Source organism: Georgenia sp. Z2081, from assembly GCF_055326445.1.
Map to the genome: position 1 here is coordinate 472,566 of NZ_JBUZNK010000001.1, position 47,643 is coordinate 520,208.

The window sequence follows — 47,643 nt, forward strand, 5'->3', positions numbered from 1 at the left end:
GCGCCCGGCACGGACGAGATCCTCCGGCACGCGGGCGCCACCCCGGACGCCCTGCGCGCCGCCGTACCGTCCGTGCGCGGCAACCGCCCCGTCACCAGCGCCGACCCCGAGAACACGTTCGACGCGCTGGAGAAGTACGGCCATGACCTCACGGCGGCCGCGCGGGAGGGCAAGCTCGACCCCGTCGTCGGGCGCGACGCCGAGATCCGCCGCGTCGTCCAGGTGCTGTCCCGGCGCACGAAGAACAACCCCGTCCTCATCGGTGAGCCGGGCGTCGGCAAGACCGCCGTCGTCGAGGGCCTCGCCCAGCGCATCGTCGACGGCGACGTCCCCGAGTCCCTGCGCGGCAAGACCCTCGTCGCGCTCGACATGGCGGGCATGGTCGCGGGCGCGAAGTACCGCGGCGAGTTCGAGGAGCGGCTCAAGGCGGTCCTCCAGGAGATCGCGGACTCCGACGGCGAGGTCGTCACGTTCATCGACGAGCTGCACACCGTGGTCGGGGCGGGCGCGGGCGGCGACTCCTCGATGGACGCCGCCAACATGCTCAAGCCGATGCTCGCCCGCGGGGAGCTGCGCCTCGTCGGCGCCACCACGCTCGACGAGTACCGCGAGCACATCGAGAAGGACCCCGCCCTCGAGCGCCGCTTCCAGCAGGTCCTCGTCGGCGAGCCCAGCGTCGAGGACACCGTGACGATCCTGCGCGGCATCGCCCCGAAGTACGAGGCGCACCACCAGGTGACGATCTCCGACGGCGCGCTCGTCGCCGCGGCCACCCTCTCCGACCGCTACATCACCGGCCGCCGCCTGCCGGACAAGGCCATCGACCTCGTCGACGAGGCCGCGTCCCGCCTGCGCATGGAGCTCGACTCCTCCCCGGAGGAGGTCGACGTGCTGCGTCGGCAGGTGGACCGGCTCGGCATGGAGGAGGCCTACCTCGCGGAGAACCTCGACGACGACGACGCCGCCACCGCCGAGCGGTTGGACGCCCTGCGGGCCGAGCTCGCCGACCGGCGCGAGGAGCTCGACGGCCTGACCGCACGCTGGGAGAACGAGAAGGCCGGGCACAACCGGGTCGGTGACCTGCGCGCCCGCCTCGACGAGCTCACCACGAAGGCCGAGCTCGCCGAACGGGAGTCTCGCTACGAGGACGCCGGCCGGCTGCGCTACGGCGAGATCCCCGCGCTCCAGCAGGAGCTGGACGCCGCCGTCGCGAGCGAGGAGGCCGAGTCCGCCGACGCCGCCGGCTCCGACCCGATGATCGCCGACAAGGTCTCCGCCGAGGAGATCGCCGAGGTCGTCGGCGCGTGGACCGGGATCCCGGTCGGACGACTGCTCCAGGGCGAGTCGGAGAAGCTCCTGACGATGGAGGACGAGATCGGTCGGCGCCTCATCGGGCAGACCGCGGCCGTGCGCGCGGTCTCGGACGCCGTGCGGCGCTCCCGGGCCGGCATCGCGGACCCGGACCGGCCGACGGGCTCGTTCCTGTTCCTCGGTCCCACCGGGGTCGGCAAGACGGAGCTCGCGAAGTCCCTGGCGGACTTCCTGTTCGACGACGAGCGGGCCATGGTCCGCATCGACATGTCCGAGTACTCGGAGAAGCACTCTGTGTCCCGCCTGGTCGGGGCCCCGCCCGGGTACGTCGGATACGAGGAGGGTGGCCAGCTGACCGAGGCGGTCCGGCGTCGGCCGTACACGGTGGTGCTCCTCGACGAGGTCGAGAAGGCGCACCCGGAGGTCTTCGACATCCTCCTGCAGGTGCTCGACGACGGTCGGCTCACCGACGGGCAGGGCCGCACGGTGGACTTCCGCAACGTCATCCTCGTGCTCACCTCGAACCTGGGCTCGCAGTTCCTCGTCGACGGGTCGGTGGCCGAGAGCGAGCGCCGGGAGAAGGTGATGGAGATCGTGCGGGCGTCGTTCAAGCCGGAGTTCCTCAACCGGCTCGACGACGTCGTCATGTTCGACGCGCTCGGTCTCGACGAGCTGGGCCACATCGTCGACCTGCAGATCCAGCGGTTCGCGGAACGGCTCGCCCCGCGGCGCATCACGCTCGAGGTCACCGGCGCGGCGCGCGAGTGGCTCGCGTTCGAGGGCTTCGACCCGGCCTACGGGGCGCGGCCGCTGCGTCGTCTCGTCCAGCGCGAGATCGGCGACCGGCTCGCCCGGCTGCTGCTCGGGGGCGAAGCTGCGGACGGCGCGCACGTCGTCGTCGACCGCACCGAGGGTGCCGACTCCCTGGAGGTGCGGACCACCTAGCCCCCTGGTCACCGAGGGTGCGGTGGGGAGCCCCGAGAGTGCGGTGGGGAGCCACCGAGGGTGCCGTGGGCAACCCACCGACCGCACTCTCGACGAGCCCCGACCGCACTCTGGGCGGAGGGGGTCAGAGGTCCCAGGGGGAGCGAGCCTGCACGTACTCCCCGACGACGGCCGCGCCGAGGTCGTCGAGGTCCGGCGCCACCACGCGGCCGCGCGCCCGGCGTGCCATCGCGTCGAGGAACCGGGCGAGGCCGGGGTCGTCGCCGAGCCGGAAGAACGTGGTCTCGGCGCCGAGCCGCGCCGCGCGGTCGAGCTCGGCGACGGTGAGCCGCAGCGTCTGCGGCGCCGGCGGGTAGTCGAACCACGACTCGCCGCCGGGCTCGAGGTGGGCGGTGGGCTCGCCGTCGGTGACGACGAGCAGCACGGGCTGCATCGTGGGGTGCTGCCGGAAGAACCGGGTCGCGAGCATGAGCCCGTGGTGGAGGTTCGTGCCCTGCTCGCGGAACGGCGGCAGGGCGGTGAGCTCGGCGAGGTCGACCCGCTGGGCGTACCTGCCGAACTGGACGAGCTCGAGCCGGTCGCCGCGGAAGCGCGTGGACAGCAGCTGGTGCAGGGCGAGTGCGGTCCGCTTCATCGGTAGCCACCGCCCCTCGGCGGCCATGGAGAACGACGTGTCGACGAGGAGAGCCACCGCCGCCTGCGTCCGCGCCTCGGTCTCGGCGATCTCGACGTCGGCGACGTCCAGCCGCAGCCCCCGGCGCGGGTCGCCGCCCTCGCGTGCGGTGCGCAGGATGGCATTCGTCAGCGAGCGCGTGACGTCCCACGGCTCCGTGTCGCCGAAGGCCCAGGCCCGGCTCGACCCGGTCTGCTCGCCTGCCGCTCCCGCCTGCCGGGTGTCCCGCGATCCGCTGCGCCCCGACAGCCGACCCGCCGCGTCCTTGAGCAGCGACCGGCCGAGCCGCCGCATCGCGCGCGGGGACAGCCGCAGGTCGCCGTCGGAGCCGTGGTGCAGGTAGTCGGAGTCCCGCAGCGCGCGCTCGAGCTCGGCGAGGGTGCGGGCGGAGACGGCGGCGTCGTCGCCGAGGTGGCGGCCCAGCGCCTCGAGGTCGAGGTCCGAGAGCGGGGACCCCGACGACGCCTGGTCGATCTGCTCGGCGAGGCGGTCGAGGTCGGCGAGCTCCTGCAGCGCTCCGGTGCCGTCGCCGAGTCCCAGGCCCTCCTCGCCCTCGAACTGCTCGGAGCCGGTCCAGTCCTCGCCGGGTCGCAGGGCCCGGAGACCGGCGTCGACGCGGGCGAGCTGCTCCATCAGCTGCGGCGAGCCGTACGCCTGCTGGGAGAGCTGCATGAGCTCCTCGCGCTGCTCCGGCGTCATCGAGCTGAGCATCCGGCGTGCTGCGGCGGAGCGCTTCGCGAGCGTGTCGATGAGCTCGTCGACGTCGCGGGGGTTCTCCGGGAACTGGTCGCCGTGCTTCGCCATGAAGTCCTCGAAGTCTCCAGCGGTGTCCTCGCCGCGGGCGTGCTTCTCGAGCAGGTCGCCGAGGTCGGAGAGCATCTCGGCGACGGCCCGCCGATCCTCCTCGGTGGCGCCCTCGAGCGCCTGCTTCATGCCGGCGAACCGCTGCTCGAGCACCTCGCGGCCGAGCAGGTCCTTGATCTGGTCGTACGTCTGGCGCGCCTCGTCGGACGCCCAGTCGTAGGTGGCGAGCTCGCTGACCGCTGCGGCCGTCGACCCCGGGAGGTTCTGGATGACCATCTCGCGGAACGTGCGGTCGGTGTCGTCCATGGCGACGTCGCGCGCGAGCTGGCCGCGCTCGGCGAGCACGGCCGAGTCGAGCAGGGCCCTGACCTCCTGCAGCGTGCCGTCGAGCCGGTGCCGGCCGAGCAGGTCGCGGCGGCGCTGCTGGACCCGGCCGGCGAGGTCGTCGAGGCCCTGGGCGCCGCGGCTGCCGCGCCGCAGGAGCTCGCGGAGGGCCTGGTCGGGGCTGTAGCCGGACATGACGTCGTCGGCGATCTCGTCGAGCGCGGCCCCGAGGTCGATCGGCGGCGCTAGCGGGTCGGGACCGCCGGCGTAGCGGCCGTACCGCGCGGGGCGCGGTGATCGGGGCTGCGGGGTCATGTCGTCGCTCCGGTCATCCGTAGACGGTCTCGCCGTCGCCGGTCTCCTTCGAGATCCGGCGGGCGAGGAAGAGGCCCTCGAGCGCGAGCTCGATCGCGGAGGCGCGCGAGCCGTCGTCGTGGGCGTCGAGCCGCTGGGCGATCAGGTCGTACACGGACGGGTCCGCCCCGTCCTCGCCGGCACTCGAGGCCGCCACCGACCCGCCCGTGTACCCCGGCAGCGAGGCGAGGAAGTCGGCGGCGGTCACCTGCTCGCCCGTGGTGACGACCTCGTCGGCGGCCTCGATCGCCGCGACCAACGGTCCCAGGTCGATGCCCGCGAGGTGGGCGCGCACCGTCTCCGCCGTGGCGGTGCGCAGGACATGTTCGAGGAGCTCGGCCTCGCGGCCCTCCTCGCCGACCTCGAACTCGACCTTGCCGCCGAGGACGTCGACGGCGGTGCGGACGTCGACGACGCGCGCGACCGCCCGCTCCTCCCCGCGCACGGTGGCGCGGTGCAGGGCGGCGGCCGCCACCGTCTCGGCGCCGGCGATCGCGAACCGCGCCGAGACGCCGGAGGACTGGTCGACGGCGGCGGAGTCGCGCAGGTTCCGCGCGAACCGGGCGAGGATCTCGAGGACGGCCGGCGGCACGTCGGCTCCGAGGTGCGCCTCCTGGGTGATGATGGCGATCTCGTCGTCGAGCTCGATCGGGTAGTGCGTGCGGATCTCGGCGCCGAAACGGTCCTTGAGCGGGGTGATGATCCGGCCGCGGTTCGTGTAGTCCTCGGGGTTCGCCGTGGCGACGACGAGGACGTCCAGCGGGAGCCGGAGCACGTAGCCACGGATCTGGACGTCTCGTTCCTCCATCACGTTGAGCAGCGACACCTGGATGCGTTCAGCCAGGTCGGGGAGCTCGTTGATGGCGACGATGCCGCGGTGCGAGCGCGGGACCAGCCCGTAGTGGATGGTCTCCGGGTCGCCGAGCCGCCGGCCCTCGGCCACGCGCATCGGGTCGACGTCGCCGATGAGGTCCGCGACCGAGGTGTCAGGTGTCGCGAGCTTCTCGACGTACCGCTCGTCGCGGTGCCGCCAGAGCACCGGCAGGTCGTCGCCGAGCTCCGCTGCCCGGGCGCGCGAGGCGTCGGTGATCGGGGCGAACGGGTGCTCGCCGAGCTCGGAGCCCTCGATGACCGGGGTCCACTCGTCGAGGAGCCCGGCGAGCGTGCGTAGCAGCCGGGTCTTGCCCTGGCCGCGCTCGCCGAGCAGCGCGATGTCGTGCCCCGCGAGCAGGGCGCGCTCGACCTGCGGGAGCACGGTCCGGGAGAACCCGTGCAGGCCGGGCCAGGGGTTCTCGCCGGCGGCGAGCGCGGCGACGAGGTTCTCGCGGATCTCCGTGCGCAGCGTGCGGAAGGTGTGGTCGGAGGAGCGGAGCTCCCCCACGGTGCTGATGTCCGGGCGATCGCTCACGCCTCCAACGTACGTCGTGCCCGGCGTCGGCGGACAGTGCGTCGTTCCGTCTCCTCTCCTCCGAGATGCCCGACGGCGAACGGCTTGTCGTCCCGGCCGTTCCCCGCCCCGGTGCCGGACGGCCCGGTGGCAAGGACGTGCCTAGGCTGGAGGCGATGACCGAGGAGAAGGCAGCCCCGCCCACGCTGGTCCTGCTGGTGCGGCACGGCACGACGCCGACCACCGGACGTGTCATGCCCGGACGTGCACCCGGTCTGAATCTGTCCGAGCGGGGCCGCGACCAGGCGGAACATGTCGCGGAACGGCTCGCAGCGGCGTCGCCGTCGACGATCCTCTCCTCCCCGCTCGAGCGCGCGCGGGAGACCGCGGAGCCCCTGGCCCGCCGCACGGGTCTGTCGGTCGTGGAGGAGCCGGGGCTGCTCGAGTCCGACGTCGGCGATTGGACCGGAGAGCCGCTCGCCGACCTCGCGCGGTTGCCCGAGTGGCGCACGGTGCAGGAGCGTCCCGCCGAGTTCCGCTTCCCCGGCGGGGAGAGCCTGGTCGAGATGCAGGAGCGGATGGCGGCCACGCTCGACCGGATCCGGGCGGAGCACCGGGGGTCGACGGTCGTGTGCTTCTCGCACGCCGACCCGATCAAGGCGGCGCTGTCCTACGCGTTCGACCTGTCCCTCGACCGGTTCCAGCGCCTCACCGTCGCCCCGTGCTCCGTCTCCGCGATCGCGTACCCGCAGGCGGGCGACCCGGTGGTCCTCACCGTCAACTCCACGCTCGAGTCGCTCGGCGACCTGCGGATCTCCTGAGGGCGTCCCGGTGGACGCGGAGCGTGCGGTGGGCGGCCCGGCGGGGGAGCACGCGAGGGCCGGCGAGGAGGCGCAGGGTGGCGCGCCGCGAACCGCGGACCTGACCGGATCACCCGGAGCGGCCGCCGCGACCGACCCGTGCGGTGCCACCGACCCGTCCGGTACCACCGACCTGCTCCTGCACGGCGACATCACGGTGATCGGGCGGCTCGCGGACTCCAGCAACGAGACCTTTCTCGTCGAGGTCTCCGGGGAGGGCGACCTGACGTGGGCGATCTACAAGCCCGAGCTCGGCGAGGCGCCGCTGCGCGACTTCCCGCCCGGTCTCTACCGCCGCGAGCGCGCCGCGTACCTGCTCAGCGAGTCGCTCGGCTGGCACCTGGTCCCGACCACCGTGCTCCGTGAGGAGGTGCCGTTCGGCGTCGGCTCGCTCCAGAGGTTCGTCGAGCACGACCGGTCCGCCCACTACTTCACCCTCGTCGATGACGCGCCCGAGACCCACGACGACCTGCGGCGGATCGCCGTGTTCGACGTGCTGACCAACAACACCGACCGGAAGTCGGGCCACGTCCTGCGCGGCGAGGACAGCCGCGTCTGGGGCATCGACCACGGGCTCTGCTTCTCGGCCCGGCCGAAGCTGCGCACCGTCATCTGGGACTTCGCCGACGAGCGCATCGACGCCGACCTGCTCGCCGCCGTCGCCCCCGTCGTCACCGAGGTCGACGACGAGATCGCCGCGCTCCTCGACGACGACGAGGTGGACGCTCTTCGTCGTCGGGCGCTACGGCTGGTCACCGAGGGCCGGCTGCCGGTGGACCTCACCGGGATGGCCTTCCCCTGGCCGCTCGTGTAGCGGTCGGCCGCCCGGTCCGAACCGCGCCAACGGGTTCGAACCGCGCCGACCGGTCCGAACCGCGCCGCCCGTGCCGCCCGTCCCGACGGTGACCTCCCGTCCCGAAGGTGACCTCCCGGCGCGAGGGTGCCGCTCCGGCGTCGGGCGGTCCGTGACACCCTGGAGGCGTGGCCACCTACCCCGCACTCGACCGGTTCGACTTCGACGTGGCGCTGCTCGTCGCCACGCACGAGGACGGCGTGGTCTCGTCCGACGGCGACGTCGAGCGGGTCCTGCCGTGGAAGTCGACGACCAAGCTGCTGACGGCCACGGCCACCCTCGTGGCCGTCGAGGCCGGGCACCTCACCCTCGACGAGTCCGCCGGCCCCGAGGGCTCGACGGTCCGTCACCTGCTCGCGCACGCCTCGGGCCTCCCGATGGACGCCGGGGGCCCGAGCCAGGCGCCCGAGAAGCGCCGCGTGTACTCCAACCTCGGGTTCGAGACGCTCGGCGAGCTCGTCGGGAGCCGCGTGGGCGCACCGATCAACGAGTGGGTCCGCGCGCAGGTGGTCGAGCCGCTCGGTCTGACGTCCGTGGTGACCGAGGGCAGCTGCGCGCACGGCTACTCAGGCTCGACCGCCGACCTCCTCACCTACGGGTTCGAGCTGCTGGACCCGGCGCTGATCTCGGCCGAGCTTCATGCCGAGGCCACCGCGACCGTCTTCCCCGGGCTGTCCGGGGTGCTGCCCGGCTTCGGGCGGCAGGCGCACAACGACTGGGGGCTCGGGTTCGAGGTCCGCTCCGACAAGGACCCCCACTGGACGGGGCCGGGCGTGGCCCCGACGACGTTCGGCCACTTCGGCCAGTCCGGCTCGTTCCTGTGGGCGGACCCGACCCGCGGCGCGGCGGCGGCGTTCCTCGGCGCGAAGCGGTTCGACACCGAGGTCCACGGCGTGATCTGGCCCGAGCTCAACGAGCAGGTCGTGGCGGCGCTCGACGCGCGCTAGTTGACCAGGTCGAGATCCACGATCACCGGCACGTGGTCCGAGGCGCCCTTGCCCTTGCGCTCCTCGCGGTCGACGTAGGCGTCGGTCACCTTCGTCGACAGCTCGGGGGAGGCGTACACGAAGTCGATGCGCATGCCCTCGCCCTTGGGGAAGCGCAGCTGCTGGTAGTCCCAGTAGGTGTAGACGCCCGGCGTGTGCGGGCGCGTGACCTCGGCGTACCCGGCGTCCTCGAACGCGGCGAACGCGGCCCGCTCCGGGGCGGTCACGTGGGTCCTGCCCTCGAAGAACTCCATGCTCCAGACGTCCTCGTCCTGGGGCGCGACGTTCCAGTCGCCCATGAGCGCGATGCGCCGGTCGGCATCGTCCTCGAGCCAGCCGCGCGCCACGTCCTTGAGGGTGGCGAGCCACTCCAGCTTGTACGCGTAGTGCGGGTGGTCGATCTCCCGGCCGTTGGGCACGTAGAGGCTCCACAGCTTGACGCCGCCGCACAGCGCACCGATCGCGCGGGCCTCGGCCACGGGCGGGTCCCCGAACTCGGGCATGCCGGGGAAGCCGACGGCGACGTCCTCGAGTCCCACGCGCGAGGCGATCCCCACGCCGTTCCACTGGTTGAGGCCGTGCAGGGCCACCTCGTAGCCGGCCTCCTCGAACGCCGCCATGGGGAACTGCTCGGGCTTGCACTTGAGCTCCTGCATGGCCAGGACGTCGACGTCCCACCGCTGGAGGAAGGCGACGACGCGGTCGACCCGCGTGCGCACGGAGTTGACGTTCCAGGTGGCGATCCGCATGCGCCCACGGTAGCGCCGCCCGCCGACACGAGGTCGGCGCCCCCGCACATCTGCGCGACCTGTCGACCCACCCTGCCGCCGAGCGCCTCGCGAACCTATGCTCGACGGACCCGCCACGACGACGTGGCACCGACGTCGAAGGAGTCGTGACCCGAATGACCGTCTACGCCAACCCGGGAACCGAGTCGAGCATCGTCAGCTACCGCTCCCGGTACGACCACTGGATCAACGGGGAGTACCGCGCCCCCGTCAACGGCCGGTACTTCGAGAACCCGAGCCCGCTCACGGGCAAGACGTTCACGGAGGTGGCCCGCGGCGACGCCGACGACATCGAGGCCGCCCTCGACGCCGCCCACGCCGCCGCCCCCGCCTGGGGGAGGACGTCGGCGACCGAGCGGGCGATCATCCTCAACAAGATCGCCGACCGGATCGAGGAGAACCTCGAGGAGATCGCCGTCGCGGAGACGTGGGAGAACGGCAAGCCCGTCCGCGAGACGCTGGCCGCCGACATCCCGCTGGCGATCGACCACTTCCGCTACTTCGCCGGGGCGATCCGCGCCCAGGAGGGCAGCCTCACCGAGATCGACGGCGACACGGTGGCGTACCACTTCAACGAGCCGCTCGGCGTCGTCGGGCAGATCATCCCCTGGAACTTCCCCATCCTCATGGCGGTGTGGAAGCTGGCCCCGGCGCTCGCGGCCGGCAACGCGATCGTCCTCAAGCCGGCCGAGCAGACCCCGGCGTCGATCCTCTACGTGGTGGAGAAGATCGCCGACCTGCTGCCCCCGGGCGTCCTCAACGTCGTCAACGGGTTCGGCGCGGAGGCCGGCAAGCCGCTGGCCTCGAACCCGCGCATCCGGAAGATCGCCTTCACGGGCGAGACCACGACCGGCCGGCTGATCATGCAGTACGCCAGCCAGAACATCATCCCGGTCACCCTCGAGCTCGGCGGCAAGAGCCCGAACATCTTCTTCTCCGACGTCGCCCAGGCCAAGGACGACTTCTACGACAAGGCCCTCGAGGGCTTCACGATGTTCGCGCTCAACCAGGGCGAGGTCTGCACGTGCCCGTCGCGGGCGCTCGTCTCGGGCGACATCTACGACTCCTTCATGGCCGACGCCATCGAGCGCACCCGCGCCGTCAAGGCCGGCAACCCGCTCGACACCGAGACGATGGTCGGCGCGCAGGCCAGCAACGACCAGCTCGAGAAGATCCTGTCCTACATCGACATCGGCAAGCAGGAGGGCGCCAAGGTCCTCCTCGGGGGCGAGCGGCTCGAGCACGACGGCGACCTCGCGGACGGCTACTACGTCGCGCCGACGATCTTCGAGGGCCAGAACTCGATGCGCGTCTTCCAGGAGGAGATCTTCGGCCCGGTCGTGTCCGTGGCCAGGTTCGACGGGTTCGACGACGCCATCTCCATCGCCAACGACACCCTCTACGGGCTCGGCGCCGGCGTCTGGTCCCGCGAGGCCACGACCTGCTACCGGGCCGGCCGCGCGATCCAGGCGGGCCGTGTGTGGACGAACACCTACCACCAGTACCCGGCCGGCGCGGCGTTCGGCGGATACAAGGGCTCGGGCATCGGGCGGGAGAACCACCAGATGATGCTCAGCCACTACCAGCAGACCAAGAACCTCCTGGTCAGCTACGCACCGAAGCGGCTCGGATTCTTCTGAGCCGTCCCGACGGCGGGTGCCCGGCCCGGTCGGGTCGGGCACCCCGGGAAGGGAAGGACCTGACATGACGACGACGGAGCGGGTCGCGCTCACCGACGATGCCGCGGCGCTGCTGCGGCGGTTGCGCGCCACGCACGGCGAGCTGATGTTCCACCAGTCCGGCGGCTGCTGCGACGGGTCGTCCCCCATGTGCTTCGCGCAGGGCGACTTCCTCACCGGCGACGCCGACGTCCACCTCGGCGACCTCACGGTCCCGGGGGAGGCCGGAGGAGATCCCTCGTCCGACGACGCGTTCACCGTGCCCGTGTGGATGAGCCGGAACCAGTTCGAGGTCTGGCGCCACACGCACCTGACGATCGACGTGGTGGCGGGCCGCGGCGCCGGCTTCTCCCTCGAGGCGCCCGACGGCGTGCGGTTCCTCATCCGCTCGCGCCTGTTCACGGACGCCGAGGCGGCAGAGCTGGGCGACGACGACGCCGAGCGCGTGGGCGTGGGCGCGGCGGCGGGCGCCGGGTGAGGTCCGGCGTCGTGCCGGGTCCGGCTACCCTCGGCCCGTGACCTCGACGCCCGCTACCGCCTCGAACGACCCCCAGCGCGCCCGCCTCGCCGCCTTCGTGAGCGAGCTCGGCGTGGTGCGCGGGAGGGTCGTGCTCTCCTCGGGCAAGGAGTCCGACTACTACGTGGACATGCGTCGCGTGACGCTGCACCAGGAGGCCGGTCCGCTGCTCGGGCACGTCCTGCTCGACCTGCTCGAGGAGGAGGGGCTCGGGGCCGGCGAGATCGACGCCGTCGGCGGGCTCACCCTCGGCGCCGACCCGGTGGCGACGGCGATCATGCACGCCGCGTCGTCGCGGGGTCAGGGGGTGGACGCGTTCGTCGTGCGCAAGGAGGCCAAGGCCCACGGCATGCAGCGGAGGATCGAGGGCCCGGACATCGCGGGCCGGCGGGTCGTCGTCGTGGAGGACACGTCGACGACCGGCGGCTCCGCCCTGACCGCCGCGCACGCCGTGGCCGAGGCGGGGGCGGAGATCGCCGCCGTCCTCGTGGTGCTCGACCGCGCGACGGGTGCCCGCGAGGCCGTCGAGGAGGCCGGTCACCGCTACCTCAACGCGCTCGAGCTCGCCGACGTCGGCCTTGCCTGACGAGCCGAGTCGCTCATCCGCCGACCGGCGCTTTCCCGCCGCCGGCGGGCCCCAAAGTGCCGTGGCCGGCCACCTCCCGCCTGCCGCTGACCACCCCGCTGCTGCCGCCGACCACCTCCCTCCTGCCGCCGCCAGCCCTGACCAGCCCCCTCCTGTCGCCGAGGCAGTCGGCAAACCGGTGAGTCAGCGCCCCGCGTCGACTGACTCGGCGGTTGCCCGGTTGACTCGACGGGGCGGGGTGCCGGACGAGGGCGAACCGAGGGAGTCCGAGCCGAGGAGCTTCCCCGCCGACACCCCGGACATCGCCGACGACGACGAGCGCAGCGTCGGCGTCGGACCGTGGCAGGGAGAGGTGCCGGACGACCCGCGGCTGGACCCCGAGCTGCTGGCTGCGGGGGACCGGCGCAACGTCGCGGACCACTACCGGTACTGGAGCGTCGAGGCGATCCGCGCCGACCTCGCCTCCCGGGCGCACCCGCTGCACCTCGCACTGCTCAACACCGGGCGCGACCTCAACATCGGCTCGCTCGTGCGCACCGCGAACGCGTTCAACCTGGCGTCGGTGCAGATCGTCGGCCGGCGCCGGTGGAACCGCCGTGGCGCCATGGTCACGGATCGCTACCTGAACGTCGAGCACCGCGCGGACGCCGCGGACCTGCTCGCGTGGGCGCGCTGCCGGGGGCTCGCCGTGCTCGGGCTCGACAACCTGCCGGGCGCCGTCCCGCTCGAGGGGCGGGCGCTGCCGCGGGAGGCGGTCCTCGTCCTCGGCGAGGAGTCGGCGGGGCTGCCGGACGAGCTGCTGGCCGGCTGCGACCTCCTGCTCGAGATCACCCAGCACGGTTCGACGCGGTCGCTCAACGTGGCCGCCGCCGGCGCGATCGCCATGCACGCGTGGATGACGCAGCACGCGGTGCTCGGGTAGGTGCACCGATGCCGACTCCCTCCGGCGCCCTCTCGGCGACCTCGGGCACGCGGGCACGTCGGCCGCCGTCCCAGGAGCGACGGATGCCCCGGACATGTCGGAGGGACGGATGCCCCGGACATCGCGCCCGGATCGGTGGGATGATCGGGCCGACAGCACCACGCCCCAGTTCAGGAGGTCCACGATGCCCATCGCTACCCCGGACGTATACGTCGAGATGATCGACCGGGCCAAGGCGGGCAAGTTCGCCTACCCGGCCATCAACGTCACGTCCTCGCAGACCCTCACGGCCGCGCTGCGCGGCTTCGCCGAGGCCGAGTCCGACGGCATCATCCAGGTCTCCGTCGGTGGCGCGGAGTACGCGTCCGGCTCCACGGTCAAGGACCGCATCGCCGGCTCCCTCGCCCTCGCCGCGTACGCGAAGGAGGTCGCCAAGCGGTACCCGGTGACCGTCGCGCTGCACACCGACCACTGCGCCGAGTCGAACCTCGACTCGTGGGTGCGCCCGCTCCTGGAGATCGCCAAGGCCGAGGTCGACGCCGGCCGCCTGCCCGCGTTCCAGTCGCACATGTGGGACGGCTCGACGGTCGACCTCGAGACCAACCTCCGCATCGCCGAGGAGCTCCTCGAGAAGTCCGTCGCGGCCCGCACGCTGCTCGAGATCGAGATCGGCGTCGTCGGCGGCGAGGAGGACGGCCACGAGGCCGAGATCAACGAGAAGCTGTACACCACCGCGGAGGACGGCCTGGCCACGGCCCGCGCCCTCGGCACGGGCGAGAAGGGCCGCTACCTCACGGCGCTGACCTTCGGCAACGTCCACGGCGTGTACAAGCCGGGCGCCGTCAAGCTGCGTCCCGAGCTGCTCGGCGAGATCCAGCAGGCCGTCGGCAAGGAGGTCGGCAAGGAGAACCCGTTCGACCTCGTCTTCCACGGCGGCTCGGGTTCGACGGCCGAGGAGGTCGCGACCGCGGTGCGCAACGGCGTCATCAAGATGAACGTCGACACCGACACGCAGTACGCGTTCACCCGCCCGGTCGTGGAGCACATGTTCCGCAACTACGACGGCGTGCTGAAGATCGACGGCGAGGTCGGCAACAAGAAGCAGTACGACCCGCGCGCCTGGGGCAAGGCGGCCGAGGCCGGCATGGCCCAGCGCATCGTCGAGTCCTGCGAGTGGCTCGGCTCGGCGGGCACGAAGATCGCCTGACGAGCCCGTAGCGCCGGCCGCCCCGCCGTCGTGCACGAAGTGGACCGAACCGACCTCAGTCGTGAGGAAAGTTCCCCTCATTCGTGACGAAAGCTCCCCTCATTCGTGAGGAAAACTCCCCGCATTCGTGGAGCGGGGGGTCAGTCGACGGCCGGGCGGACGTGGTCGAAGAGCTCGGAGGAGACGTAGCGCTCCCCGCCGTCGGGCAGGATCGCCACGATCGTCTGCCCCGCGTGTTCCGGTCGGCGCGCGAGCCGTGCCGCCGCGTGCAGGGCCGCCCCGGAGGAGACACCGAGGAGCAGCCCCTCGGTGCGCGCCGCCCGCCGCGCCCAGCCGATGGCCTCGTCCTGCGGGACGGTGACGATCTCGTCGATGAGCTCCAGGTCGGTCACGGGCGGCACCCCGTTGCCCCCGGTGATGCCCTGGATCTTGTGCGCCTGCCACTCGCCGCCGCTGAGCACTGGGGCCTCCGCGGGCTCGACGCCGACGAGCCGGACGTCCGGGTTCTTCGTGCGCAGGAACCGCCCGGCCCCGCTCAGGGTGCCGCCGGTGCCCGTGGTCGCGACGAGCACGTCGACCCGCCCGCCGGTGTCCGCCCAGATCTCCGGGCCGGTCGTGGCCTCGTGCACCCCCGGGTTGGCCGGGTTGCCGCCCTGGCCGGACAGGAACAGCGTCGGGTCCTCCTCGACGAGCCGGTTGGCGTACTGGTTAGCCCCCGCCATGCCCTCGGCGCCGGGCGTGAGGACGAGCTCGGCGCCGAACGAACGGATGAGGGCGCGGCGCTCGTGGGACACGTCGTCGGGCAGCACGATGACCACCCGGTAGCCGAGGAGCGCCCCGATCCACGCGAACGCGATGCCGGTGTTGCCGCTGGTCGCCTCGAGGATCGTCCCGCCCGGGCCGAGCCGCCCGTCCGCCTCCGCCGCCCGCACGATCGACAGCGCCGTGCGGTCCTTGACGCTGGAGGCCGGGTTGTACGCCTCGAGCTTGCCGAGCACGGTGGCCGGCGGTGCCTGCCCTGCGTCGTCGTGCAGGAGGCGGCCCACGCGCACCAGCGGGGTCCGGCCGACCAGGGCGGTGGCGTTCTCGGCGATCGCGGTCATCTCAAGCTCCTCGGGGTCGATGCCGCCGAGCCTCGCACCGGCACCCCACCGCGGCGCCCGCCGCCGCCCGCGGTTCCGGATCGTGGACACGGGCGCCCGGCCCGCCGTCGCACACGTGCCCGCCGTCCTCGAGCACGCGTGACACGGAGCGCCCGGCCCGGGTCGGCGCGCCCGGGTACGCTCGAGCGGTCGTCGGGGCGCCCGGCGCCAGCGAGCAGAGGGAGCAGCACATGCCGGCAGTCGTGGTCGTCGGGGCCCAGTGGGGCGACGAGGGCAAGGGCAAGGCGACCGACCAGCTCGGCAGCCGCGTCGACTACGTCGTCAAGTTCAACGGCGGCAACAACGCGGGTCACACGGTGGTCGTCGGCGACGAGAAGTACGCCCTCCACCTGCTTCCGTCGGGCATCCTCAGCCCCGGCGTGATCCCGGTGATCGGCAACGGCGTCGTTGTCGACGTCGACGTGCTCTTCGAGGAGCTCGACGCCCTGGCGGCCCGCGGCGTCGACGTCTCGCGCCTGCGGGTCTCCGCGAACGCGCACCTCATCCCCAGCTACAACCGCACGCTCGACAAGGTGACGGAGCGCTTCCTCGGCAAGCGCCAGATCGGCACCACCGGCCGCGGCATCGGACCCACCTACGCGGACAAGATGAGCCGCGTGGGCCTGCGCGTCCAGGACCTGTTCGACGAGTCGATCCTGCGGCAGAAGGTCGAGGCCGCGCTCGACTTCAAGAACCAGGTGCTCGTCAAGCTCTACAACCGGCGCGCGGCGGAGGTCGACGTCGTCGTCGACGAGCTCCTCACTCACGCCGAGCGGCTGCGCCCGATGGTGAGCGACGTCGCCCTCGAGCTCAACCAGGCGCTGGACGCGGGCAAGATCGTCTTGTTCGAGGCGGGCCAGGCGGCCATGCTCGACGTGGACCACGGCACCTACCCGTTCGTCACCTCCTCCTCCGCGACGGCGGGCGGTGCCTGCACCGGCTCGGGCATCGGTCCCACGCGGATCGACCGGGTCGTCGGCGTCATCAAGGCCTACACGACGCGGGTCGGCGAAGGACCGTTCCCCACCGAGCTCGACGACGACATGGGCGAGCACCTGCGCAAGACCGGCGGCGAGTTCGGCGTGACCACCGGGCGCCCGCGCAGGACCGGCTGGTACGACGCCGTCATCGCCCGCTACGCCTCGCGCGTCAACGGGCTCACCGACCTCGTGCTCACCAAGCTCGACGTCCTCACCGGCCTGGAGCGGGTCCCGGTGTGCGTGGCCTACGAGGTCGACGGCGTCCGCCACGACGAGATGCCCGCCGACCAGTCGGCGTTCCACCACGCGACGCCGATCTACGAGGAGCTGCCCGGCTGGTGGGAGGACATCAGCGACGTGCGGCGGTTCGAGGACCTGCCGCAGGCCGCGCAGGACTACGTCCTCGCCCTCGAGGAGATGTCCGGGACCAGGATCTCGGCGATCGGCGTCGGACCGGACCGCGAGGCCACGATCGTCCGCCACGACCTCATCGACTGACCGGGCTCGGTCGTCGGCCCGGCAGACGGGCCACGCCCGACGACGCCGCGTCCGGGGCCCGACGACGACGGCTCCCTCGCGTCGGTTTCCGCCGAGACGGACCCCGGACGGACGACAACGCGCCCCGCCCGACGACGACGGCCGCCTCCCGAAGGAGGCGGCCGTCGTCGTTACTGGACGTCCGGGACCCGGCCCGTCACGCGGGGCGGGCGTCGACGCCGGGGGTGCGCTCCGGCGTCGTGCGGGGGTCTACTGCCAGCCCTGGCCCTGCGGGGGCTGCTGGCCGGGCTGACCCGGCTGTCCGGGAGGCGGCTGCTGGCCGGGCTGGCCCCAGCCCTGCTGGCCCTGGCCCGGGCTCTGTGCGCCCCACTGCTGGCCGGGCTGGCCGCCGCCCCACTGCTGACCCTGCTGGTCCCATCCGGCCTGGCCGGGGGAACCCGCGCCCCACTGCTGCCCGGGCTGCCCGCCGGCGCCCCACTGCTGTCCCTGGTCCCACTGCTGCTGGCCGCCGTAGCCGCCGGGCCCGTAGCCGCCACCGCCGTAGCCACCGCCGCCGTAGCCGCCGGACTGCTGCGCGGCCGCGGCACGCTTCTTCTTGGAGCCGCTGCGGACCACGCCCACGACGATGAGCACGACGATGAGCACGACGACGCCGATGCCGACCCACAGCGCCCAGCCGGGGATGCTGTCGAGGAATCCCGGGGACGCCGAGCCGGTGGCCGTGATCCCGTCGCGCATGTGCTCGATGCCGGTGAACGTCACCCGGTTGCCGTCGACCTCGCCGCCGCCGCCGTCGATGACCTCGCCGGGGAAGACCACGGTGGTGGTGAGCTCGGGGGCGCCGCCCAGGGCGGCCATCTCGTCGGGGTTGATCGTCGGGTCGCCCTGGAGCTGGAACGTGAGGACGTCGCCCTCCTGCGTGACGACGTAGCTGCCGTCGTCGTTGGTCATCTGGTCCGTGGGGCCGGTCGCCTCGACGGTGCAGCCCGGCTGGCCGTTCTCCTCGTAGTCCTCGGCCGTCACGGTGCCGCCGTTGACGGGCGCGTCGCCACTGTCGGAGATCTCCTGGCAGTCGACCTGCTCACGGGTCACGCCCGGCATGGTGGCGACGCCCTGGGCGTTGATCGTGGTGTTGCCGTCCGTCCCGATCTCGAAGGTCGTCTCCGCCCGGAAGCAGCCGGACAGGACGAGGAGGAGGACGGGGAGGGACAGAAGGGCCATGATGCGGCGGTACAGCCCGCTAGGCTGGCGATGACGTCTCATGGCGTCACGGTAGCGGTCCGCGGGCGGGTCGTACGTGGGTAGATCACCACCGATGTCGCCGTTCGCGGCGCTCGGTGCACGATCAGCACCGGGGGAGCGGACCCCCGGCATCAAGGAGGATGATCGGTGATGACCACCCAGAGCCCGGCCGTCGATCTGGCCCGAGCATCGGCGCCCGAGGGAGTCCCGGAGGACCTGCTCGCCTGGGTCGTCGGCATCGCGGAGCTCACCGGGCCCGCGAAGGTCGAGTGGGTGGACGGCTCGCAGGAGGAGTGGGACCGGCTGACCTCCGAGATGGTCGAGTCCGGCACGCTCGTCCGGCTGAACGAGGACCGGCGGCCCAACAGCTTCCTCGCGCGGTCCCTGCCCTCCGACGTCGCCCGCGTGGAGTCGCGGACCTACATCTGCTCGGAGCGGGAGGAGGACGCCGGCCCGACGAACAACTGGGCGGATCCGGCGGCCATGAAGGAGACGCTGCGCGGCGTGTTCGCCGGTGCGATGGCCGGGCGCACGATGTACGTCGTCCCGTTCTCGATGGGTCCGCTGGGCGGGGACATCTCCAAGCTGGGCGTCGAGGTCACGGACTCGCCCTACGTCGTGGCCAACATGCGGATCATGACGCGCATGGGCACCCCCGCGCTCGACCTCATCAAGGGTGGTGAGTTCTGGGTGCCCGCCGTGCACTCGGTGGGCTACCCGCTGATCGACGCCGAGGGCAACGAACGGCCGGACGTCCCCTGGCCGTGCTCGGAGGACAAGTACATCACCCACTTCCCCGAGACCCGCGAGATCTGGTCCTACGGGTCCGGGTACGGTGGGAACGCCCTGCTGGGCAAGAAGTGCTACGCACTGCGCATCGCCTCGGTCATCGCCCGGGACGAAGGCTGGATGGCCGAGCACATGCTCATCCTCAAGCTGACGAACGAGCGGACCGGGCGGTCCTACCACGTCACGGGTGCGTTCCCGTCGGCCACCGGCAAGACGAACCTCGCGATGCTGCAGCCCACGATCGAGGGCTGGAAGGTCGAGACCGTCGGGGACGACATCGCCTGGATGCGGCAGGGCGCGGACGGGCGGCTCTACGCGATCAACCCGGAGGCCGGCTTCTTCGGCGTCGCGCCCGGGACGGGACGGTCGACGAACCCGGTCGCGGTCGACACCCTCACCGAGAACATCCTGTTCACGAACGTCGCCCTCACCGACGACGGCGACGTCTGGTGGGAGGGACTGACCGACGAGGCGCCGGCGCACCTCACCGACTGGCAGGACAACAGCTGGACGCCGGACAGCGAGGCCCCGTCCTCGCACCCCAACAGCCGGTTCACCGCGCCCGCCGCACAGGCCCCGACGATCGCCGACGACTGGGAGGACCCGGCCGGCGTGCCGATCGACGCCATCCTCTTCGGCGGCAGGCGCGCGTCGAACGTGCCGCTCGTCGCCGAGGCGTACGACTGGGAGCACGGCGTGTTCATGGGCGCGACCGTGGCCTCCGAGCAGACCGCCGCCGCGGAGGGGACCGTGGGCGCGCTGCGGCGCGACCCGTTCGCCATGCTCCCGTTCTGCGGCTACAACATGGCCGACTACTGGGGGCACTGGCTCCGCATGGGCGAGAAGCTCGGCGAGAACGCGCCCCGGATCTACCAGGTCAACTGGTTCCGCAAGGACGCCGACGGGAAGTACATGTGGCCGGGGTTCGGCGACAACTCCCGGGTGCTGGACTGGATCATCCGCCGCGTGAGCGGGGAGGTCGACGCCGTGGACGGCATCACGGGGCGGATGCCGCGCGCGGCGGACCTCGACCTCACGGGGCTCGACCTCGCGCCCGAGGTGCTCGAGGAGATCTTCCGGGTCGATCCGGCCGCGTGGGCCGCAGAGTCCGACGCCACCGAGGCCTACCTCGAGCAGTTCGGCGACAAGGTGCCGGCCGAGGTGCGCGACCAGCTGGCCAGGCTCCGCGAGCGCATCGCCGCTGCGCAGGGCCGATCCGGCGAGTGAGCGGGATTCTGCTCGGCGAGTGAGCGGGGATCTGTCCGCTCCGCATGGCGAGTGAGCGGACTTCTGCCCGCGCCCTCGCCAGCGGTGCCGCCGCGGCCGCTCTCCCCATCGAGGCAATCGGGTAAGTGCCCAGTCAATGCCCCCGGGGCGCTGCCTCGGTGGTTACCCCATTGCCTCGGCGACCACAGGCGGGGGAGCGGATAGTTCGTTTCTGAGCGCGGCTGTCGATATCGGCGTGATTGCTAGCTTCGCTGTCAATATCGCTGCGACAGACAGGTCTCGCCCGGGACGGCAACACCTCCGCGCCGTCCCGGCGGGCGGAACCGCGCTCACTCGTGGGGCGGAACCGCGTTCACTCGTCGGACAGATCTCCGCTCACTCGCCAGCCGGAATCGTCCAGCGCTGGCTGGTCGCGCGCGGGGGCGCCGCGCCACCGCCCCGGGCCGGCCGACCTGGGCGGCCCATGAGGGGTGTGCCCACTCACCCGTACCCTTGCGCGGGTGAAGATCCTGCTCCTTGGTTCCGGTGCCCGTGAGCACGCGCTCGCCCGCGCCCTCGCCGCCGACCCCGTCACCGAGTCCCTCGTGCTCGCCCCCGGCAACCCCGGGTCCGCCCACCTGGGGGAGCGGGTCGACATCGACATCCTCGACGGCGCCGCGGTGGTCCGGCTGGCGATCGAGACGTCGGTCGACCTCGTCGTCGTCGGTCCGGAGGCCCCGCTCGTGGCGGGCGTGGCCGATCCGGTGCGCGCGGCCGGGATCCCCGTGTTCGGGCCCAGCGGGGAGGCGGCCCGGCTAGAGGGCTCCAAGGCCTACGCCAAGGAGATCATGGCGCTCGCAGAGGTCCCCACGGCGATGGCCCACGTGTGCGTCACCCTCGACGAGGTGGAGAGCGCGCTCGACGCCTTCGGCCCGCCCTTCGTGGTCAAGGACGACGGTCTCGCCGCCGGCAAGGGCGTGGTCGTCACCGACGACCGCGACGCCGCACTCAACCACGCGGTGGCCTGCCTGGCGCCCGCCGTCGGGGGCGACGAGTCCACCGGGGGGCGCGCCGCCGTCGTCGTCGAGGAGTTCCTCGACGGCCCGGAGGTCTCGCTGTTCTGCCTGTCCGACGGCGAGCGCGTCCTCCCGCTCGCGCCGGCGCAGGACTTCAAGCGCATCGGCGACGGCGACACCGGCCCCAACACCGGCGGCATGGGCGCGTACTCGCCGCTGCCGTGGGCGCCGGAGGACCTCACCGAGCAGGTGGTCGAGCGTGTTGCGCGGCCGGTCGTCACCGAGCTGGCGCGGCGGGGGACGCCGTTCGTCGGGCTGCTGTACTGCGGGCTGGCGCTGACCTCGCGGGGGCTGCGGGTCATCGAGTTCAATGTGAGGTTCGGCGACCCGGAGGTGCAGGTCGTGCTGCCGCGCCTGCGCACGCCGCTCGCCGGGCTGCTGCACGCGGCCGCCACCGGGAGCCTGCCCGAGGGCGGCGTGCTCGAGTGGGACGAGGGCGCCGTCGTCGGCGTGGTCGTCGCGTCCGCCGGCTACCCCGGCATGGTGCGCACCGGCGACGTCGTGGATGGGCTGGCCGCGGCCGACGCCGTCGAGGGCGTGCACGTGGTCCACGCCGGGACGGCCGACGCGGTCCGACCGGACGACGACGAGACCCCTGACCGCGACGGGGCCACCGAGAGTGCGAACACCGCGGACGGCGCGGTGGTGTCTGCGGGCGGGCGGGTGCTCACCGTCGTCGGGCAGGGCGCCGATCTGGCCGCCGCCCGAGACGCCGCCTACGCGGGCGTGGCCGAGATCCGGCTCGAGGGGTCGCAGCACCGGACCGACATCGCGCTCGCGGCCGTCGAGGGGCGCGTCCGGGTTCCCGACACCGCCTGACGTCGCGGCGCACCCGTGCGTCGAACCGCGCCGTCGAGGGGCGCGTCCAGGTTCCCGAGACGGCCTGACGTCGCCGCCCACCCCTGGCCCCCCGGACGGACGTCCCTGTCCCGGCACGCGCCCCGGTGAGAAGATGACGGCATGAGCATCGGGGTCGGTGAGGCGCCGCACCTGCGCGGCTGGAGCCACGTCTACAGCGGCAAGGTCCGGGACATGTACGTGCCCGCCGACCAGGAGTCCGGCCGCGGCGGCGACGTCGTCCTCATGGTGGCCTCCGACCGCCTGTCCGCGTTCGACCACGTGCTCCCGACGCCGATCCCGGGCAAGGGGGTCGTCCTCACGCAGCTGACCCTGTGGTGGTTCGAGCAGCTCGGCGACCTCGTCACCAACCACGTGGTCTCCCTCGACGTGCCGGCCGAGGTCGCGGGCCGCGCGATGATCTGCCGGCGCCTGCAGATGTACCCCGTCGAGTGCGTGGTGCGTGGTTACCTCACCGGCTCGGCGCTCGCGGAGTACCGCGCGACCGGCGAGGTCTGCGGGGTCGAGCTGGAGCCGGGCATGACCGACGGCGACCGCATCGACCCGCCGATCTACACGCCGGCGTCGAAGGCGGCCGTCGGCGAGCACGACGAGAACATCACCTTCGAGCAGTCCGTCGACAAGGTCGGCGTCACCGCAGCGCGCCGCCTGCGTGACCGGTCGCTCGCCGTCTTCGACCGGGCCGCCGAGATCGCGGCCGCGCGGGGCCTGGTCCTCGCGGACACCAAGTTCGAGTTCGGCCGCGAGAACCGCCCCGGCGACCCCGAGCTCGTCCTCGCCGACGAGGTCCTCACCCCCGACTCCTCCCGGTTCTGGCGGGCTCAGGACCTCGTGCCGGGGTCGACCCCGCCGAGCATCGACAAGCAGTACGTGCGTGACTGGCTCACCTCGCCCGACTCGGGCTGGGACCGCGCCTCGGACGCGCCGCCGCCCCCGCTGCCCACCGAGGTCGTCGAGCGCACGCGCGAGCGCTACGTCACCGCGTACGAGACGCTCACCGGTCAGACGGCGGACGTCTGACATCGCGCCCCGGCATACCCTGAGGCCAGCCGTCACGAAGGGACATCACATGGGGCGCATCGTCGTCGACGTCATGCCGAAGCCGGAGATCCTCGACCCGCAGGGCAAGGCCGTCGCCCGCGCGCTCGAGCACCAGGGACTCGCCGGCTTCGCCGTGCGCCAGGGCAAGCGGTTCGAGCTGAGCGTCGAGGGCGACGTGACCGACGCCCACCTCGACGCCGCACGGAGGGCCGCCGAGGACGTGCTGTCCAACCCGGTCATCGAGGACGTCGTCGCCGTGCGCGCCGAGGTCACCGGAGGGGGAGCCGGGGCGGGCTCGGCCGCCGCGGGGCAGGCCGCCGACGTCGCCGCGGGCCTGGGTGGTCCTGCCGGTGACGCGGCGGGTCCCGGTAGCGACGCCGACGACGACGCCGAGGTCGCGCGGTGACCGCACGCATCGGTGTGGTCACCTTCCCCGGCACCCTCGACGACGTCGACGCCGCCCGCGCGGTGCGCCTCGCCGGCGCGGAGCCGGTGGCCCTGTGGCACGCCGACGCCGACCTCAGGGGCGTCGACGCCGTGGTGCTGCCCGGTGGGTTCTCCTACGGCGACTACCTGCGCGCCGGTGCGATCGCTGCCCTCGCGCCCGTCATCCGTTCGGTGGTCGACGCGGCGCGCGCGGGCACGCCGGTGCTCGGCATCTGCAACGGCTTCCAGGTCCTGTGCGAGGCCCACCTGCTGCCCGGTGCGCTCGTGCGCAACGAGCGGCAGCGGTTCGTGTGCCGGGAGCAGCGGCTGCGCGTGGCGTCGAACCGTACTGCCTGGACGAACCGGTTCGAGGCGGGCCAGGAGATCGTCGTGCCGCTGAAGAACGGTGAGGGCCGGTACGTCGCGACCGACGAGACGCTCGACGAGCTGGCCGCCGAGGGGCGTGTGGTCTTCGAGTACGTGGGCGTGAACCCGAACGGGTCGCTCCGGGACATCGCGGGCGTCTCCGACGCGAGCGGTCGGGTGGTGGGGCTGATGCCGCACCCGGAGCACGCCGTCGAGCGCGGGTTCGGGCCCGACACCGCCGACGGCGCGCGCGCCGGCACCGACGGCCTCGAGCTGTTCCGGAGCGCGATCGAGTCGCTCGTCGCCGCCTGAGGGGGCGTGGTGGACGCAGGTCATCGGGATTGCTGATCGATCAGCGGTGACATCGGCACGGTCAGTGGCCGAGGGGCCGGTGACCCGATACGCGCGCAGCCGGTCGGCGACTCGAACGTGAGGCGATGAGCCCCGCCGCGACCGAGGCGGCGACGAGGAACGCCCTCTCTGCTTTTCCTGATGAGGGCCTGTCCTTCGGCCGATCGACACGCTCGACTGACCGATCGCGATCGGTCAGCGAAGTGCGCGCAGCGCCGGGGATGTGAAACGTGCCGATCGCCACCGAGGAGGCGAGTATCAGCGAGAGTGTCGGGACCAGGACGAACATGGTGCCGAAAGCGGCAGCGGACGTGGCGCTGACCCATGTAACGAGAAGTAGCGCGGGTAGGAACGCCGCGACGGTCAGGTGGCCGGCCCACGTGAGGTGGTGACGGAGCTTCACTGCATCTGGGTCATCCGACCGGCGAGTTGCGACGAGAGTCGCGAGGATCGCGCCGAGGGTGGCGACGAGCATCGCGCATACCCAACCAATCGAATGAGCGAGCTGGGCGCCCCAACGCGTCGCGGCATCGTCGGCCCGCGTCCACGGATCGCCCTCCTGACCCACGAACCAGACCACCAGGAAAGTCGCCGCGAGGCTGACCATGCTGCAGCCTGTCGTGACGAGCGCGGCCTCGTGCCAAGCAAGGGTGGTGCGGTTGTCGCTGGTGCGTCTCATTGTTCCCCCATGCTGATGACGCTACGAGGGCACTCCGACATCCGTGCGGCGTCGGTCGTCCAGCGCACATCGTCTCTACCGGTGCGCACTTGCTGCCGCCGGAGGAGGACCAGGTGAATCGGCCGCCCGGCCGGAGTGAGGTCTGGATCCCGACGTGGACCAGGGGGATCTCGCCGGCCCATGGTCGACGTGAGTGTCCCGCCCCCGTGGGTCACCGCGGTCGCTGGTGGTACACTGGGGGGATGCCGACCACCCGACCGCGCCATCAGGTCACTGAGACCGACGAGGTGGCGCGCGCACTCGACGTCGCGGCGCGTCGTTGGCCTCGTGAGTCACGCTCCAGGTTGCTGGTGCGGCTGGTCCAGACCGGCAGCGAGGCACTCGAGGAGGAGCGCGCCGGCAGGGTTCGTCGCCGACTCGCTGCGATCGAGGCGACCAGCGGCAGCTACGCGGAGGCGTTCGGGGACGACCACCTTGATGAGCTCCGACGCGACTGGCCTACGTGATCACCCTCGATGCCAGCGTGGTCATCGCCCACCTGCGGCCCAAGGATCTCCACCACGAGGCGGCGACCGCCTACCTGCGCGCACATGCCGACGAGGAGCTGCTCATCCATCCGCTGAACCTCGCCGAGGTTCTAGTCGGCGGAGTGCGCGTCGGCCGCGGGGACGAGCTGCAGGCCGATCTGAACGCTCTCGGGATCCAGGCCGTCGTGCCGCGCGAGGGTGAGCCGCTCCGGCTCGCGACTCTGCGGGTCGAGACCGGTCTGAAGCTGCCCGACTGCTGCGCGCTGGACACCGCCGTGACCTCCGGGTCGGCACTGGCCACGTTCGACGACAAGCTTGCCGAGGCGGCCCGTGCGCGTCACGTGCCGGTGGGTGGTCGGCCCTTGTAGGGACCTGCCCGCGCTCGTCACCGGCCTGCGCGCGCGCCCGCGCAGGAGTATGTTCTTGCGCACCGGCCGCCGGGTCGCCCGGCCACCCGGCCGACGGACGGAGCCGGCACAGGACCGCGAGGGAGCGGCATGGGACGGCTCATCTACTCGATGCAGGTCTCGCTGGACGGCTACGTGCAGGACGAGAACGGCGACTTCTCCTGGGCCGTCCCCGAGGCCGGCGACCATCAGGCCATGAACGACGCGATGGCCGACGTCGGCACCTATCTCATGGGCCGGAAGATGTACGAGATGATGCACGTCTGGGAGACCGACCCGGCGATCGCCGAGGAGGGCCCCGAGGCCGCCGAGTTCGCCCAGATCTGGCAGCGCGCCGACAAGATCGTCTTCTCGACGACGCTCGCCGAGCCGATCACCGCGCGCACCGGCCTTCGGCGGACCTTCGACCCCGACGAGATCCGCGCGCTCAAGGAGGCCTCGGACGAGGACCTCACCATCGACGGACCCACGCTCGCCGCCCACGCGTTGCGCCACGGGCTCGTCGACGCCGTCATGCCCGTCGTCTACCCGGTCTCGATCGGGTCGGGGCTGAGGTTCCTGCCCGACGGCGTCCGCCTCGACCTCGCACTCCGGAGCGACCAGGTGGTGGGGCGCGGGATCGTCTTCCTCGAGTACGAGGTCCTGCACGGCCGGGACTGAGCGGAGGGGGGAGAACGCGATGGGCCGCCTGATCTACTGGATGAACGTCTCGCTCGACGGTTACGTCGCGGGCCCGGACGGCAGCCCCGGCTGGGCCGAGCCGAGCGCCGAGGTGATGGCCGCGTTCAACGCCGACACGGCCGACGTGGGCACGTTCCTCTACGGCCGCCGCATCTACGAGCTGATGAGCGTGTGGGAGACCGACCCCACGATCGCCGCCGGGTCGGCCGGCAACGCCGAGTTCGCGCGCCTGTGGCAGGCCGCCGGCAAGGTCGTCCACTCCGCGACCCTCGGCGTCGTCCCCACCCGGCGGACCCGGGTCGAGCGGGAGTTCCGGCCCGCGGACGTGGAGGCCCTCAAGCGGTCGACGACGGCGGACCTCACCGTCAACGGCCCCACCCTCGCCGCTCAGGCGCTGCGTGCGGGTCTCGTCGACGAGGTCGGGATCTATCTCTGGCCGGTGGCCCTCGGCGGGGGCCTGCGGTTCCTGCCCGACGACGTCCGCCTCGACCTGCGCCTGACGAGCGAGCGACGGTTCGCGGGCGGGACCGTCCGCCTGCGCTACGACGTCGTCGGCTCCCGCGCGACCGTCTGACGGCACGCGGCTCCCGCGCGACCGTCTGTCGGCACGCGGCTCCCGCGCGAGCGTCTGACGGCACGCGGCTCCCCCGCGAGCGGCTGGTGGCGCGCCGGCCGATCCGCGTGGTCGTCAGCGACCTCGGGTCAGAGTCCGGCGTCCTCGGGACTCAGCCGGGCGCCCTCTGCCCAGGCGCTGACAAGATCCGGGCCGGCCTGACCGAGCGGGCCGACCACGTACTCCAGCTCGTCGGTCGACAGCGGCTCCGCGTCGTCCACGGCGGCCAGGGCCTCGTCCACGCTCTCGACCATCTCGCCGGTGGTGGTGAGGTAGTCCGGGACCTCCAGCTCCGGGTCCACCGTCCCGACCAGCGGCGTACCTACGGCCGCGATCTTCGGGAACACGCTGCCGGGGATCCCCACGGCGACCTCGGCCCGTGCCGCTGCCTCCACGGACCCCTCCTCGGCGATCTCGAACTCCTCCCAGAGGGACTCGTCCTCACGCGGGTGCAGCCCGACGAGGATCTCGTACCCCTCGTCGCTGAGCGCGTGCGCCGTCTCCAGGAGGAGCTCGGCCCCCGGTGCCGCACCACCGGTCTCGTCCGGGTGCGTCACGCTGGTCAGGATCAGCACGGTGTCCGGCTCCGGTGCCGATTCCGGGGTGTCGTCCAGCTCCGGGACACCGACGACCTCGATCTCGTCCTCGCTGATGCCGAGGTACACCGCGAAGGTCTCCTGCTCGGCGTAGGAGCCGGCCGTCACCGCCGTCAGCCGTGGCCGGACGTCGTCGGCGTACGGGGCCTCCTCGGGCTGGAGATAGGCGGTGCTGCTGGCCACCACCGGCAGGCCATCGAACTCCTGGACCACCTCGGCGGGCCATTCCTCGGCGCCGTTGATCACCAGCAGGTCGTAGTCGAGGGGATCGGCCTCGTCGAGCGGGACGGACGCCACCGCGGACTCCTCGTCGACCTCGGACATGTCGGGGACGATCAGCTCGATCGTCCCGGCCTGTGCCGCGATCTCGTCAGCGACATGCTCGACGTGGTAGGCGCCCCACGGTTCGTTCGTGGCCACGGCGACCCTCAGGCCGGCACCGTCTGCCGCCTCCGGGTCGGCGTCGCTCTCGGCTTCCTCGGTCGCGGCTTCCTCGTTATCGGCGTCCTGCTCGGTGCCGGCGGCGTCCGCGTCCTGGATCTCGGTACCGGTGCCCGCGTCCGTCTCGGTGCCGTTGTCCGCGCCCTCCCCGCAGGCGACGAGGAGCAGGGCGATGGTGGGGACGGCGGCGAGGGCCGTGATGCGGGTTGTGGGTGCCATGGTGCCGGACTGTGCCCCGGCTCCATGAACCGGATGCGAACGCGGGGCGATCGCCTCCTGAACCGCTAGGCGTCGCTTCGCACCTCTGCCGGAGTACGGCTCGTGATGTCACGGAGGCGGGGGTGAGCGACTCGCGGGCCGGAGGGTGCGGTTCATGTGCGACGTCGTGGGGCGAGATCGTCGGCGGCGCGCGCCGGATGGTGTGGCGTCACCAGATCGTCACGTGGACCCGCTAGCAAGCGCCGTCCTCGACGCATCGCTATGAGAACGCTATGCTTTCGCTATGAGTGTGGAGATTCGCCAGTCCGACCTGCGGAACGACAACGCATCGGTCATGCGACGCGTCGCTGAGGGTGAGTCCTTCGTGGTGACGGTCAACGGTCGGCCCGTCGCCGACGTCGTGCCGCACCGGCGTGACACGGGGCGCCGCCACTTCGTGACCGTCTCCGCCGCCGCCGAGGTGCTGGCCGTTGAGCCCGGACCGGAACCGGCGGCGTGGAAGGCCGACCTGCGTGCGGCCGACGAGGTCTTCGGTCCGGACGAGCTCGTCGATCCGTTCGACCGGGCGCTGCGGTGACCGCGGATCAGCCGCGTCGTGCCTTGCTCGACACCTCGGTGCTGATCGACTTTCCGGCCGCACAGGTGGCGGAGGCCGCGGACGAGGTCGCGGTCTCGGCCGTGTCGATCGCTGAGCTGCAGTACGGCGTGACAGCAGCGGCCGACCCGGTCGCCCAGATGTATCGACGCAGGCGCGTGCAGACGATCCTCGAGCACTTCGAGGTGCTCGCCTTCGACACGGCGAGTGCCGAGTACTACGGGGCGCTTGCCGCGCTCGTGCGCCACCACGGCCGCAACCCGCGACCACGACGGATGGACCTGCAGATCGCCGCGACCGCAGCACGGCACGGTCTCCGGCTCCTGACGCGCAACGGTGCTGACTTCCGGGGCCTGGAGTCGGCGCTGACCGTGATCGACCTCGGGGTGCCGGCCGGCTGAGGTCGCGCCGGGCCGCCGGGCAGCCGGGCCGCCGGTCCGCCGGGCAGCCGCTGGAACGTCTCGCGGATCGGGTCTCCGACGTCGGAATGACTCGTGGGCCTCACCCGTTGGCGCCGGTATGAAGGTCATCGGATTGCAGAGCCCAGGCGGACCCGACGTGCTCGAGGTGATCGAGCGCCCCGACCCGACGCCGAGCGAGGGTGAGCTCCTCGTCCGCGTGCACGCGGCCGCCGTCAACCCCACGGACACGACCCGACGGGCGGGGACGGCACGGCGGCCTGCCGGCGACCCGCCGATCGTGCCGGGCATGGACGTCGCGGGCGTCCTGGAGGAGATCGGGCCGGGCGCCGAGACCACGCTCAAGGTCGGGGACCGCGTGATGGGCATCGTCGTGCCGAACGGCTCGCACGGCGGGTATGCCGAGAAGGTCGCGCTCCCGGCGGACTCGGTGGTGGCGGCTCCGCGCGACACGAGCCACGCCGAGGCGGCCTCGCTGCCCATGAACGGCCTCACCGCGCGCCTCGCGCTCGACACGCTGGCGCTCCCGCGCGGCGGCGTCGTGGCCGTGTCCGGGGCTGCCGGGGCGATGGGCGGCTACGCGGTGCAGCTCGCGAAGGCGGACGGACTCACGGTCGTCGCCGACGCCTCCGAGGCCGACACGGAGCTCGTCAAGGAGCTCGGCGCCGACGTCGTGCTGCCGCGCGGCGAGGACTTCGCCGGTCAGGTCCGCGCGCTCCACCCCGACGGCGTCGACGGGGCCGTGGACGGCGCCCTGCTCCACGACGCGCTCGCCCCCGCCGTGCGGGCCGGCGGCACGATCGTCACCGTCCGCGGGTACGACGAGCCCGCCGAGCGGGGCGTGACCTTCGCGCCGATCTTCGTCGGCACCTACGCCGAGGAGCGCGAGAAGCTCGACAGCCTGCGCCGGCAGGCCGAGAAGGGCGCGGTCACGCTGCGGGTGGCCGCGGTGCTGCCGAAGGACGAGGCGCCCGAGGCGCACCGCAGGCTCGAGGCCGGCGGCGTGCGCGGCCGCCTCGTGCTCGCGTTCTGACGGGCGTCAGCTCTGACTGGCGTGAGTGCTGACGGCGCTCGCCGTCCGACGCTGCTCGTCTGCTGACGGGCGTCGGTCTCAGACCTCCGGGTCGGGCCGAGGGCCCGGGTGCGCCCGGTGCGCGGCCGACCGGTCGACGCGCTGGTGGTGGTGCTCGTGGATGCGGGCGTGCAGCTCGAGGTGCAGCTCGGCCAGCCGCGGATTGTCCGAGCCGCCGACCCAGACCACGATCGGCCCCTCGTCAGGCGCGTCGCACAGCCACTCGGAGAGCCACGCGCGCACGGCTCGCTCGAGGCGGGCGCCCTTGGGGAGCAGGCGCGTCTCGTCGCCGACGGCCGCGCGCGTCAGCCACCTGAGGCCGATGCGTTCGGGCGCGGCGACGTCGGGCAGTTCCTCGTCGGTGTCGACCTCGAGGTAGACCTGGCCGTAGGCGTTCTCCGGCAGCCGCGCGAGGACCGACCGGATGTAGGGGATGTCGTCGTGCTCGCCGACCAGGAGGACGTGCGGGCTGGGTCCGGCGTCGCAGAGGCACATGACCGACAAGTTAGGTAAGGCTGGCCTCACTGACAAGAGCGTGTCGGGTGGTGGACGCGGAACCCGCTCGCACGGAACGACTTTTCCGCCCACTGGATTATCCTCGGTCCGGGACCCTGGAAGTCCGTAGGCTGGTGGCGTGGCGGCCGCCGCGAGGGGGCGTGGGGCCCGCCGAGCACACGTATCGCGACATCGAGCCAAGGAGTCCAGAAGATGACGACCGAACAGCCCGCCGACCACGAGCGCTCCACCGCCGAGGACCGGGTCGGGCGCGCGGGCCTCGACGTCTTCGCCCCGCTGGCCGCGTTCGTGGAGGACGAGGCGCTGCCGGGCACTGGCATCGACGCCGACGCCTTCTGGAGCGGCCTGGCCTCGATCATCGCCGACCTCACGCCGGAGAACCGTCGCCTGCTCGCGGTGCGCGACGAGATCCAGGCCACCATCGACCAGTTCCACAAGGACCAGCCCGGCCTGCCGGACCCGGTGAAGTACAAGGAGTTCCTCACCGAGATCGGCTACCTCGTCCCGGAGCCGGCCGACTTCACCATCACGACGACGAAGGTCGACACCGAGGTCGCCGACGTCGCCGGCCCCCAGCTCGTCGTGCCCCTGCTCAACGCGCGGTTCGCCATCAACGCCGCCAACGCGCGGTGGGGCTCGCTGTACGACGCCCTGTACGGCACGGACGCAGTTCCCGACGCGGGGGAGCTCGCCCGCGGCAAGGAGTTCAACACCGTGCGGGCCGCCGAGGTCGTCCGCCGCGGCCGCGCGATCCTCGACCAGGCCGTCCCGCTGGCCTCCGGGTCGCACGCCGACGCCACGGCCTACCGGGTCGAGGACGGGGCCCTGCGCGTGGACCTGGGGTCCGGGGAGAGCGTGAGCCTCGCCGAGCCCGGCGCGTTCGCCGGGTGCACGGGTGACGCGACCGCGCCGGACACGCTGCTCCTGCGTCACAACGGGCTGCACCTGGAGCTCGTCGTCGACCGGTCCGGGGCGATCGGCGCCACCGACGGCGCGGGTGTGCAGGACATCGTGCTCGAGTCCGCGATCACCACGATCATGGACCTGGAGGACTCGGTCGCCGCCGTCGTGCCGGAGGACAAGGTCCTGGGCTACCGCAACTGGCGCGAGCTCGTGCAGGGGACGCTCACCGCGGACGTGACGAAGAACGGGAAGACGTTCAGCCGCGTGCTCAACGCCGACCGCGAGTACACGGCGCCGGACGGCTCGACCCTGACGGTGCCGGGGCGCTCGCTGCTGTGGATCCGCAACGTCGGCCACCTCATGCGCACCGACGCCGTGAAGGACGCCGACGGCGAGGACGTCTTCGAGGGCATCCTCGACGCCGCGATCACCGCGCTCGGGAATCTCCCCGACCTCGCCGGCGAGCGCGCGGGCACGAACTCGCGTGAGGGCTCGATCTACATCGTCAAGCCCAAGATGCACGGGCCGGAGGAGGTCGCGTTCGCGGCCGAGCTGTTCTCCCGCGTGGAGGGCCTGCTCGGGCTCGAGCACGGCACGATCAAGATGGGCATCATGGACGAGGAGCGGCGCACGACCGTCAACCTGCGCGCCGCCATCGCCGAGGCCGCTGACCGCGTGGCGTTCATCAACACCGGATTCCTCGACCGCACGGGCGACGAGATCCACACGTCCCTGCACGCCGGTCCGGTGCTGCCCAAGGGCGAGATCAAGGGCCTGGACTTCATGAGCGCGTACGAGGTCGCGAACGTCGACGCCGGACTGCGGGCGGGGTTCTCCGGCCGTGCGCAGATCGGCAAGGGGATGTGGGCGATGCCCGACCTCATGGCCGACATGCTCGAGCAGAAGATCGCCCACCCGCGCACGGGTGCCAACACGGCGTGGGTGCCCTCGCCCACGGCCGCGACGCTGCACGCCCTGCACTACCTCGAGGTCGACGTGGCGGCGGTGCGCGAGGAGATCTCCGGTCGCGAGCCGCAGAGCGTGGACCCGATCCTCGTGCCGCCGCTGGCGGCCCGGGAGCTGACGGCCGACGAGGTGCGGTCCTCGCTGGACGACAACGTGCAGTCGATCCTGGGCTACGTGGTCCGGTGGATCGACCAGGGCGTGGGCTGCTCCAAGGTGCCGGACATCCACGGCGTGGCGCTCATGGAGGATCGGGCCACGCTGCGGATCTCCTCCCAGCTGCTCGCGAACTGGCTGCACCACGGCGTGATCACCGAGGCCGACGTCGACGACTCGCTGGGCCGCCTGGCCCCTGTGGTCGACGAGCAGAACGCCGGCGACCCCGGGTACGAGGCGCTGATCGGCCCGGACGGGCCGGGCGTGGCCTACCGGGCGGCGCGGGCGCTCATCGTCGAGGGCGCGACGCAGCCCAACGGGTACACCGAGCCGATCCTGCACCGGATGCGCCGCGAGAAGCTGGGCGCTGCGCCGCAGGTCTGATCGGGCGGTACCAGCCGCGCCGGGCCCTGCGCGCCGCCCCGCCGACCCGGCGGGGCGGGTGCCGGCTTGCGCCGCACCGTGGCTCGGCGGGCGGGTGCCTGCTTGCGCCGCACCGTGGCTCGGCGGGCGGGTGCCGGCCTACGCCTCCTCGGTGAGGCGGCCGGCGGCCATCCGCCAGCGCCGCGTGGCGCGCACCCCCGCGAGCATGCGTCGGTCGTGCGTCACGAGCAGCACGGTCCCGCCGAACGAGTCCACCGCCTGCTCGAGCTGCTCGACGGCCGGCAGGTCGAGGTGGTTCGTCGGCTCGTCGAGCACGAGCAGGTTGACGCCGCGGGCCTGCAGGAGCGCGAGCGCGGCGCGCGTGCGCTCGCCGGGGGACAGGGAGGCGGCGGGCCGGGTCGCCCGGTCGCCGGCGAGGGCGAACTTGGCGAGCAGGGTGCGGGACGCCTCCGGGTCGAGTCCGGAGGCATCGGTGAACACCCTGGTCAGAGGCTCGTTCACGGCGAACGTGTCGCGCGCCTGGTCCACCTCCCCGACGACGACGCCGGACCCGAGCGACGCCCGCCCCTGCTCCGGCGCGATCCGCCCGAGCAGCATCGCAAGCAGCGTCGTCTTGCCCGACCCGTTCGCCCCCGTGAGCACCACGCGGTCGCCCCACGAGATCTGGGCGGTGATCGGACCGAGCGTGAAGGAGCCGGGCGCGGGTGGGGGCGGGGTCGTGTGGCCGTTGGCGTTGGCGTTGGCGTCGGCCGGAGCCGGGGGTGTGTCGCCGTCGGCCGGTGACGAGGTGACGGGGGCCGTCGGCCCGGATGGCGGGGCCCCGAGGGTGACGCGGGCGTCGTCGAGCGTGGCGACGACCGTCCCCGAGCGCGGCGCCTCCGTGACGCTCATCCGCAGCTCCCACTCCTTGCGCGGCTCGGGGACCTCCTCGAGCCGCTCGATCGCCCGCTCGGTCTGGGAGATCTTCGACGCGAGCTTCTCGGTGCGGGCCCTGGCCGCGTGGATGATGTGCTTGTCGCCGTCGGTGGCCTTCTTGCGGGCGTTGCGGATGCCGGTCGACGTCCACTCCTTCTGCTGCTGGTGCCGCGCGCGCAGGTCGGCGACCCTGCCCGCGTACTCGTCGTGGGCCTCCCTCGCCCGGCGGCGAGCGAGGGCGCGCTCGGCCAGGTAGGAGTCGTAGCCGCCGTCGTAGACCGTCACCTGGTGCTGGGCGGCGTCGATCTCGACGATGCCGGTGGTGGTGCGCGCGAGGAACTCGCGGTCGTGACTGACCACGACGATGCCCTGCCGCGCCCCGACGACGAACTGCTCGAGCTGCTCCAGCCCCGCGAGGTCGAGGTCGTTGGTGGGCTCGTCGAGGAGCAGGACGTCGTAGCGCTGGAGCAGCAGCACGGCCAGCGACGCGCGCGCCGCCTCACCGCCGGACAGCGTCGTCATCGCGCTGTCGACATCCGCTCCGAGCCCGAGGCGGGAGACGACCTCCTGCGTGCGTTCGGCCAGGTCGGCGCCACCGAGCGCAAGCCATCTGTCGAGCGCCGCGGCGTACCGGTCCTCCGCGCCGCGGCCGGGCTCCGGGGCGGCGAGCGCCGTGGCGGCGGCGTTCATCTCGGCCTCCGCCGGCGCGACGCCGGTGCGCCGGCCGATCATTCCCGCGAGCGTCTCGCCGGGCCGGCAGTCGGGCTCCTGGGTGAGCAGGCCGACGGACGCCGTCGGGGGAGCGAGGAGCACCTGACCGGAGACCTCCGGGCCGCCGTCGGCGGGAGTCCCCGCGCCGCCGTCGGCGGGAGACCCTGGTGCGCCGTCGGCGGGAGACCCCGGGCCACCGTCGGTGGAGAACCTCGGTGCGCCGTCTGGGCGGGCCGGCGAGCGAGATGCGCCCGTGTCCGCGGCGGCGAGGATGGCCAGGAGCGTGGACTTGCCCGCGCCGTTCGCGCCGGCGAGCCCCCAGACGTCGCCGGGCGAGACGGTGAGATCGAGATCGGCGAACAGCTCGCGCGGACCTCGGGAGGCGCGCAGACCGAGCGCGCGCAGGGTGGCGGACATGAGGGCAACGGTAGGTCGGCGCCGGGGCGGCACCCAACCGGTTAACCGTCGCCGGACCGGACGTCCGGTGCCGGCGGGACCCCGGCGGCGCCCAACCGGTTTCCGGACGGATCACCACGCCCAGGTGTCCGACGGGTATCCGTACGGTGTCCGTAGGTGTTCCACAGGATGTTCCGCTTGTCCACGGCTCCGTGCACACGGGTGTGGACACAGGCTGTGGACAACTAGCCGTCCCGGTCGACCGCCCAGGTCGTCACGGAGGTCGTGAGGTGGACCTTGCCGCGCTTCGGGTCCCATACCACGGCCCGAGACGTGATCGGACCGTGAGGTGCGTCGCCGGCCGGCCGTTCGCCGTCGGGGGTGCTCCGAGACGGCTCCGATGCGTCCGTGACCTGCGCAAATGCCACCCGTGCGGGGATGATCACGGGGCTGCCGAAGTCGACGTCCCAGGCGGTGGCGCCGGGTCGACCCATCGCGTGCATGGCCCGGGCGGCCGTGTACATGCCGTGCGCGATCCGCCTCGGGAACCCGAACGCACGAGCGCCCAGCCAGGACGTGTGGACAGGATTGCGATCCCCCGAGACCTGTGCATATGTGTGGATGTCGGACTCGGAGACCGCCCAGAGGGCCTGCGGCCGCTCGGGCAGGTCGACGGTCGGTCGCGGCTCGGGAGCCGGCCCTCGCTCGAGTCCGTCCGGAACCGATCCCTTGGACAGGTACGACGCCCGGCCGGACCACACCGCCTCGCCGTCGAGGGTGCGGGCGAGCACCGACAGCTCGACGGTCGTGCCGCGCCGGTGCTCGCGCGCGTCGTGCGCCCAGGCCGTGAGGGAGAGCTCCTCCCCGAGCTCGACCGGGCGCAGCTGCTCGACCCGGTTGGCCACGTGGATCGCGCCGAGCGGGGAGAACGGGAAGTCCGCCCGGGCCATGAGGCTGACCGCCAGGGGGAAGGCGAGCACGTGGACGAGGCCCGGCGGGACGGTGTCGTCCACGCGCGCACCCAGCAGGTGCTGGTACGCCGTGAGGTGCTCGGGCTCGGCGCGCACGGGGCCGGCCGTGAGCGCGACCTCGGGCAGCCCGGCGGCCGAGCGCGTCGCGAGGACGGCCCGCGCGGAGCGCGCGAGCACCGCCAGGTAGGTCTCGCCCAGCGGCGGCACGTCGCCGACGTCCTCGATCCGGTACGACGACGGCGGCCCGGCGTCCGCACCCTCGAGGGTCGAGAACCGCACGCTCGACGACCTCGGGGTGGGGTTCGTCGTCGGGGCGCCGTCCCCTGTGGACTCGGGGGTCGGGGTCGTCACAGCCTCACCGCCCCACGAGGAGCTGGCCGCACACGCGCAGCACCTCACCGTTGATGCCGCCGGCCTGCGGGGAGGCGAGGAACGCGATCGCCTCGGCCACGTCGACCGGGAGCCCGCCCTGCTGCAGCGAGGACATCCGCCGGGACGCCTGCCGCGGCACCGCCGGGATCTTCGCCGTCATGTCCGTCTCGATGAAGCCCGGCGCCACGGCATTGGCCGTCCCGCCGGATGCGGCCATCAGCGGCGCGAGCGCCTGCGTCATCCCGATGATCCCGGACTTCGCGTACCCGTAGTTCGTCTGGCCGCGGTTGCCCGCGATGCCCGACGTCGAGGCGAGCGAGATGATCCGCGGCGCGTGCGCGGCGTCGCCGAGCGCGCCCGGCTCGGCGAACGTCTCGTTCATCCGCACGGGTGCCGCGATGTTGACGGCGAGCAGGTCGGCGAACCGGTCCTCGGTCATGTTGGCGAGCAGCTTGTCGCGCAGGATCCCGGCGTTGTGCACGACCACGTCGAGCCGCCCGTACCGCGCGTGGGCGGCGGCGAGGATCCGCTCCGCGGCGTCGTCGCGGGTGACGTCCAGCTGGAGCGCGATCCCGCCCGCCGCGTTGACCGTGGCTGCCAGGGCCTCGCCGGCCGCGGGCACGTCGACCCCGACCACGTGGGCGCCGTCGCGGGCCGCGACCCGGGCGATCTCCGCGCCGATGCCGCGCGCGGCCCCCGTCACGGCGACGACGAGACCCGTCAGCGGCCGTGCCCAGTCCGCAGGGGCCTGCCCTCCGGGCCCGGCGGTGAGGATCTGTCCGTCGACGAAGGCGGAACGGGCCGAGAGCAGGAACCGGGCGGCCCCCGCCGGCGACGGATCGCCCGCAGACGCACCGCCGGCCAGGGCGATCCCGTTTCCGGTCGCACCGGCGCGCAGCTCCTTGGCGAGCGAGCGCACGAACCCGTCGACCCCGGCGCGCGCGGCCGCGAGCCCGGGGGAGTCCTCCGGCCCGGCGGCGCGGGAGAGCACGAGCACCCGCGCGCTGGGCGCGAGCTCCCGCATCGTCCCGCCGACGGCGAGGGCCGGGTCGGTGAGGTCTGCGCTGCGCTCGAGGCCGGTCGCCACGAGGACGACGGCGCCGAGCTTGCGCGCGCCGCCTGGACCTGTGTCGCGGCGCACGTCGGCGCCCCAGGCGAGCAGGTGCTCGACCAGGGCGTCGGCGTCGACCCGCGCGGCGTCGGACCCGTCGGTGAGGACGACGACCGGCCCGGGCACGAGCGGGGAGTCGACGTCCGTCAGGTCCGCCGTCCGGCGCAGGACGGCGGGCCGGGGCAGGCCGAGCTGCTTGGCGACCGCCTTGCCGGCGCCGCCGTTGACGAAGGAGAGGTAGGAGTCGTTCACGCCGCCTCCAGGACCATCGCGACGGCCTGACCGCCGGCCGCACACACGGAGATGAGGCCGAGGGCCCTCTCCCCGGGGCGGACCTGGGACTCGCCGCGCTCGGCGAGGAGCTTGGCGAGCGTGCCGACGATCCGGCCGCCGGTCGCGGCGAACGGGTGGCCGGCGGCCAGCGAGGAGCCCGCCACGTTGAGGCGGCTGCGGTCGATCGTGCCGACCGGCTCGCTGCGGCCGAGGCGCTCGCGCGCGAACGTCTCGTCCTCGAGCGCGGCCAGGGTCGAGAGCACGGTGGACGCGAAGGCCTCGTGGATCTCGATCAGGTCGAAGTCGGCGAGCGTGAGCCCGGTGCGCTCGAGCAGGGCGGGGATGGCGAACGCGCCGCCCATGAGCAGGCCCTGCGCGCCGTCGACGAAGGAGACCGCGCCCGGCTGGGCGTCGACGACGTGTGCGAGCACCGGCAGGCCGCGCTCGGCCGCCCACTCGTCGGAGGAGAGCAGGACGGCGGAGGCGCCGTCGGACAGCGGGGTGGAGTTGCCGGCCGTCATCGTGGCGGGCGGCGCACCCTCGGGCAGGTTCTTCGTGCCGAACACCGGCTTGAGCTTGCCGAGCTTCTCCAACGACGTGTCCGGGCGCAGGCCCTCGTCCTTCGTCAGGCCGCGCAGCGGGGTCATGAGGTCGTCGAACAGGCCGCGCTCGTAGGCGGCGGCGAGGTTGGTGTGGGAGGCGAGCGCGAGCTCGTCCTGTGCCTCGCGGGTGATTCCCCAGGCGGCGGTGGTCAGTGCCTGGTGCTCGCCCATGGACAGGCCGGTGCGTGGTTCGTTGACGTCGGGCGCCACGGGTGCGAGGTCCCGGGGGCGTAGCGAGGCGAACGCCTTGAGGCGGTCGGCCGTCGACCGCGCGCGGGACGCCTTGAGCAGGACCCGGCGCAGCTTGTCCGTCACCACGATGGGTGCGTCCGAGGCGGAGTCGGTGCCGCCCGCGATCCCGACGTCGATCTGGCCGAGCGCGATCTTGTTGGCGATCCCGACCGTGGCCTCCATGCCCGTGGCGCACGCGCGCTGGACGTCGTAGGCGGGGGTCGTCGGGTCGAGCGCGGTGCCGAGGACGGACTCGCGCGTGAGGTTGAAGTCCTTGGGCTGCTTGAGCACGGCGCCGGCCACGACCTCGTCGAGCCGCTCGCCGGCGAGACCCGTGCGGGCCACCAGGCCCTCGAGCGCGGCCGTGAGCAGGTCCTTCGTGCTGAGGGAGTCGTAGGCCGATCCGGCCTTGCCGAACGGGGTGCGGTTCGCGGCCACGACGGCGGCGCGGCGCGGGGTGGGCATGGGGATCACGTGGGGGTCCTCGCTTCGCTGGGACGACGGTGCTGGAACGCGTGCTGGAACGACGGTGCGCACGGGCGCATCTGGCCGGTACTCAAAGTACCTGATACTTTGGGTACATGGTACAGGCCGGGACCGAGGATGTCTCGGGCGCCGCTGCGCCCGGGGCGGCCACGCCGCGCGCCGACGGCCGCACGACGGCGGCCGCACCGCGCGCCGACGGCCGGACGACGAGATGGGACGACCACCGCGCCGCCCGGCGACTCGAGCTCGTGCGGGCCGCGCGCCGCTGCGTCCACGAGCGCGGGCCGGACGTCTCCATGGACGACCTCGCCGCCCACATGCGCACGTCGAAGTCGATCCTCTACCGCTACTTCACGGACAAGGCCGGGCTGCAGCGTGCCGTGGGGCAGCACGTCCTGCACCGCATGCTCCGCGAGCTGACCGAGGCCGCCGCGCGCACCGGCGGCCCGCGCGAGCGGATCCACTCGATGGTGGCGGCCTACCTGCAGATGGTCGACGACGCCCCGCACGTCTACGCCTTCGTCACCTCGCCCACGGGGGAGGCGGCCGGGGACGTGCGCGGGTTCGTCGCCGAGGTCGACGTCGTCATCGCCCGCACGCTCGTCCCCGCGGTCCTCGGGCTCGACGACGACGCCGAGGTCGAGCACGTCTCGCCCGAGCAGGCGACCCGCGCCACGCTGTGGGCGTCCGGCGTCACCGGCACCGTGCGGTCCGTCGCCGACCGCTGGCTCGCGGCCCGCGCCGAGCTCGAGCGGATCGGCGTGGACGCCTCCTCCGCGGCCCCGGCCACCTCCGGACCGGACGCAGCCGCGGAGGTGAGCTCCGGCGTCGGGGGACTGACCCACCTCGACCTCGAGACCGCCGTGGCCGGCATCGACCGCGACGAGCTCGCCGCCTTCATCGCCTCCTGGCTGTGGGACGGGGCCGTCGGCGTGCTGCGGCGCGCCCGCAGCGACACCCGCCCCCGCACCGTCCCGACCACCCGAACCGACAAGGACGTCACGTGACCCAGACACCCATCCGCCCCACGCACGACTCGCCCACGACGACGCCATCGGCGCACACCCCGGCGAGCGTCCAGCGGGCCGACACGCGTATCGACGGCGCCGAGATCACGCGGCTGCTCGGCGGCCGCTGGTGGCACCTGCGCTCCGCCGCGCGGGACCTCGCGCTCGACCCGCGGATGCGCAAGATCGAGGGGCTGACCCACCACGAGCACCGCGAGCGCGTGCTCACCCAGCTCCACCTGCTCACCGAGATCGGGGACCCGCTGCGCGCGTTCCCCGCACGGCTCGGCGGCCAGGACGACCACGGCGGCTCGTTGGCGTCGTTCGAGGAGCTCGTCGTGGCGGACCCGTCGCTGCAGATCAAGGCGGGCGTCCAGTGGGGGCTGTTCGCGTCGGCGATCCTCCACCTCGGCACCGCCGAGCAGCACGACCGCTTCCTGCCCGGCGCCATGGACCTCAGCGTGCCCGGCGCGTTCGCGATGACCGAGCGCGGGCACGGCTCCGACGTCTCCGGCGTGCTCACCACGGCCACCTACGACCCCGACACCGACGAGATCGTCGTCCACACGCCGGTCGAGGCCGCGCAGAAGGAGTACCTCGGCAACGCCGCCCTGCACGGGAAGGCGGCGGTCGTGTTCGCGCAGCTGATCGTCGACGGCGTGAACCACGGAGTGCACGCGATGTACGTGCCGGTGCGCGAGGAGCGGCCCGACGGGTCGCTCGTGCTGCTGCCCGGCGTGGGCAGCGCCGACGACGGCGTCAAGGGCGGCCTCAACGGCATCGACAACGGGCGCCTGTGGTTCGACCACGTGCGGATCCCGCGGGTCAACCTCCTGCCGCGCTACGGCGCGATCGCTGCCGACGGCACGTACTCCTCGCCCATCGAGTCCCCGGGCCGCCGGTTCTTCACCATGCTCTCGACCCTGGTCCAGGGGCGCGTGTCCCTGTCCAACGCGGCGACCGGCTCCGCGCGGATGGCGCTCGCGATCGCCGTCACGCACGCGGAGCAGCGGCGCCAGTTCACCGGCGGTGACCCGCAGGAGGAGGTCGTGCTGCTCGACTACCAGCGCCATCAGCGGCGGCTGCTTCCGCGGATCGCGCGCACGTACGCGCTGACGTTCCTGGGGGCCGAGCTGCTCGAGCGGTTCGACGACGTCTTCTCCGGCCGTCACGACACCGACGAGGACCGGCAGGACCTCGAGACCCTCGCCGCCGCCACCAAGCCGCTCGCCACCTGGAACGCGCTCGAAACGATCCAGGAGGCGCGCGAGGCGTGCGGCGGCGCCGGTTACATGGCGGAGAACCGGCTCACCGGCCTGCACGCCGACCTCGACGTCTACGCCACGTTCGAGGGCGACAACAACGTGCTCCTCCAGCTCGTCGGGAAGCGGCTGCTCACCGACGCCGGCAAGGAGATGATGCAGATGGACGTGGCGGGCACCGTGCGGTGGGTCGCCGCGCGCGCCGCCGACACGGCCCTGCACCGCACGCCGCTGCGTCGGGCGGCCCAGTCGATCCGGGACTCCGGGTCGAAGGCCCGTTCCGCGGGGCACCTGCGCTCCGCGGACGTGCAGCGCGAGCTCCTCGAGGAGCGCGTGGAGACCATGGTCGAGGAGATCGTCATGGGGATGCGCTCTGCCCGGGGGATGTCCGACGAGAAGGCGTTCGAGGTCTTCAACTCCCACCAGGACCGGATCATCGCGGCCGCCCGCGCGCACGGGGAGCTGCTCGCGTGGGAGGCGTTCACCGACGCGCTGTCGCGGGTCCGGGACAAGGAGACGTTCGAGGTGCTGCGCACCGTGCGGGACCTCTACGGCCTCACCGTCATCGAGGACGACCTCGCGTGGTACCTCGTCAACGGCCGGATGACCGCCCAGCGGGCGAAGACCGTGACCAGCTACGTGGAGCGGCTGCTCGCGCGGCTGCGGCCGCACGCCAAGGCTCTCGTGGACGCGTTCGGCTACTCGCCCGAGCACCTCGGCGCGCCGATCGCCGGGCCGGGCGAGGCCGAGCGGCAGCAGGAGACGCGCGAGTACCAGCGGCGGCTGCGTGCGTCCGGCGAGGCGCCCGTGGACGAGAAGACCCTCCGGGCGCAGGCCAAGGCGCAGTCCCAGAGGGCCACCGCCGAGCAGCCGGGGGCTCCCGCCTGAGTCGGGGGTGCGCGGGGTGCGACGCGGCGACGCCGCGACGAGGTTCGATCCTGCGCATCGGCTGCCAGGCCCCGAACGTCGAGCAGCCCACCCACTGGCGCCGTCAGAGGCATAGCAGTGGAGACTCGCCGATGACGAACCCGAACCGCTTGATCAACGCCCCCCAGGGCATGGGGTGATGCCGCCGATGGTCCGGGTGCATCTGTGGTCTCTCGCGCGACCGCTCCGGGCGCTCCAGGAAAGAATCTCAGATCCGACCCATCCGCATGCCGCCGCGTTCCGAACCACTTATGCCCTCCGACCCCAACAGAATGATGGAGGCAGGACAATGCGGAACACCATGAAGACCCTGGCGGTCACCGCGGCGAGCGGTGCGTTGCTGATCGGTGGTGCCGGCATGGCCAGCGCGGACACCTGGGACAGCAACGAGCACTCCGCGGACGAGACCCAGACCGAGGTGAACGACAACACGGGCGTCGACGGTGGTGACCTGTCAATCGGCGACATCGCGAACGACGCCGTCGACCTCGGTGACATCGCCAGCGGCAACTCTGTCCTCGACGGCGTCGACCTCGATGTCTCCGAGATCCTGAACGGGACCCTCAGCGGCAACGACGTCGACTCGGACAGCGGAGAGGACAACGAGGGCCTGCTCGGCGGGGTGCTCTGAGCATCCTGACCGACCCCTCATGGGGACAGTGACTCCACGTGGCGCCCACCCGTCTCCCGGGTGGGCGCCACTCGCGTGTGCGAGGACCTCCAAACGTCAAGCCGCACGACGGCGAAGTCGAAGGTCATGGCCGGGAGGGTCGCGATCGGTGTGCTCCCGTTCGATGCCATGGCACCTGCTCCCGCTCGTCTGGTTCCGTGCAGCAGGGCGGGCGCCTGGCCACGTCCGACGTCGCAGGCTCTCTCGCGTTACACGGCCGCGCTGCTGCACGGCATCCGCACCTGGGGCGTCCCCGACCGCCCGGAGTTGTGCGGCCCCACGCGTCGGCGCCAGGGTGTGCACCTCGATCATGTACGGCACGTCGCGGCGCTCCCCGAGGAGGATGTCGTTCATCTCGAAGGGCTGCCGGTGACGTCGCCCCACCGCACGGTCCTCGACATCGTGCGCTCGGCCCACCCGCGCGACGCCCTCGTCACGGCAGACGATCTGCTTCGCGTCGCCGGCGGCTTCGACCGCTATCACCGCCCCGATACCGAGCGCGCCGCCGAGCTCGCGCGCGATCAGCTCTTAGGGCTCGTCGACGAGCTCCCTGCCGGCGCGCGAGGCAGACGGAGGGCGATCACTGCCCTGACCTGGGCAAGCCCGTGGGCGGAGTCGCACTGGGAGAGCCACACCCGGTGGGTGGTCCTGCGGTGGGGGAGGCGCGACGTGATCGCACAGTGCCCGGTGGAGACGGCGATCGGCACGTTCTTCACCGACCTCGCGATCCCGGACGGGAAGCGGCGGGACGGGTCGACGCGCTACCTCCGCGTCGAGTTCGACGGCGGCGACAAGTACACCCACGCGGACCCGCGGGAGCGGTCGCTTGAGCGGATCGCGGAGCGTGACCGGCAGCGCGCGATCGAGGCGCTCGGCGACACGATGATCAGGCTCGACGCCAAGGACGCCGCTCGCCCCGAGGTCGTCGTCGCGCGGATCGAGTCGGAGCTCCGCGGCCCGCGACCGCGTCTCCGCCCCGTCCGTGAGCTGGGGGAGCAGCGGTGACGCGCACTGTGCATCATATCTGCATCACCTATGATTCAGATGTGCGTACCACCGTCGACCTGCCCCCGGCCGTGCACCGCCGTGCTCAGGAGCTCGCGCGCTCCCGTGGCACGTCGCTGTCGTCGGTGCTCGCCGATCTCACCGTCCGCGGTCTCGCGCAGCTCGATGCGCCTGTCGAGATCGGGACGAGCCCACGAACGGGTCTTCCCGTCCTGTCGGTGGGTAGGCAGGTCACCGCGGACGAGGTCGCAGCGGCACTGGACGACGATTCGTGACCGTCCTGCTCGACGCGAACGTCCTCATCGCCCTGGCGGTCGCCGAGCACGAGCACCACGACCGCGCAGAGCGGTGGGTTGACGGCGTCGAGTCGTTCGCGCTGTGCCCGGTCGTCGAGGGCGCGCTCACGCGCTTCCTGGTCCGGACCGGTGAGGGGAGCCGTGCCGCGGCTGCGCTCCTTGAGGGATTCGGGACGCATCCGGCATGCGTGTTCTGGCCGGACGACCTCTCCTACCGGGACGTCGACATGACCGGGACGCTGGGACACCGGCAGGTGACCGACACCTATCTGGTCGCTCTCGCACGGCACCGTGGGGGCCGGCTCGCGACGTTCGACGACGCGCTCGCCGCCAGATTCCCGGACGTGGTGACGCTCGTTCCGTAGATGCGGTCTGCCGCGGACCGTGTCCTGGTCACGCCTGCCGGCTTCCGTCGGCCGCGCCCCGAACGCGCGGTTGGTCCTCTGCGCGGTGCCGACATGCCGTCGTGGGCGAACGACCTATCGGGCGGCGCCGCGTCGTCGGCGTGCAAGTCCGCGGGCCCACGTCCGCCGCGTCTCCAGCGCCCAGAACCATACGAACAGCGCGATCTCGTACCACTCGACGGCGAGCAGCCGGTACTCCCAGCCGAGCAGGTGCAGGACGCCGAAGAGGGGCGCCCCGGCGACCATGAGCCAGAAGATGAGGCGGTAGCGGCGCCGCAGGTCACGCCGTCCGGCGTCGAGGGAGGCGTGCGGCCCGCCCGTCAGCTCCGGCCACGCGTGGCTCGCCACGGCGATCGCCAGGTTGACGATGAGCAGCACTGCGGCGGACACGTGGACGCCGGCGAAGTCCTCCCCCTCGACCAGTCGCCAGACGACGAGCCCGACGAACATCACCAGCACCGCGTTCATCACGTTCGCCACGACCCGCGTGAGCCGATGCCTGTTGAGCGGCGCCGGCCGGGACGGGGCGAACCGCACCTCGACGACGACGAACACCACCGACATCACCAGGACCGTCACGCATGTGGCCCTCAGGGCGGTGATCATCTCGTGGCGGGCGGCGGCGTCGAGGGCGTCGAGCGTGGGGCCGATCGACGTGGGGACCAGGGCGACGAAGATCGCGAAGAAGCCCGCGACGTCGAGGCTGAAGTCCTCCAGCGCCGAGGCCCCGCGGTAGGCCACGAGGCACGCCGCGATCCCCATCATCACGCCGACGAACATGTCCCGGATCGGGCCCAGGTAGTACGCGCTGACCGACTCCTCGATCGCGCCGAGCCAGAAGAACGCGAGGACCGAGCCGAGCAGCAGCAGCGCCGGCAGCGTCATGAGGATGAGACGCAGGTACAGGTAGGTGATGCGGGCGACCGGCTCAGACGGAGTGGCATGCTCCGGGGCGTCGGCCGTGCCATGGGAGGTGGACGGTTCCGTCGCGGGGCTCCGTTGCGTGGACTGCCCGACGTCCTCACGATCCGCCCCTCCGCTCACGTCGCCAGGCTATCCAGGGCAGCCGAGGTCGAGCGCGCTGACGAGCGCGGCGGTGGCGATCGCCGGTCCGACGGCCAAGTGGGAGCCGCCCGTGCGACGTGCGATGCGTGCTCGACGACGGTCGGCACGGGCCGGCGCAGGAGCCGTGTCCGAGCCCGGGTCGCGGGTGGACGTCTCACTGCCCGAGCGGCCGCATCTATGAAACGATCTTCCTATCCTATAGGATTTGCGATGGCATTCGAAGGGGCGTGCATACGCCTTTGTGCACGTGCGGGGCGCCACGGCGACGCGAGGCCACAGGCCGACGTGTCGGTCGCCTCGCCCGCGTCAGAACGTTCGGCAACGACCGGACACCTGCGAGAGGTATGGAGTGACAATGGAGCGCTTGATCATCGACACGGATCCTGGGATCGACGACGCTGCGGCGCTGTTCTGGGCCCTGGCCGCCGACGAGTTCCAGGTGGAGGCCATCACGACGGTCTTCGGCAACGTCGACGTCGACACGGCGACACGGAACATGCACAAGATCCTCGCGGTGGCGGGGAGGACCGGGATCCCGGTGCACAAGGGCGCCGCCAGGCCGCTGGTCGGAGAGCCCAACTTCGCCGAGCACATCCACCGGGTCGGCGGCCTGGGCTTCTGGGATTTCCCGGAGCAGGACGCGGATTCCTCCCCGACGCGGACAGCGGCGAAGGCGATCGTCGATGCGGTGATGGCCGAGCCCGGGGAACTGACGATCATGGCGCTCGGTCCGCTGACGAACGTCGCGCTCGCGCTGACGATCGAGCCCAAGGTCGCACAGTCGGTCCGCCGGATCATTTACATGGGCGGCGCAGCGTTGACGTGGGGGAACGTCACGCCCGTGGCGAGCGCGAACATCTACAACGACCCCGAGGCCGCGCACATCCTCGTCCGGTCCGGCGCGCCGCTGACGCAGGTCGGTCTTGACGTCAGCAGGCAGTTCGCGCTGTCCGTCGAGAATCTCGAGGGCCTGTGGACGTCCGGCTCGGATGCCGCTCGAGCACTCTGCGAGATGATCGGCTACCCGGACAATCAGGAGGATCGCCTCGACATGCCCGAGTGGAAGGACGAGGGGATGCACCTCAACGACGTGCCATGCATCGCCTACGCGATCAACCCCGGCTGGTTCGAGGTCCGGCACCTCCATGTCGACATCGAGCTCCACGGTGAGTTCACCAGGGGGCAGACGGTGGTGCACATGATCGACCGCTGGAAGCAGACCCCCAATGTCGACGTGCTCCTGGGTATCGACACCCCGGCGGTGGCGCGGTCGTACGTAGAGACAGTGGGGGCGCAGCGCGGCACGCGCTCGAGCTGAGCCCCGTCACGCCCCGCCGACCGTGCACCCGCGCGGCCGGCGGGGCGTCTCTCCGCCCGGCGGCAGAGGCCCCCGGTGGGCTCCGGCAGAGGCACCCGGAGGTCTCCGGCAGCAGCGCCCGCGAACACCGGCGGGGTATGGGGTTCGCCCGGGAGTGAGAGGCGCGTGTGCTCCGAGCGCGGACTGTCGACAGGACGTGAGGGACGGGGGCGGGGGGGGGGGGGGGGGGGGGGGGGGGGAACCCCCCCCCCCCCGGGGGGGTGTGTGTGCTGGGGACCC

General features: G+C 72.6%; 42 protein-coding genes and 1 pseudogene (1 of these 43 cut by a window edge). 30 read left to right on the forward strand and 13 right to left on the reverse strand.

All coding sequences use genetic code 11. The features are described from left to right. Positions 1-2,256, forward strand: partial view of an ATP-dependent chaperone ClpB gene (gene clpB / locus ACZLKG_RS02220; protein ID WP_463647784.1) — the 3' portion only. 351 nt of this gene lie to the left of the window's left edge; only the last 2,256 of its 2,607 coding nucleotides appear in the window; its start codon lies off the left edge, out of view; its stop codon occupies positions 2,254-2,256. A gap of 124 nt (positions 2,257-2,380) precedes the next feature. Here the strand turns inward: clpB and ACZLKG_RS02225 are convergent, their stop codons facing one another. Then, the gene (locus ACZLKG_RS02225; RefSeq protein WP_463647785.1) at positions 2,381-4,372 is read right to left on the reverse strand and encodes a vWA domain-containing protein; all 1,992 of its coding nucleotides are present in this window, start codon (positions 4,370-4,372) and stop codon (positions 2,381-2,383) included. 13 nt (positions 4,373-4,385) lie between these two features. Further along, a complete protein-coding gene (locus ACZLKG_RS02230) occupies positions 4,386-5,819 on the reverse strand; it encodes a sigma 54-interacting transcriptional regulator (RefSeq protein ID WP_425707581.1) in 1,434 nt (477 codons plus the stop codon). Between the two features lie 155 nt (positions 5,820-5,974). On the opposite strand from ACZLKG_RS02230, the gene ACZLKG_RS02235 reads away from it, so the two are divergent. The 3 genes from ACZLKG_RS02235 (at position 5,975) to ACZLKG_RS02245 (ending at position 8,458) form a co-directional block, all read left to right on the forward strand. Continuing rightward, positions 5,975-6,619 carry a histidine phosphatase family protein gene (locus ACZLKG_RS02235; protein WP_425707582.1) on the forward strand — a complete coding sequence of 215 codons (645 nt, stop codon included), beginning with the start codon at positions 5,975-5,977 and terminating at the stop codon, positions 6,617-6,619. Positions 6,620-6,791: 172 nt separating this feature from the next. Further along, complete coding sequence (locus ACZLKG_RS02240; protein WP_463648069.1) at positions 6,792-7,472, forward strand: SCO1664 family protein; 681 nt, start codon at positions 6,792-6,794, stop codon at positions 7,470-7,472. 167 nt (positions 7,473-7,639) lie between these two features. After that, complete coding sequence (locus ACZLKG_RS02245; RefSeq protein WP_463647786.1) at positions 7,640-8,458, forward strand: serine hydrolase; 819 nt, start codon at positions 7,640-7,642, stop codon at positions 8,456-8,458. Here ACZLKG_RS02245 and ACZLKG_RS02250 read toward each other — a convergent pair. Continuing rightward, positions 8,455-9,246 (reverse strand): exodeoxyribonuclease III, encoded by a 792-nt coding sequence (locus ACZLKG_RS02250; protein ID WP_463647787.1) that lies wholly within the window; start codon positions 9,244-9,246, stop codon positions 8,455-8,457. The two genes, ACZLKG_RS02245 and ACZLKG_RS02250, sit on opposite strands and share 4 nt — an antisense overlap. A 155-nt stretch (positions 9,247-9,401) precedes the next feature. Between ACZLKG_RS02250 and exaC the strand changes: the two genes are divergently transcribed. The 5 genes from exaC (at position 9,402) to fbaA (ending at position 14,196) form a co-directional block, all read left to right on the forward strand. Continuing rightward, complete coding sequence (exaC, locus tag ACZLKG_RS02255; RefSeq protein ID WP_463648070.1) at positions 9,402-10,925, forward strand: acetaldehyde dehydrogenase ExaC; 1,524 nt, start codon at positions 9,402-9,404, stop codon at positions 10,923-10,925. Between the two features lie 64 nt (positions 10,926-10,989). Continuing rightward, positions 10,990-11,442, forward strand: a complete 453-nt coding sequence (locus ACZLKG_RS02260) for a DUF779 domain-containing protein (protein ID WP_425707586.1) — start codon at positions 10,990-10,992, stop codon at positions 11,440-11,442. A 37-nt stretch (positions 11,443-11,479) separates the two neighbouring features. Then, positions 11,480-12,067 carry an orotate phosphoribosyltransferase gene (pyrE, locus tag ACZLKG_RS02265; protein ID WP_463647788.1) on the forward strand — a complete coding sequence of 196 codons (588 nt, stop codon included), beginning with the start codon at positions 11,480-11,482 and terminating at the stop codon, positions 12,065-12,067. 220 nt (positions 12,068-12,287) lie between these two features. Continuing rightward, a complete protein-coding gene (locus ACZLKG_RS02270) occupies positions 12,288-12,989 on the forward strand; it encodes a TrmH family RNA methyltransferase (RefSeq protein WP_425707588.1) in 702 nt (233 codons plus the stop codon). Positions 12,990-13,173: 184 nt separating this feature from the next. Next, entirely contained in the window at positions 13,174-14,196 is a 1,023-nt protein-coding gene (gene fbaA / locus ACZLKG_RS02275) for a class II fructose-bisphosphate aldolase (RefSeq protein WP_463647789.1), read from the forward strand. A 140-nt stretch (positions 14,197-14,336) separates the two neighbouring features. Here fbaA and cysK read toward each other — a convergent pair whose 3' ends face one another. After that, a complete protein-coding gene (gene cysK / locus ACZLKG_RS02280) occupies positions 14,337-15,299 on the reverse strand; it encodes a cysteine synthase A (protein ID WP_463647790.1) in 963 nt (320 codons plus the stop codon). 230 nt (positions 15,300-15,529) lie between these two features. On the opposite strand from cysK, the gene ACZLKG_RS02285 reads away from it, so the two are divergent. Beyond that, entirely contained in the window at positions 15,530-16,816 is a 1,287-nt protein-coding gene (locus ACZLKG_RS02285) for an adenylosuccinate synthase (RefSeq protein ID WP_463647791.1), read from the forward strand. Positions 16,817-17,065: 249 nt separating this feature from the next. Here the strand turns inward: ACZLKG_RS02285 and ACZLKG_RS02290 are convergent, their stop codons facing one another. After that, complete coding sequence (locus ACZLKG_RS02290; RefSeq protein WP_463647792.1) at positions 17,066-18,037, reverse strand: LppM family (lipo)protein; 972 nt, start codon at positions 18,035-18,037, stop codon at positions 17,066-17,068. Positions 18,038-18,208: 171 nt separating this feature from the next. Between ACZLKG_RS02290 and ACZLKG_RS02295 the strand changes: the two genes are divergently transcribed. From ACZLKG_RS02295 to purQ, 5 genes and pseudogenes are all read left to right on the forward strand, one after another. Further along, positions 18,209-20,074: a phosphoenolpyruvate carboxykinase (GTP) gene (locus tag ACZLKG_RS02295; RefSeq protein ID WP_463647793.1), complete on the forward strand. Its 1,866-nt coding sequence runs from the start codon at positions 18,209-18,211 to the stop codon at positions 20,072-20,074. 500 nt (positions 20,075-20,574) lie between these two features. Further along, complete coding sequence (gene purD / locus ACZLKG_RS02300; protein ID WP_463647794.1) at positions 20,575-21,948, forward strand: phosphoribosylamine--glycine ligase; 1,374 nt, start codon at positions 20,575-20,577, stop codon at positions 21,946-21,948. Positions 21,949-22,089: 141 nt separating this feature from the next. Continuing rightward, positions 22,090-23,007, forward strand: a complete 918-nt coding sequence (locus ACZLKG_RS02305; protein WP_463647795.1) for a phosphoribosylaminoimidazolesuccinocarboxamide synthase — start codon at positions 22,090-22,092, stop codon at positions 23,005-23,007. 49 nt (positions 23,008-23,056) lie between these two features. Beyond that, positions 23,057-23,296 (forward strand): annotated as a pseudogene (locus tag ACZLKG_RS02310) (phosphoribosylformylglycinamidine synthase subunit PurS); the annotation flags it as partial. Positions 23,297-23,430: 134 nt separating this feature from the next. Beyond that, positions 23,431-24,132, forward strand: a complete 702-nt coding sequence (purQ, locus tag ACZLKG_RS02315) for a phosphoribosylformylglycinamidine synthase subunit PurQ (protein ID WP_425707596.1) — start codon at positions 23,431-23,433, stop codon at positions 24,130-24,132. Between the two features lie 61 nt (positions 24,133-24,193). On the opposite strand, the gene ACZLKG_RS02320 is transcribed toward purQ, so the two are convergent. After that, a complete protein-coding gene (locus tag ACZLKG_RS02320; RefSeq protein WP_463647796.1) occupies positions 24,194-24,850 on the reverse strand; it encodes a hypothetical protein in 657 nt (218 codons plus the stop codon). A 242-nt stretch (positions 24,851-25,092) separates the two neighbouring features. On the opposite strand from ACZLKG_RS02320, the gene ACZLKG_RS02325 reads away from it, so the two are divergent. From ACZLKG_RS02325 to ACZLKG_RS02340, 4 genes are all read left to right on the forward strand, one after another. Beyond that, positions 25,093-25,356 carry a hypothetical protein gene (locus ACZLKG_RS02325; RefSeq protein WP_425707598.1) on the forward strand — a complete coding sequence of 88 codons (264 nt, stop codon included), beginning with the start codon at positions 25,093-25,095 and terminating at the stop codon, positions 25,354-25,356. Next, positions 25,353-25,745, forward strand: coding sequence for a type II toxin-antitoxin system VapC family toxin (locus ACZLKG_RS02330; protein ID WP_463647797.1), 393 nt, complete (start codon positions 25,353-25,355; stop codon positions 25,743-25,745). The genes ACZLKG_RS02325 and ACZLKG_RS02330 overlap by 4 nt, the downstream gene beginning before the upstream one ends. A gap of 129 nt (positions 25,746-25,874) precedes the next feature. Beyond that, the gene (locus tag ACZLKG_RS02335) at positions 25,875-26,444 is read left to right on the forward strand and encodes a dihydrofolate reductase family protein (protein WP_463647798.1); all 570 of its coding nucleotides are present in this window, start codon (positions 25,875-25,877) and stop codon (positions 26,442-26,444) included. 19 nt (positions 26,445-26,463) lie between these two features. Beyond that, positions 26,464-27,039, forward strand: a complete 576-nt coding sequence (locus ACZLKG_RS02340; RefSeq protein ID WP_463647799.1) for a dihydrofolate reductase family protein — start codon at positions 26,464-26,466, stop codon at positions 27,037-27,039. Between the two features lie 128 nt (positions 27,040-27,167). Here ACZLKG_RS02340 and ACZLKG_RS02345 read toward each other — a convergent pair whose 3' ends face one another. Continuing rightward, a complete protein-coding gene (locus ACZLKG_RS02345; protein ID WP_463647800.1) occupies positions 27,168-28,334 on the reverse strand; it encodes a hypothetical protein in 1,167 nt (388 codons plus the stop codon). Positions 28,335-28,617: 283 nt separating this feature from the next. On the opposite strand from ACZLKG_RS02345, the gene ACZLKG_RS02350 reads away from it, so the two are divergent. From ACZLKG_RS02350 to ACZLKG_RS02360, 3 genes are all read left to right on the forward strand, one after another. After that, entirely contained in the window at positions 28,618-28,911 is a 294-nt protein-coding gene (locus ACZLKG_RS02350) for a type II toxin-antitoxin system Phd/YefM family antitoxin (RefSeq protein ID WP_425707603.1), read from the forward strand. After that, the gene (locus ACZLKG_RS02355; protein ID WP_425707604.1) at positions 28,908-29,330 is read left to right on the forward strand and encodes a type II toxin-antitoxin system VapC family toxin; all 423 of its coding nucleotides are present in this window, start codon (positions 28,908-28,910) and stop codon (positions 29,328-29,330) included. The genes ACZLKG_RS02350 and ACZLKG_RS02355 overlap by 4 nt, the downstream gene beginning before the upstream one ends. 157 nt (positions 29,331-29,487) lie before the next feature. After that, a complete protein-coding gene (locus ACZLKG_RS02360) occupies positions 29,488-30,381 on the forward strand; it encodes an NADP-dependent oxidoreductase (protein ID WP_463647801.1) in 894 nt (297 codons plus the stop codon). Positions 30,382-30,459: 78 nt separating this feature from the next. On the opposite strand, the gene ACZLKG_RS02365 is transcribed toward ACZLKG_RS02360, so the two are convergent. Next, entirely contained in the window at positions 30,460-30,915 is a 456-nt protein-coding gene (locus tag ACZLKG_RS02365; RefSeq protein WP_463647802.1) for an SIP domain-containing protein, read from the reverse strand. Positions 30,916-31,128: 213 nt separating this feature from the next. Between ACZLKG_RS02365 and ACZLKG_RS02370 the strand changes: the two genes are divergently transcribed. Beyond that, a complete protein-coding gene (locus ACZLKG_RS02370; protein WP_463647803.1) occupies positions 31,129-33,342 on the forward strand; it encodes a malate synthase G in 2,214 nt (737 codons plus the stop codon). 138 nt (positions 33,343-33,480) lie between these two features. Here the strand turns inward: ACZLKG_RS02370 and ACZLKG_RS02375 are convergent, their stop codons facing one another. From ACZLKG_RS02375 to ACZLKG_RS02390, 4 genes are all read right to left on the reverse strand, one after another. After that, positions 33,481-35,385: an ABC-F family ATP-binding cassette domain-containing protein gene (locus tag ACZLKG_RS02375; protein ID WP_463647804.1), complete on the reverse strand. Its 1,905-nt coding sequence runs from the start codon at positions 35,383-35,385 to the stop codon at positions 33,481-33,483. Positions 35,386-35,609: 224 nt separating this feature from the next. Beyond that, entirely contained in the window at positions 35,610-36,686 is a 1,077-nt protein-coding gene (locus ACZLKG_RS02380) for a MaoC family dehydratase (protein ID WP_463647805.1), read from the reverse strand. Positions 36,687-36,690: 4 nt separating this feature from the next. Next, positions 36,691-38,070 (reverse strand): 3-oxoacyl-ACP reductase, encoded by a 1,380-nt coding sequence (locus ACZLKG_RS02385; RefSeq protein WP_463647806.1) that lies wholly within the window; start codon positions 38,068-38,070, stop codon positions 36,691-36,693. Then, positions 38,067-39,389, reverse strand: a complete 1,323-nt coding sequence (locus tag ACZLKG_RS02390) for an acetyl-CoA C-acetyltransferase (protein ID WP_463648071.1) — start codon at positions 39,387-39,389, stop codon at positions 38,067-38,069. Before ACZLKG_RS02390 ends, ACZLKG_RS02385 begins: the two co-directional genes overlap by 4 nt. A gap of 116 nt (positions 39,390-39,505) precedes the next feature. Here ACZLKG_RS02390 and ACZLKG_RS02395 point away from each other — a divergent pair, with 116 nt between their 5' ends. From ACZLKG_RS02395 to ACZLKG_RS02420, 6 genes are all read left to right on the forward strand, one after another. Continuing rightward, positions 39,506-40,417, forward strand: a complete 912-nt coding sequence (locus ACZLKG_RS02395; RefSeq protein ID WP_463647807.1) for a TetR/AcrR family transcriptional regulator — start codon at positions 39,506-39,508, stop codon at positions 40,415-40,417. Further along, on the forward strand, positions 40,414-42,567 hold the full coding sequence (locus ACZLKG_RS02400; protein ID WP_463647808.1) for an acyl-CoA dehydrogenase family protein: 2,154 nt from the start codon (positions 40,414-40,416) through the stop codon (positions 42,565-42,567). The genes ACZLKG_RS02395 and ACZLKG_RS02400 overlap by 4 nt, the downstream gene beginning before the upstream one ends. 328 nt (positions 42,568-42,895) lie before the next feature. Beyond that, positions 42,896-43,237 (forward strand): hypothetical protein, encoded by a 342-nt coding sequence (locus tag ACZLKG_RS02405; RefSeq protein WP_463647809.1) that lies wholly within the window; start codon positions 42,896-42,898, stop codon positions 43,235-43,237. 408 nt (positions 43,238-43,645) lie between these two features. After that, positions 43,646-44,281, forward strand: coding sequence for a hypothetical protein (locus ACZLKG_RS02410; RefSeq protein WP_463647810.1), 636 nt, complete (start codon positions 43,646-43,648; stop codon positions 44,279-44,281). Beyond that, positions 44,278-44,556: a hypothetical protein gene (locus ACZLKG_RS02415; RefSeq protein WP_425707614.1), complete on the forward strand. Its 279-nt coding sequence runs from the start codon at positions 44,278-44,280 to the stop codon at positions 44,554-44,556. The genes ACZLKG_RS02410 and ACZLKG_RS02415 overlap by 4 nt, the downstream gene beginning before the upstream one ends. Then, the gene (locus ACZLKG_RS02420; RefSeq protein WP_463647811.1) at positions 44,553-44,942 is read left to right on the forward strand and encodes a TA system VapC family ribonuclease toxin; all 390 of its coding nucleotides are present in this window, start codon (positions 44,553-44,555) and stop codon (positions 44,940-44,942) included. Before ACZLKG_RS02415 ends, ACZLKG_RS02420 begins: the two co-directional genes overlap by 4 nt. 114 nt (positions 44,943-45,056) lie before the next feature. Here ACZLKG_RS02420 and ACZLKG_RS02425 read toward each other — a convergent pair whose 3' ends face one another. Further along, positions 45,057-46,025, reverse strand: coding sequence for a hypothetical protein (locus tag ACZLKG_RS02425; protein ID WP_463647812.1), 969 nt, complete (start codon positions 46,023-46,025; stop codon positions 45,057-45,059). 376 nt (positions 46,026-46,401) lie between these two features. On the opposite strand from ACZLKG_RS02425, the gene ACZLKG_RS02430 reads away from it, so the two are divergent. Then, positions 46,402-47,364 (forward strand): nucleoside hydrolase, encoded by a 963-nt coding sequence (locus tag ACZLKG_RS02430; RefSeq protein ID WP_425707617.1) that lies wholly within the window; start codon positions 46,402-46,404, stop codon positions 47,362-47,364. The last annotated feature ends 279 nt before the right edge of the window (positions 47,365-47,643 follow it).

Coding starts and splice junctions, on each gene's coding strand:
- cysK (WP_463647790.1), bottom strand. CDS start 15,299: ATGACCGCGATCGCCGAGAACGCCACCGCCCTGGTCGGCCGGACCCCG.
- ACZLKG_RS02250 (WP_463647787.1), bottom strand. CDS start 9,246: ATGCGGATCGCCACCTGGAACGTCAACTCCGTGCGCACGCGGGTCGAC.
- ACZLKG_RS02405 (WP_463647809.1), top strand. CDS start 42,896: ATGCGGAACACCATGAAGACCCTGGCGGTCACCGCGGCGAGCGGTGCG.
- ACZLKG_RS02375 (WP_463647804.1), bottom strand. CDS start 35,385: ATGTCCGCCACCCTGCGCGCGCTCGGTCTGCGCGCCTCCCGAGGTCCG.
- ACZLKG_RS02345 (WP_463647800.1), bottom strand. CDS start 28,334: ATGGCACCCACAACCCGCATCACGGCCCTCGCCGCCGTCCCCACCATC.
- ACZLKG_RS02350 (WP_425707603.1), top strand. CDS start 28,618: ATGAGTGTGGAGATTCGCCAGTCCGACCTGCGGAACGACAACGCATCG.
- ACZLKG_RS02235 (WP_425707582.1), top strand. CDS start 5,975: ATGACCGAGGAGAAGGCAGCCCCGCCCACGCTGGTCCTGCTGGTGCGG.
- ACZLKG_RS02370 (WP_463647803.1), top strand. CDS start 31,129: ATGACGACCGAACAGCCCGCCGACCACGAGCGCTCCACCGCCGAGGAC.
- ACZLKG_RS02320 (WP_463647796.1), bottom strand. CDS start 24,850: ATGAGACGCACCAGCGACAACCGCACCACCCTTGCTTGGCACGAGGCC.
- ACZLKG_RS02295 (WP_463647793.1), top strand. CDS start 18,209: ATGACCACCCAGAGCCCGGCCGTCGATCTGGCCCGAGCATCGGCGCCC.
- ACZLKG_RS02390 (WP_463648071.1), bottom strand. CDS start 39,389: ATGCCCACCCCGCGCCGCGCCGCCGTCGTGGCCGCGAACCGCACCCCG.
- ACZLKG_RS02290 (WP_463647792.1), bottom strand. CDS start 18,037: ATGGCCCTTCTGTCCCTCCCCGTCCTCCTCCTCGTCCTGTCCGGCTGC.
- ACZLKG_RS02365 (WP_463647802.1), bottom strand. CDS start 30,915: ATGTGCCTCTGCGACGCCGGACCCAGCCCGCACGTCCTCCTGGTCGGC.
- ACZLKG_RS02225 (WP_463647785.1), bottom strand. CDS start 4,372: ATGACCCCGCAGCCCCGATCACCGCGCCCCGCGCGGTACGGCCGCTAC.
- ACZLKG_RS02395 (WP_463647807.1), top strand. CDS start 39,506: ATGGTACAGGCCGGGACCGAGGATGTCTCGGGCGCCGCTGCGCCCGGG.
- ACZLKG_RS02260 (WP_425707586.1), top strand. CDS start 10,990: ATGACGACGACGGAGCGGGTCGCGCTCACCGACGATGCCGCGGCGCTG.
- ACZLKG_RS02325 (WP_425707598.1), top strand. CDS start 25,093: ATGCCGACCACCCGACCGCGCCATCAGGTCACTGAGACCGACGAGGTG.
- ACZLKG_RS02335 (WP_463647798.1), top strand. CDS start 25,875: ATGGGACGGCTCATCTACTCGATGCAGGTCTCGCTGGACGGCTACGTG.
- ACZLKG_RS02430 (WP_425707617.1), top strand. CDS start 46,402: ATGGAGCGCTTGATCATCGACACGGATCCTGGGATCGACGACGCTGCG.
- fbaA (WP_463647789.1), top strand. CDS start 13,174: ATGCCCATCGCTACCCCGGACGTATACGTCGAGATGATCGACCGGGCC.
- ACZLKG_RS02305 (WP_463647795.1), top strand. CDS start 22,090: ATGAGCATCGGGGTCGGTGAGGCGCCGCACCTGCGCGGCTGGAGCCAC.
- ACZLKG_RS02340 (WP_463647799.1), top strand. CDS start 26,464: ATGGGCCGCCTGATCTACTGGATGAACGTCTCGCTCGACGGTTACGTC.
- ACZLKG_RS02285 (WP_463647791.1), top strand. CDS start 15,530: ATGCCGGCAGTCGTGGTCGTCGGGGCCCAGTGGGGCGACGAGGGCAAG.
- exaC (WP_463648070.1), top strand. CDS start 9,402: ATGACCGTCTACGCCAACCCGGGAACCGAGTCGAGCATCGTCAGCTAC.